This window comes from Microcystis flos-aquae FACHB-1344 (genome assembly GCF_014698375.1).
GTDB lineage: Bacteria > Cyanobacteriota > Cyanobacteriia > Cyanobacteriales > Microcystaceae > Microcystis > Microcystis aeruginosa.
Window position 1 is genome coordinate 1 of record NZ_JACJSW010000128.1, and the last position, 50,280, is coordinate 50,280.

General features: G+C 42.7%; 47 protein-coding genes and 2 pseudogenes. 18 read left to right on the top strand and 31 right to left on the bottom strand.

Translation table 11 applies throughout. The features are described 5' to 3' along the window. Both H6G48_RS10985 and H6G48_RS10990 read right to left on the bottom strand, forming a co-directional pair. Positions 1-186: pseudogene (locus H6G48_RS10985) on the bottom strand (hypothetical protein); the annotation flags it as partial. Positions 187-281: 95 nt separating this feature from the next. Then, the gene (locus tag H6G48_RS10990) at positions 282-863 is read right to left on the bottom strand and encodes a DUF4347 domain-containing protein (protein ID WP_190721681.1); all 582 of its coding nucleotides are present in this window, start codon (positions 861-863) and stop codon (positions 282-284) included. Positions 864-1,238: 375 nt separating this feature from the next. On the opposite strand from H6G48_RS10990, the gene H6G48_RS10995 reads away from it, so the two are divergent. From H6G48_RS10995 to H6G48_RS11015, 5 genes are all read left to right on the top strand, one after another. Further along, complete coding sequence (locus tag H6G48_RS10995) at positions 1,239-2,003, top strand: PD-(D/E)XK nuclease family protein (protein WP_190721683.1); 765 nt, start codon at positions 1,239-1,241, stop codon at positions 2,001-2,003. A gap of 652 nt (positions 2,004-2,655) precedes the next feature. After that, positions 2,656-3,345, top strand: a complete 690-nt coding sequence (locus H6G48_RS11000; RefSeq protein WP_147071167.1) for a J domain-containing protein — start codon at positions 2,656-2,658, stop codon at positions 3,343-3,345. A gap of 73 nt (positions 3,346-3,418) precedes the next feature. Continuing rightward, the gene (locus H6G48_RS11005; RefSeq protein ID WP_002800798.1) at positions 3,419-4,030 is read left to right on the top strand and encodes a DUF3611 family protein; all 612 of its coding nucleotides are present in this window, start codon (positions 3,419-3,421) and stop codon (positions 4,028-4,030) included. Between the two features lie 2 nt (positions 4,031-4,032). Next, a complete protein-coding gene (locus H6G48_RS11010) occupies positions 4,033-4,374 on the top strand; it encodes a DUF565 domain-containing protein (protein ID WP_190721685.1) in 342 nt (113 codons plus the stop codon). A 338-nt stretch (positions 4,375-4,712) separates the two neighbouring features. After that, the gene (locus H6G48_RS11015; protein ID WP_190721687.1) at positions 4,713-7,199 is read left to right on the top strand and encodes a tetratricopeptide repeat protein; all 2,487 of its coding nucleotides are present in this window, start codon (positions 4,713-4,715) and stop codon (positions 7,197-7,199) included. A gap of 278 nt (positions 7,200-7,477) precedes the next feature. Here the strand turns inward: H6G48_RS11015 and H6G48_RS11020 are convergent, their stop codons facing one another. From H6G48_RS11020 to H6G48_RS11035, 4 genes are all read right to left on the bottom strand, one after another. Continuing rightward, a complete protein-coding gene (locus H6G48_RS11020) occupies positions 7,478-10,801 on the bottom strand; it encodes a tetratricopeptide repeat-containing S1 family peptidase (protein ID WP_190721689.1) in 3,324 nt (1,107 codons plus the stop codon). 39 nt (positions 10,802-10,840) lie between these two features. Beyond that, positions 10,841-11,449 (bottom strand): COP23 domain-containing protein, encoded by a 609-nt coding sequence (locus H6G48_RS11025; RefSeq protein ID WP_002763038.1) that lies wholly within the window; start codon positions 11,447-11,449, stop codon positions 10,841-10,843. A gap of 59 nt (positions 11,450-11,508) precedes the next feature. Next, a complete protein-coding gene (locus H6G48_RS11030) occupies positions 11,509-12,609 on the bottom strand; it encodes a S1C family serine protease (RefSeq protein ID WP_190381330.1) in 1,101 nt (366 codons plus the stop codon). Positions 12,610-12,752: 143 nt separating this feature from the next. Next, complete coding sequence (locus H6G48_RS11035) at positions 12,753-13,247, bottom strand: tetratricopeptide repeat protein (RefSeq protein ID WP_190721692.1); 495 nt, start codon at positions 13,245-13,247, stop codon at positions 12,753-12,755. A gap of 178 nt (positions 13,248-13,425) precedes the next feature. Here H6G48_RS11035 and H6G48_RS11040 point away from each other — a divergent pair, with 178 nt between their 5' ends. Beyond that, positions 13,426-13,983 carry a Uma2 family endonuclease gene (locus tag H6G48_RS11040; RefSeq protein ID WP_002763043.1) on the top strand — a complete coding sequence of 186 codons (558 nt, stop codon included), beginning with the start codon at positions 13,426-13,428 and terminating at the stop codon, positions 13,981-13,983. Positions 13,984-14,028: 45 nt separating this feature from the next. Here H6G48_RS11040 and H6G48_RS11045 read toward each other — a convergent pair whose 3' ends face one another. From H6G48_RS11045 to H6G48_RS11100, 12 genes are all read right to left on the bottom strand, one after another. Then, entirely contained in the window at positions 14,029-14,217 is a 189-nt protein-coding gene (locus H6G48_RS11045; protein WP_190721694.1) for a hypothetical protein, read from the bottom strand. A gap of 118 nt (positions 14,218-14,335) precedes the next feature. Further along, a complete protein-coding gene (locus H6G48_RS11050) occupies positions 14,336-14,647 on the bottom strand; it encodes a transcriptional regulator (protein WP_190721696.1) in 312 nt (103 codons plus the stop codon). Further along, positions 14,644-15,000 (bottom strand): type II toxin-antitoxin system RelE/ParE family toxin, encoded by a 357-nt coding sequence (locus H6G48_RS11055; protein ID WP_002735616.1) that lies wholly within the window; start codon positions 14,998-15,000, stop codon positions 14,644-14,646. The genes H6G48_RS11050 and H6G48_RS11055 overlap by 4 nt, the downstream gene beginning before the upstream one ends. 11 nt (positions 15,001-15,011) lie before the next feature. Then, a complete protein-coding gene (locus H6G48_RS11060) occupies positions 15,012-15,164 on the bottom strand; it encodes a hypothetical protein (RefSeq protein WP_190721698.1) in 153 nt (50 codons plus the stop codon). A gap of 149 nt (positions 15,165-15,313) precedes the next feature. Next, positions 15,314-15,610, bottom strand: a complete 297-nt coding sequence (locus tag H6G48_RS11065) for a type II toxin-antitoxin system HicB family antitoxin (RefSeq protein ID WP_002763050.1) — start codon at positions 15,608-15,610, stop codon at positions 15,314-15,316. A gap of 12 nt (positions 15,611-15,622) precedes the next feature. Further along, complete coding sequence (locus tag H6G48_RS11070; RefSeq protein ID WP_104396060.1) at positions 15,623-15,967, bottom strand: hypothetical protein; 345 nt, start codon at positions 15,965-15,967, stop codon at positions 15,623-15,625. A gap of 8 nt (positions 15,968-15,975) precedes the next feature. Beyond that, a complete protein-coding gene (locus H6G48_RS11075; protein ID WP_079205649.1) occupies positions 15,976-16,323 on the bottom strand; it encodes a Tse2 family ADP-ribosyltransferase toxin in 348 nt (115 codons plus the stop codon). Between the two features lie 3 nt (positions 16,324-16,326). Beyond that, a complete protein-coding gene (locus H6G48_RS11080) occupies positions 16,327-16,488 on the bottom strand; it encodes a hypothetical protein (RefSeq protein ID WP_190721699.1) in 162 nt (53 codons plus the stop codon). Positions 16,489-16,632: 144 nt separating this feature from the next. Further along, entirely contained in the window at positions 16,633-19,632 is a 3,000-nt protein-coding gene (locus tag H6G48_RS11085; protein WP_190721700.1) for a serine protease, read from the bottom strand. A gap of 231 nt (positions 19,633-19,863) precedes the next feature. Beyond that, positions 19,864-22,326: a CHASE2 domain-containing protein gene (locus H6G48_RS11090; RefSeq protein WP_190721701.1), complete on the bottom strand. Its 2,463-nt coding sequence runs from the start codon at positions 22,324-22,326 to the stop codon at positions 19,864-19,866. A 15-nt stretch (positions 22,327-22,341) separates the two neighbouring features. Then, positions 22,342-23,469, bottom strand: coding sequence for a DUF1822 family protein (locus tag H6G48_RS11095; RefSeq protein ID WP_190721702.1), 1,128 nt, complete (start codon positions 23,467-23,469; stop codon positions 22,342-22,344). Between the two features lie 2 nt (positions 23,470-23,471). Continuing rightward, complete coding sequence (locus tag H6G48_RS11100; protein WP_190721703.1) at positions 23,472-24,719, bottom strand: sigma-70 family RNA polymerase sigma factor; 1,248 nt, start codon at positions 24,717-24,719, stop codon at positions 23,472-23,474. Between the two features lie 272 nt (positions 24,720-24,991). Between H6G48_RS11100 and ftsH3 the strand changes: the two genes are divergently transcribed. Both ftsH3 and miaA read left to right on the top strand, forming a co-directional pair. Beyond that, positions 24,992-26,845, top strand: a complete 1,854-nt coding sequence (ftsH3, locus tag H6G48_RS11105; protein ID WP_190721704.1) for an ATP-dependent zinc metalloprotease FtsH3 — start codon at positions 24,992-24,994, stop codon at positions 26,843-26,845. 195 nt (positions 26,846-27,040) lie between these two features. Then, positions 27,041-27,988, top strand: coding sequence for a tRNA (adenosine(37)-N6)-dimethylallyltransferase MiaA (gene miaA / locus H6G48_RS11110; protein ID WP_190721705.1), 948 nt, complete (start codon positions 27,041-27,043; stop codon positions 27,986-27,988). Here the strand turns inward: miaA and H6G48_RS11115 are convergent. The 3 genes from H6G48_RS11115 to H6G48_RS11125 are packed head-to-tail and all read right to left on the bottom strand — an operon-like array spanning position 27,930 to position 31,262. After that, on the bottom strand, positions 27,930-29,336 hold the full coding sequence (locus tag H6G48_RS11115; protein WP_190721708.1) for a DUF2079 domain-containing protein: 1,407 nt from the start codon (positions 29,334-29,336) through the stop codon (positions 27,930-27,932). The genes miaA and H6G48_RS11115 overlap by 59 nt on opposite strands. Positions 29,337-29,348: 12 nt before the next feature. Beyond that, positions 29,349-30,206, bottom strand: coding sequence for an amino acid ABC transporter substrate-binding protein (locus tag H6G48_RS11120; RefSeq protein ID WP_190721710.1), 858 nt, complete (start codon positions 30,204-30,206; stop codon positions 29,349-29,351). An 18-nt stretch (positions 30,207-30,224) separates the two neighbouring features. After that, complete coding sequence (locus tag H6G48_RS11125) at positions 30,225-31,262, bottom strand: AI-2E family transporter (protein ID WP_190721712.1); 1,038 nt, start codon at positions 31,260-31,262, stop codon at positions 30,225-30,227. A gap of 652 nt (positions 31,263-31,914) precedes the next feature. Here H6G48_RS11125 and H6G48_RS11130 point away from each other — a divergent pair. Continuing rightward, a complete protein-coding gene (locus H6G48_RS11130) occupies positions 31,915-32,712 on the top strand; it encodes a pentapeptide repeat-containing protein (protein ID WP_190721738.1) in 798 nt (265 codons plus the stop codon). A 45-nt stretch (positions 32,713-32,757) separates the two neighbouring features. Continuing rightward, positions 32,758-33,210 carry a hypothetical protein gene (locus tag H6G48_RS11135; protein WP_190721740.1) on the top strand — a complete coding sequence of 151 codons (453 nt, stop codon included), beginning with the start codon at positions 32,758-32,760 and terminating at the stop codon, positions 33,208-33,210. A gap of 17 nt (positions 33,211-33,227) precedes the next feature. Here the strand turns inward: H6G48_RS11135 and H6G48_RS11140 are convergent, their stop codons facing one another. Further along, a complete protein-coding gene (locus H6G48_RS11140) occupies positions 33,228-33,878 on the bottom strand; it encodes a ParA family protein (protein WP_158201433.1) in 651 nt (216 codons plus the stop codon). Between the two features lie 318 nt (positions 33,879-34,196). Continuing rightward, on the bottom strand, positions 34,197-35,669 hold the full coding sequence (gene gatB, locus H6G48_RS11145) for an Asp-tRNA(Asn)/Glu-tRNA(Gln) amidotransferase subunit GatB (protein ID WP_190721714.1): 1,473 nt from the start codon (positions 35,667-35,669) through the stop codon (positions 34,197-34,199). Positions 35,670-36,265: 596 nt separating this feature from the next. Here gatB and H6G48_RS11150 point away from each other — a divergent pair. Next, on the top strand, positions 36,266-37,795 hold the full coding sequence (locus H6G48_RS11150) for a pyruvate kinase (RefSeq protein WP_190721716.1): 1,530 nt from the start codon (positions 36,266-36,268) through the stop codon (positions 37,793-37,795). Positions 37,796-37,965: 170 nt separating this feature from the next. On the opposite strand, the gene H6G48_RS11155 is transcribed toward H6G48_RS11150, so the two are convergent. After that, complete coding sequence (locus tag H6G48_RS11155; RefSeq protein WP_002738625.1) at positions 37,966-38,160, bottom strand: hypothetical protein; 195 nt, start codon at positions 38,158-38,160, stop codon at positions 37,966-37,968. 236 nt (positions 38,161-38,396) lie between these two features. On the opposite strand from H6G48_RS11155, the gene H6G48_RS11160 reads away from it, so the two are divergent. From H6G48_RS11160 to H6G48_RS11175, 4 genes are all read left to right on the top strand, one after another. Then, positions 38,397-38,972: a cupin domain-containing protein gene (locus H6G48_RS11160; RefSeq protein ID WP_190721718.1), complete on the top strand. Its 576-nt coding sequence runs from the start codon at positions 38,397-38,399 to the stop codon at positions 38,970-38,972. Position 38,973: 1 nt separating this feature from the next. Next, positions 38,974-40,653 carry a glycosyltransferase family 39 protein gene (locus H6G48_RS11165; protein WP_190721720.1) on the top strand — a complete coding sequence of 560 codons (1,680 nt, stop codon included), beginning with the start codon at positions 38,974-38,976 and terminating at the stop codon, positions 40,651-40,653. Between the two features lie 11 nt (positions 40,654-40,664). Further along, positions 40,665-40,874, top strand: a complete 210-nt coding sequence (locus tag H6G48_RS11170; RefSeq protein ID WP_002739214.1) for a hypothetical protein — start codon at positions 40,665-40,667, stop codon at positions 40,872-40,874. A 305-nt stretch (positions 40,875-41,179) separates the two neighbouring features. Further along, positions 41,180-41,578, top strand: a complete 399-nt coding sequence (locus tag H6G48_RS11175; RefSeq protein WP_190721722.1) for a hypothetical protein — start codon at positions 41,180-41,182, stop codon at positions 41,576-41,578. A gap of 39 nt (positions 41,579-41,617) precedes the next feature. Here the strand turns inward: H6G48_RS11175 and H6G48_RS26285 are convergent, their stop codons facing one another. The 6 genes from H6G48_RS26285 to rpmH all read right to left on the bottom strand — a co-directional run bounded on the left by H6G48_RS26285 (position 41,618) and on the right by rpmH (position 44,542). After that, positions 41,618-41,830, bottom strand: a complete 213-nt coding sequence (locus H6G48_RS26285; RefSeq protein WP_170915331.1) for a hypothetical protein — start codon at positions 41,828-41,830, stop codon at positions 41,618-41,620. 73 nt (positions 41,831-41,903) lie between these two features. Continuing rightward, positions 41,904-42,398, bottom strand: coding sequence for a Jag family protein (locus tag H6G48_RS11180; RefSeq protein ID WP_190721724.1), 495 nt, complete (start codon positions 42,396-42,398; stop codon positions 41,904-41,906). Continuing rightward, positions 42,398-43,546, bottom strand: a complete 1,149-nt coding sequence (gene yidC / locus H6G48_RS11185) for a membrane protein insertase YidC (RefSeq protein WP_190721726.1) — start codon at positions 43,544-43,546, stop codon at positions 42,398-42,400. Before yidC ends, H6G48_RS11180 begins: the two co-directional genes overlap by 1 nt. 84 nt (positions 43,547-43,630) lie before the next feature. Continuing rightward, positions 43,631-44,026, bottom strand: a complete 396-nt coding sequence (locus tag H6G48_RS11190; protein WP_190721728.1) for a PH domain-containing protein — start codon at positions 44,024-44,026, stop codon at positions 43,631-43,633. Further along, the gene (gene rnpA / locus H6G48_RS11195) at positions 44,016-44,378 is read right to left on the bottom strand and encodes a ribonuclease P protein component (protein WP_190721730.1); all 363 of its coding nucleotides are present in this window, start codon (positions 44,376-44,378) and stop codon (positions 44,016-44,018) included. The genes H6G48_RS11190 and rnpA overlap by 11 nt, the downstream gene beginning before the upstream one ends. A 26-nt stretch (positions 44,379-44,404) precedes the next feature. After that, positions 44,405-44,542 carry a 50S ribosomal protein L34 gene (gene rpmH / locus H6G48_RS11200; protein ID WP_002739276.1) on the bottom strand — a complete coding sequence of 46 codons (138 nt, stop codon included), beginning with the start codon at positions 44,540-44,542 and terminating at the stop codon, positions 44,405-44,407. A gap of 90 nt (positions 44,543-44,632) precedes the next feature. Here rpmH and H6G48_RS11205 point away from each other — a divergent pair, with 90 nt between their 5' ends. Together H6G48_RS11205 and H6G48_RS11210 are read left to right on the top strand one after the other, a co-directional pair. Further along, positions 44,633-46,597 (top strand): amylo-alpha-1,6-glucosidase, encoded by a 1,965-nt coding sequence (locus H6G48_RS11205; RefSeq protein ID WP_190721732.1) that lies wholly within the window; start codon positions 44,633-44,635, stop codon positions 46,595-46,597. Between the two features lie 90 nt (positions 46,598-46,687). Beyond that, positions 46,688-47,329 carry an HAD-IA family hydrolase gene (locus H6G48_RS11210; RefSeq protein WP_190721734.1) on the top strand — a complete coding sequence of 214 codons (642 nt, stop codon included), beginning with the start codon at positions 46,688-46,690 and terminating at the stop codon, positions 47,327-47,329. A 94-nt stretch (positions 47,330-47,423) separates the two neighbouring features. Here H6G48_RS11210 and grpE read toward each other — a convergent pair whose 3' ends face one another. Continuing rightward, on the bottom strand, positions 47,424-48,146 hold the full coding sequence (grpE, locus tag H6G48_RS11215; RefSeq protein WP_190721736.1) for a nucleotide exchange factor GrpE: 723 nt from the start codon (positions 48,144-48,146) through the stop codon (positions 47,424-47,426). A 240-nt stretch (positions 48,147-48,386) separates the two neighbouring features. Here grpE and H6G48_RS11220 point away from each other — a divergent pair. Next, positions 48,387-50,168: pseudogene (locus H6G48_RS11220) on the top strand (GspE/PulE family protein); the annotation flags it as partial. Positions 50,169-50,280: the final 112 nt, after the last annotated feature.

Here is a 50,280-nt window from a genome sequence, read left to right on the forward strand (position 1 = left end):
AGCAAAACGTTTTTTTGTCTTTGCTGAAGCGGTAATCCGTTTGAGTTCTTTTTCTAGGGATTCGGGAATTTTTGTCCAATCAATTAGTTGGTGAACTTCGGGAAAAAAGAAGCTTAAAAACGCTTCAAAATACTCGGTTAAAGCTTCTTTCCAGGGTTCATCATAATTGGCGGTTGTTGGGTTCATGGCGAGTCGCTGTCAATCAGAAAGTTAGGCGATCCTCTAGATTCATTATTCCCCATAAATATCATCAATGCTACTTGTCGTCACAAAACTTCCCATTAGAGCAACCTACATCTTGTCATCGGGAAACTCACCTCTGGCTCCCAACTTCCTCCTGGGGCTGCATTTCCTACCCGTCGGCTGGAAGCCGCTATTTTTGCCCCAGTAATTTGGGACAATTTATTAATAAACTCTGTCCCCGCATCTCCCGCCGCGACCTGACAACCGTACAGTAGAATATGATTAATCTTTGCCCAATTCTGTAACTGTTGGCGGTAATCGTAAATATTTGTTAAATTGAGTTGACAATTCCCTAAATATAAGCATCCAGGCGCACCATGAGCAACGAGGTGAATGGTGGTAATCTGGGGATTTTGTGGTAAAAAAGCGGAGATTTGTTCGATTCCGTCTTGATTAGGAGAGAGAATAACCGTGGCGATTCCAGGGATTACCCCAGCTTGGAGACTTTGATAATCGGTAACACCAGCATCGAGAAAAACTACAGTATTTAATTCGGGTGCGGTTAAACGCTGATTTCTCACACTATCCACCTGATTAACTTGACTCAAGCCATCAGATTGAGCGAAATTGAACAAAATATCGTCAACAGCAGGAAGGCTCGGCAACAGGGTGGAAGTCATGACATTGATTGGAAAGGATGACTGCTAAGTACCTAAGCAAAATTAATTACACATCTAAGCCACTACTCCGTCAGACTTCTGATGTGAGGAAACAGTGAACTGAAAACTCAAATCCGATCCCTAATAGCTGTATCCCGTCTCCCGTCTCCCGTCTCCTGTCTCCTGTCTCCCGTCTCCTGTCTCCTGTCTCCTGTCTCCTGTCTCCTGTCTCGACTAGGAAATTAATTTTGCACGACTACTTAACAGTTTTATGCAAACAATCGCCAATTTTTCAATACCCCTGTAACAGAAATTAACATTGATCGGGCAAACTTACAAGAAAACGGGTTTCTCCGAGAAACCCGTTTTCTCGATAATATTAACGATAACCCTATTATGCCTAAGATCTACCGTCTTGCCCAAGGTCATTTAAACCTATTGGAAACCTGTCCACCCAGATTTCAAAAAGTCTATCTAGAGGAACTTAACACACCGGCTGACCCTGAACAATTGCAGCGGCAAGAATGGGGCAGTCAGTTTCACCTATTATTACAGCAGCGGGAATTAGGGCTGCCGATCGCATCTTTATTACGGGAAAATGAACAGTTAGAACATTGTTTAACGGCCCTATTAAAAGCTGCCCCGGCAATTGCCCAAAATCCGGGAGAAACCAATCGAGAAGCGGAACATTGTCGCAGTTTAACTGTGGGTAATTATTTATTAACGGTTATCTATGATTTAATTTTATTAGAGAGCGATCGAGCGGTAATTTTTGACTGGAAAACCTACTTAAAACCGATCGATGCCGACAAACTAGCCAAAAATTGGCAGACGAGACTTTATCTGTATGTTTTGGGAGAAACTTCTGCTTATCCTCTTGATAGTTTATCGATGACCTATTGGTTTGTGCAGTTACCCCGCAGCCCCGAACAAATTACTTTTAACTATAATCGGAAACTACACCAACGGACAGGGCGAGATTTGCGCCGTTTATTGAAGGCTCTCGATCGCTATCTATCAGCATACGAAAATGATTTAGTTGATTTTCCCCATCGTCCCGATTGTCAGCTTCATTGTCCCTATTATCTTAGACAAGAGCGATCGGACCAAATAGACTTACCCTCGATCGAGGATATCCCTGAAATCAATCCTTTTGTCTAATTATTGCCAATTTTGTCAGATCAGAATTATAAATTCTCAACTCTGAATTCTGAAGATTATTTTTATTTATTCTCCCTTCTACCCCACTTCCCACTTCCCACTTCCCACTTCCCCACTTCCTAATTCATACTTTGTGCTTTTTGTCAAAAAAACTTTTTTTTTGCAATAAAACTACACAAAAAAAAGATCATCGTTGTGGGTGAAATTGACTAATTTAGCTGTCTTAACTAGGATCACCTTGTAGGTGTGGCAAGGGTTTCAACCATTGCTGTCCAAAAAAGCACAGAATAACCCACTATGAAATTCTATCAAATCGCTGTAACCATTGTAAAATCGTTGTTAAATAAAAATCTTTCTCAATTAATTCTTAAGAATTTATAAATATTGCGAAATGTTAATTTAAATATTCTCAAGTTTTTGGAGCAATAGATAATTTTTGCTTATCTTTGTCCAACATGGGGTTAGAAGTCAGGAGTCGGGAGTCAGAAGTCAGTATTCAGGAGACAGGAGATTATTTTTATGTATTCTTCCCACACCCCACACCCCACACCCCACACCCCACCTCCCCACTTTCCCACTCTCGACAATTCTCCTTCTCCGCCGCGTTAAGCATAGTCGATAATAATAAAAGACAGATCGATCGCTTGCGCTCATGACCGGCAACCACTACCAAACCTTAGAAATCAGCCATAAATCGACCCCTGACGAGATTAAACAGGCCTATCGGCGTTTAGCCAGACAATTCCATCCCGATAGTCAAAACGATAGTGCCAGTCACGATAAAATCGTCGCTATTAACGCCGCCTACGAGATTTTAAGCGATCCGAGGCTAAGAAAGGACTATGATAACCAACTAATCGCCAATTTTCCCGAAAAACGCGGCCAACGCACTGCCACTGCCCAGGCAAATTACCATCGTTACAAAGAGGCGGTCCAGGAAGACGAGGCCTTGGTCAAACAGTGGTATAACCAGACCTATAGCCCGATTAATCGCCTGATCGGTCAAATTATCCGGCCTCTCAAAGGTCAGATCGATCACCTATCCGCCGATCCCTTCGATGATCAGTTAATGGCTGTTTTTCAAGACTATCTAGAAACCTGTCGCCAAAATCTCGATCGAGCCAAAACCCTCTTTTGCCAACGGCCCAACCCTGCCAAAATGGCCAAAGTGGCCGCTTCTCTTTACTACTGTCTCAATCATCTCACTGACGGACTAGAAGAATTAGAAACCTTTACCCTTAACTACGACGATCACTCTCTCCACACCGGTCAAGAAATGTTTCGCATGGCCCAGCGTTTACAGGTGGAAGCTAAACAGATAGCCAGTCAGTGCCAAAATTAAATCTCTAGCCATGGGCAAAAAAAAAGACGAAAATAGATCAAGACCAGATTTACCCAACCCTAGCTTAACCCCGATGAGAGACAAACAATCAGAAATTACCAATATATCCACCCCTAGAGATTCTGATCTTTATTCCTTGCCTCCGGCCGTCCAACGGGCTGCTAATATCCTTTTACGTCAGGGAAGAATCGGTTTTTGGACGCAGATTGTCCTGGGCGTAATTTCAGGGGTTTTATTACTGATTGCTACCGCTAGTTTATTAGGGACGAGACAACGCACTTCTGGCATTGAAATCGGTGTTTTATGTGCCATTGGTGGGGCTGGTTTCTTGGTGGTCGCCATTTTCTTTTCTTCTCGTTACATGAAAATTGCCCGTCAAATGTTGAGAGGTGATCAAGATAGTCGCCCGAAAAAATCCGATACTATTCAGTTAATCCGTCAGGGTTTAATCGCTAATATTATCGGGATGTTTTTAACGATTTTGGGAGCGCAAGCGTTAGCGGGAATCGTCTTAATTAAATCCCTCAATGTTCCCCAAGGTACTTTTAATGTTGCCTCTAACCCCAGTCAATTTGTTAATTCGGTTGACCTGTTAATTGTGCAGGCTAATACTAATACAATTCTCGCTCACTTTACTGGTATCGTTACTTCTTTGTGGCTTCTTAATCGTATTACTTCTAAATAAATATGGCCATGCAACGCACCCGTTTGAGTACGCTGGCTAATGTCACCAGCAGTCGATTTAATCGCTTTTTTGGTAATCCTTGGCGGCGGATTTCCCTACAGATAATTTGTGTTTTATTTGGAATTTTTTCTGGTCAAGCAATTGTCACCACTGCTGGACAAACTGCTCAATGGGATGTCACCGCGGCCGGTTTATTAGTGCTGTTTACGGAGGCGATTAGCCGGATTGTTTACCGAAAAAGTTCTCAGGCTAAACCCGCACCGATTCTGCGAGAATCTTTCAATTTACTCAAAATTGGTATCACCTATAGTTTATTTCTAGAAGCCTTTAAAATTGGCTCTTAAATAGGGTTGGCTGAAAATGTTTCTTGGTGGGGTGAGGATTCAGGAGCCAGTCGGGGAAAGTGGAAACCTTGCCCTTAAGTGCCGACCGGCAGCGAGCAATCGTAGCCAGCCTAGACAGAACAAGTGTATTAGTTAAGCTGCCCAACGATACCCTTACTCCATGGCGCTTCTCAGGAAAATAAGGATTTCAGACGTTCATTCTCATTAGTACATTAAAATTACCCAGCTTTAGCATAGGCTCTGTAAGACTTTTAGCCATGGCTAATATATTCATACGGGAGAAGTTCAGTTATAATTAAATTACCAAATTATATTTAGGGCAAATTTTTTTAATCATCATGCCACAACAATCCTTAATCGCTAAAACCCTGACAGAGCAAGCCGTTACCCCCCCCGCACAAAATCGTTTAAATGTCAAGCTTTTTAGAAAAATATTTTTATTGTCTCCCCTGTTGTTTTGGGAATTATTGGGTTTAGAAGTTAGCTCAGTTAAAGCAGTAGAAAACCTACAATGTCCCGTTATTTCTAGGGAAGAAGTTGATACTAATGCTCTTAAAAGAGAAATTGCTAATTATTCAGCCACTCTGCGAGTCTATCCTAGCGATCTGGGTACGATTAAACTTTATCTTCAACGGGGAATGGCCCGAGAAAAAATCAACGATCAAAACGGTGCGATCGATGATTTCAGTCAATACATTTGGTATAGTAATTATAATGCTCCCGCCTTCAAAGATCGACAGTTACTAGCCCAAGCCTATTATCAAAGAGGTGTGTTAAAGTTAGCCATGGTGATTGAGGGAGAAAAAACCCCTATAGCCGAGGAAATACCTGTTATTGAGGAAAAAACCCCTATAGTTGAGGAAATCCCTGTTATTGAGGAAAAAAAACCTATAGTTGAGGAAATCCCTGTTATTGAGGAAGAAACACCCCTTATTGAGTCAGAAAGGCCAATAAGGAAGCAGCATCAGCTAAAATTATTAGAAGCTGCTCAAGCAGATTTTCGGCAAGCCTTTAAATATAATCCCAATGAAAGTGAAGTTTACTTTAACCTAGCAAGTGTTGCGTCTTTGCTCGATCATCAATCCTTGGCTTTAGATTATTATCAGCGTTTTATCGGTTATGAAACTGAAAATTATCGCGGCTATTATCATCGAGGACAGCTATACTCTCAGTGGGGAAATTATGCAGAGGCTATCAAAGATTATGATCTGGCTATTTTATACCAACCCGATCTAATTGAACTCTATTATAATCGGGCCATAGCTTTAGAAAAGATAGGGAGAAAACGAGAGGCTTTTAAGGATTATAAAATCGTTTTAAAATGCTCACCCAAACTATTTTTAGCCAAGAATGCTCCTAGCAGTTATCAAAACCGTGCCAGAGTACAAATTGAAATGGCTGACGAGGAAGTCGAATTAGCCAATTTATCTTCTAATTCCCCCCAAGGGTATCAAACAGCGATCGAGTATTATAATGGAGCCATCAAAGATCTAGCACTTGTCATCCGTATTAATCCCAACTACGATAAAATTCCCCATTCTAGAGCATTTCTTAAACGGGGTTATGCTCACCTAAGACTCAACAATAATCAAGGGGCAATTCAAGATTATAACCAAGCAATTTATCTGCAACCCCAAGACGCAAAAGCCTATGTATATCGGGGGTTAATGCGAGCCAATAAATATCAAGAATACGCGGGAGCTTTAGAGGATTTTACTGCAGCAGTGGCACGAAATCGTCATGATGCAGCCGCTAACTATCATCGGGGGTTAGTGCTGTATAAATTAGGGCGTTATCAGGAGGCAGTAGATAATTATAATATTGCCTTAGCCCAAGATGATCGGATTAATACACCTAGTTTTACTTCTCGATCTGTCTGTAGCGAAAATATCCGAGAATCTGCCGAGAAAAATTATTTTTATAACTCCAGAGAAACCGATTTTCGTCCTAATTATAATGTCTCTTGTCATGCTCTGGCCCGGGGAGATGCTTATTTTGCTCTGAAAAATTTTGCTGCGGCCGAAAGAGATTATACTACTTATATAGTTGCCTATCCTAACGATCCAGAAGGGTATCATAAACGGGCTAATGCGCGTTTTGAAAAAGGGGATAAACAGGGAGCGATCGAGGATTATAATGTATTTCTACAAAAAGTCCGGGATGCGAGAATTTTCTATAGTCGTGGGAATAGTCGCACTGACGTGGGAGATGATCAAGAAGCGATTACAGATTATCTGCAATCTTTGAGCATTAATCCTATCGATGTGACAGCGTATAGTAATCGGGGAAATGCACGCACTGATACCGCTACTATTCCCGATAATGTACAAGTAACACCGAGAATATCGGAGAATCCGATCGCCTATAATAATCGTGGTATTATTCGACGACAAACTGGGGATAAGGAGGGTGCTTTAGAGGATTTAGATAAAGCAATTAGCTTGAATTCCAATAATCCGATCGCCTATAATAACCGGGGAGTGATTCGCTTTGATTTGGGAAATAATACCGGTGCTTTGGAGGATTTAAATATGGCTATTTCTCTCCAGTCTAACTATGCTGAAGCTTACTATAATCGAGGTTTAGTTAAGGAAAAAATAGGCGATAAGAAGGCAGCGATCGCTGATTATCAATTAGCAATTACTTATCAGCCAAATTATGGCGAAGCTTATTATAATTTGGCGCTTGCCACCTACGACGATAAAAATCCTAGTAGTCGAGTAGCGAGCCTTAACTATTTGCAAAAAGCCGCTAATGCTTTGATAAAAACTGGTAATTTAGAACTTTATGAACGGGCGGTAGAATGGATGTTAAAAATGCAGTAATTTCTCGAAAAAATAAGCTAATTTTTGACAAAGACTTCAAGACTTGGCTATTTCAAGCCTTCAAAGAGCGGGGGAGTCTCTTATTGCCGATGAATTAGCCGCTAATCATCATACAAGGTTGGGTTGACGTAAGGAAACCCAACAACAGACCCAAGGAAACCCAACAAAAAGATTCAGACAGATTTAGGTGTTGGGTGTTGGGTTTCGCTTTCCCTGAGAATTGAGAGGTTTTCTTTAACATATTTATTCGCTCAACCCAACCTACGAAACTACGAAACTTACCCCCCTAATTGTTGTAAAATCTGCATCACCTTTTCATAAGCAGCCATATTATTCTGTTGGAGGAATAATATAGCTGCTTGTTGTAGATCAATTTTTACTTTTTCGGGTTGTCCTAATATGGCATATAAACCACCACGACCTAAGTAAGCTTGAGCCAAATTAGGATTAATTTCAATAGCTTTGTTGTAGTCAGAGAGGGCTAATTCGTATTTTTTTTGCTCAAAGTAAAGAACCCCCCGATTGACGTAAGCCTCAGCATAATTAGGATTAATTTCAATAGCTTGGTTGTAGTCAGCTAAAGCTAATTCGTATTTTTTTTGGTTTTGGTAAAGAACCCCCCGATTGTTGTACGCCTCAGCATAATTAGGATTAATGTCAATAGCTTGGTTGTAGTCAGCTAAAGCTAATTCGTATTTTTTTTGGTTTTGGTAAAGAACCCCCCGATTGTTGTACGTCTCAGCATAATTAGGATTAATGTCAATAGCTTGGTTGTAGTCAGCTAAAGCTAATTCGTATTTTTTTTGGTTTTGGTAAAGAACCCCCCGATTGTTGTACGCCTCAGCATAATTAGGATTAATGTCAATAGCTTTGCTGTAGTCAGAGAGGGCTAAATCGTATTTCCGCAAGTCTCTGTGAAGAAGCCCCCGATTGTAGTAAGCATCAGCATCATTAGGATTAATTTCAATAGCTTGGTTGTAGTCAGCTAAAGCTAATTCGTATTTTTTTTGGTTTTGGTAAAGAACCCCCCGATTGTTGTACGCCTCAGCATAATTAGGATTAAGTTTAATAGCTTGATTGTAGTCAGCTAAAGCTAATTCATATTTTTGTTGATCATCATAAAGAACCCCACGATTGTTGTAAGCCTCAGCTAAATTAGGATTAATTTCAATAGCTTTGCTGTAGTCAGAGAGGGCTAAATCGTATTTCTGCAAGTCTTTGTAAAGATTCCCTCGATTGTAGTAAGCCTCAGCATAACTACGATTAATTTCAATGGCTTTGCTGTAGTCAGAGAGGGCTAAATCGTATTTCCCCAAGTCTTGGTAAAGACCCCCCCGATTGTAGTAAGCCATAGCAAAATTACGATTAAGTTCAATAGCTTGGTTGTAGTCAGCTAAAGCTAATTCGTATTTTTGTTGTTCATCGTAAAGAGTCCCACGATTGTTGTAAGCTTGAGCATGATTAGGATTAAGTTCAATAGCTTTGTTGTAGTCATCTAATGCTAATTTGTATTTTTGTTGGTTATAGTAAAGAACCCCCCGATTGCCATACCAAGCAGCACGGGGAGCGAGATTAATTGCCTGAGTAATTGCGGCTAATCCCTCATCATAGCGTTTTAATCGACTTAATACTCCCGATTTCTCGTTATAGTAATTGGGGTTATTGGGAACCAGAGAAATCGCCTGATTAATCACCGATAATGCTTGCTCATAATTTTCTAAAGAGCGATAAACTCCACTTTGCTGTTGTAAAATACTACTGTGAAAGTTCTTTAAATCTTCCCCTTTAGGTAAGGTATTAATCGCTTGTTGCAAAGCTTCTATGGCTGGTTGATCTTTACCTAACTCACCTAACGCTAATCCCTTCCCATACCAAGCTAAATAGGCATTCTTGGGGTCATTTTGCTTAATCGCTTCATCAAAGGCTTTAATTGCTTCCTCAAACCTTCCTAACCGCCATAATTGTCCCCCCCTTTCTATCCAAATATCCGCCTTCGCATTGGTATTAGGAACAATAATACTATCAATCGCTATAAAAATTTCTAGTTTTTGTTGCGGACTAACTTGGGGTTGAGCAGTGGTTAATAATTGCGGTTTTACCTTCAATCTTTCTTGCAATCCGATAAAAGTGCTAATGGGAATCCCTAAACTAAACCCTAACTGAATTTTCCCTCCCCCTATTTTCTCTAACCCTGCTGTTTCTGAACCTCCATGAATCCCTATTACTCTCCCCTGGGAGTCTAAGACTGCACCGCCACTCATGCCCCCAAATGTGATGCTGGTATAAACTAATTCATAGCCTCCGGTTAAAGAAGCAACACTTTGTAATGTTCCTCCTTGTTTATTGCTTAAAGCACTTTGGTGGGTTTGTATTAATCCCCGTTCTTTATCGAGAATTGCACCGCCACTAAACAACCATTTCGAGGGATTGTTGCCAATTTTGGGGAAGCCTGCCGCAAAAACAAAATCATAGGTATTTGGGTTATAATTCGCTATTTCCGCAACGGGATAATTGTCTCGGCTTTCAAACTGAAAAACTGCTAAATCTACCCCTTTCTGCCGGATGATGGTGCTTTTCTCGATGTTTCGAGTTTTGCCGTCGCTGGTGACGACGGTGTAGGTGTGATCGGGACAAGGTTCACTTGCAGCATCTTGACTTTCTTCCTTGTTCTCACATAATACATGGTCTGCGGTTAAAACCGTGTAAATATTCCCTTTTTTAGCGATAATTACGCCACTTCCATTGGCTTTACTGCTACTATCAATCCGGACGGTGAAACCCTTCGCTTTCGCTTCTAATTCGGCGATATAGTCAGTAGGGGCGGTGGTTTCTATATCGGGGTTCACCTGCGGTAGGGGTAGGTTATAGGCGCTGAGGATTTCCGGACGGATGTAGGTTAATAGGGTATTAAGGAGAATGCCCCAGTTAACCGCTCTCATCTGTTGGATTTCTGCGTCTGTGGGTTTTGTACCGTCCTCGTAGATGTAGTTAGAGAGAATCGGATGGGCCGATCGCCCGTTAATACCGATTAACTCATCCTCGAAAAAGATACCACCGCCGCTCATTCCCTGCACGATATCGCCACTATAACCGACGCTGTAGCCCTCCCGGAGGGGTCGATCGCTTGTTTGTTCAATTTTCCCGTTATCGGTGGTGTACTGCCCCGTTTCTGCGGAATAACCGGTTACGGTGATATCTAGTTCCGCATCCGGGGAAATGGCGCGAATTTTAGCGATCGGATAATCCCGGGTATCGCTAAACTCCACCAGGGCCAGATCCTTATCTTTTAAAAGGGAATTCGGCGCGATCGAGGCTGTGCGGGTTTGGCCGTCGTGGGTTTGGATCTGTAGGGTGGTCGCGCCGCGGGTAACGTGAGCGTTGGTCAAAACGAGGTATATACTGCCTTTTTTCCCGATAATGATTCCCGATCCCCGATTTATCTCGCTAGTAATCTTAACAGTGACTTGACGGATCGATCGCTCGATCTGCGCGTTTGGGCTGTCTTCCGCCACGATCGCCGGAGCAGAGAAAGGGGATAGCGCTTTAACCGGTACGACGGGCAGAAGTAGGAGGCTTAGGAGTAGGGGAAAGGGTTTCAACATGGTTATTATGGGGAAATTCGGGGTAAAACAGCGAAAATTCTAGCGGGTGGGAACGCAATTATTTTGCGGGCCAGCAGATCTCGTACCACAGGGTGCGTCGCGATCGGCGAGTGGTGCTTTGGCGAAAAACTCCGTCATCGAGATATAGGTTTTATCTCCGGAATTCTGGAGGAGCATATCCGAGCTTTTCCCCTCTAGGATGTCCATGAGTTGTTGCAAGACTAAATCTGGATTGTCGTGGGGTTTAAGGGTAAAAAGTTGGCTATTACCATCGCAGGGATCGCCGGATCGTGAAACGCTGCAGATGATCGGGTATCCCTTCGCCCGGCCGGTGGTGAGATAGTTAAAACGCCCTTGATTATATGCTTCCTGGAATTTTTTCGTGACTTCCTCGCAACGAACCGGGGAACGTTTGGAGAAATATTCCGATTTCCAGCCGATAATCCGCACATTGCCGCTCCTTTGGGGAATCCAAGCGAGGGTGGCGGGGATTTTTCCTCCCGATGCGCGATCGAACACCTCTTTACAGAAGAAGGTGACGCCATTCGGGGTGGTCGATTGGCTGAAACCGGGGGCGATACCACCGAGGAGGACAGTGGCGAGGAGGCCGACGCAAGCGAGACGGTGGGAAATATATCTAGAGTTCATAGGGATAGTTCCTCAGAAAATAGGGATTAGAATCGTGATTAGGGTCAAAATGGGATTATTTAAGGGTTAGCGGCGGCGTTGAGGGTGTAGCGACCCGATTCACCCCCTTCGCGAGAGGTAGCCACTAGGATATAAACTCCATCGGCGGGTAATTCGGTTACGAGTCGAGCGTTAAAATCCCCGGGGGCGCGATCGACGCGCTGGTTACTACGGGCGACCTGTGGGTATTTTGTCCCCTCGGAAGATTGGAGAACGCGATAGAGGACAAGATAGGGAGCGATCTCGTTGCTGTTCATATCCAGAACGATTTTCTGTCCGGCACGACCCTCGAACCCGTAATATTGCTCGTTTTGGTCTTTGGTCAAGTTGCCTTGAACGGTCTGACCGTTAAGAGGGAGGGCGAGTAACTGTATCCGATCGTCCTGTCCTAATGTTGAGACGGTGGAGACATCGCCTGTTTTAACTGCGGTGAGGAAAGCTTGCAGGCGATCGAGGGAAACGGCGAAATTAATGCCGCTCTGGGTAAGGCCGATCGGGTTTCCCGCACCGTCGTAAACGTAACTCCCGATATCGCCTGCGACGTTAACCCCCACCACTTCCCCCCGTGAATTCAAAAGCGGCCCGCCGGAATTGCCTTTGTTGATATTAGCGTTGTGTTGCACAATGCCTTTTTCGGGGTCGAGACGGCTGATAATGCCCTGGGTGAGGGTGTTTTGATAGTCCTCGTTTAAGGGTGTGCCGATGACGAAAACGCTTTCGCCGACTTTGGCGGAGTTCGGACGGGCGAGGGGAAGATAGGGCAGGTTTTGGCGGTTATAAATCCGCAGGACGGCTAAATCCACGCCATTTTTAGCGAAGCCGATCACGTCTGCCGAGGCCTGCTGTCCGTTGGAAAATTTCACCGTCACCACCCGGGGGCCGTCCGCAACAACGTGGGCGTTGGTAATGATGATACCGTCGGGACTGACGAGAAAGCCGCTACCGTGGCCGCTGCCATTTTTGACGGTGACGACGGCGGGGCTGGCTTTCTGATAGACTCTAGAAGCGGTCTGCTCCTGCGCGAGGATGGGTGGAATGTTTTCCATCAGGAAGCCTCCTGGTTGAACCAGTAGGCCAGTGGTGGCCAGTAGCACCGATAGGGTGAAAGTAATTGGTTTCATCGGATTGGCTCCTCTTTAGTCGAGGGATACTTGCAAGGATGTTATCGTTGGTTTTTTCCCAATTATGCGATCAAGTTTTAAGTCCTCAGATTGCTTTTTTTACAAAAGTTTAGAGGGGGAGAGCGATCGCTCTCCCTTGCAACTTACGCACCTATCTGCCGTAGTGCTTCTATGGCGCTGTTGTACATTTCCGTGTTTCCCTGCTGGCGAAATAATTCGGCGGCCGTTGTTAGATCGGCGATCGCATTTTGTCTCTGGTTAAATGCGAGATGGACGTATCCGCGGAAATGGTAAGCGTAGGCAGCGCGGGGGTTTAGTCGGATCGCGGTGTTCAGGTCTTGAAACGCCGGCCGCCATTGTTCGCGAATCGTGTAAATCATGCCCCGACCGAGGTAAGCTTCGGCATAGTCCGGATCGAGTTCGATCGCTCTGGTGAATTGAGCGAGGGCGAGATCATATTTTTCCTGTTGGATGTAGTTAATTCCCCGGTTAAAGTGGGCGATCGCTTCTTTGTAGTTCGTTTGAGCGATCAGGGTTTCGGCTGGTTGTCGGCTTTCTAGGGCCATAACGGGGTGAACAGTGGCGAGGGTGGAGAGGCCGATTAGGCTGACGGTGGTAAGAAGGGCAAAGGATTTCATGGGTAGTTCCTCGGTGAGGGTGATTTGAGCTTCTACCTAATTCATCGGTTGCTTTTTTGAGAATATGCAGGATAGGGCGATCAATTTTTTTTCCTTTCGGGTACAAAAGGAAAAAGCGCGGCAATCGGCATCGCTTTGTTATCATTTAGTGAAAAATACTTGTTTTTTTTGATGCAATATGGTAAGCAAATCCCCGACGATTACTGATGCGGAATTAATTCGCCTCAGTTGTCAGAACCCGGAATTAGGCTTTGAACGCAATGCAGATGGAACGTTAGTCACTATGCCCCCGATCGGAAGTATTTCAGCGAATCGAGAACTGAAAGCCGGCGCTCGCCTGCTCTACTGGGTCGAACAGAACGGGTTAGGAGAGGTATTTAGTTCTAGCGGCGGTTTTAAACTGGCCAATAGCGCGGTACGCTCTCCCGATGTGGCTTTCGTGGCGAGAGAACGTTTACCGTCCGGTTGGCAGGAAAGGGAGGATGAATTTCTCGATCTCGCGCCGGATTTCGTGATCGAGATCCGTTCTAAAACCGATAGTTTATCCAAGTTAAAGCGGAAAATGGAGGAGTATCGGGAGAACGGGGTGAAGTTAGGATGGTTGATCGATCGCCACAATAAACAGGCTTTCGTCTACCGTCAGGACGGGACGATTACCTGTTATCCCGAGAACGCGATTTTAAGCGGGGAAGATGTGGTTCCGGGGTTCACCCTAGCGCTAGAAATCTTGCTGTAAGATCGATCGCTTTTTTCGGGGTGAGATTCAAAATCGATCGAGTATCTAGACCGCGCCTAATTGCCGTAGGAATTGCAGGGCTTTTTCGCGTGCTGGCGCGTTCCCTTGCTGGCGGAACAGTTCGGCGGCTTGTCGGAAATCCTCGATCGCTTTTTCCTTGTCTAGCCGATAGACGTAAGGAAACCCAACAATAAACCCAAGGAAACCCAACAAAAAGGAAACCCAACAATACACCCAAGGAAACCCAACAAAAAGATTCAGACAGATTTAGGTTTTGGGTGTTGGGTTGCGCTTTTCCTGAGAATTGAGAGGTTTTCTTTAACATATTTATTCCCTCAAACCAACCTAGGAACTACGGGCGCTCACTACTTAATTTAATCACTTGTTGCTCAGGAAATTTAAGGGTAAGTTCCCATTCTCCCCCTAATTCCCTCATCATACGGGTTAAATTTTCTAGGGTAAGATGTTGTTTTAAATCATCCGATTTTGCTGAGAAACAGGGCTGTTCACTTTCGCTTTCCGTGATTTCTTCAGAAGAAAGTCCTAGGCGTTGAAGAAGTTCATCAATGATTTGCATTTCTTGTAAAAGCTCTTGGGTTTTAGCTTCAATTTTTGCCCTTCTTTTAGAGGGCAGTTTATCCATTTCTTCATCAAAGGTAATCATAGATTTTGCTCCGTTAAGGTTTTTAAATAGGCTTCAAATCTTTTTTCAGCGATGGGAATGTTTTTTTCATACCATCTTTTATCGCCAGTTTTATTTCCTCCTACTAGCATGATAGCTTGACGGATAGGATCGAAAGCAAAAAGCACTCGCCAAGGTTGTCCTTGATGCTGTACTCGCAATTCTTTAAGGTTAGGGTAACGACTGCCTTGAAGAGTGTCAACATAAGGTCGTCCTAACAAGGGTCCTTTTTGTTTAAGTAGCCCAATATAAGCCAAGATTGAATCTTGTACAGTTTCTTCTTGCTCGTATAGCCAATCTCGAAAGGCTTCATCAAAGATAATATTCCATTCCATCTTTTTTTGTCCTAATTTTTACTCATTTCTTGGCGAATCATGCTGATTAGTTTTTGAGCTTGTTGATAACCTGCTTCATTCCCTTGTTGTCGATCAATTTTTGCTTTTTCGGTTTGTCGTAATATGGCATATAAAAGACCACGACTACGGATTATAGTAATCATAGCAATTATCGTCGATTGGGTTGACCCAAGGAAACCCAACAAAAAGATTCAGACAGATTTAGATTTTGGCTGTTGGGTTGCGCTTTTCCTGAGAATTGAGAGGTTTTCTTTAACATATTTATTCGCTCAAACCAAGCTAGGGACTGCACCTAGTTTTTTACACACAATTCCTGATGGTTTAAAATAGCTTCTGATACCTCAATGAGTAGAAAAGCGATCGCATCTTGATGATCCGCGTCGGTTAAAATGGTTTCGAGGGTGCTAGGGGTGGGAATTTCGTCCCCATCTGCCAACATAAAGGAAATATGACCTTTTAAGGCTTCAGTTGCCATTTTTTTCGCTTCTTCGATGGTTTCCCCTGCACTAATACAACCCGGAAAGTCATAAAATTGTACCCCATAATCACTATGGTTATCTTTATGAACGGTGGCTAAATAAGTAATCATTGATTTCTCATTTCAGGTTCGCATTAGATTATATTCTTCGCGGATTGATGAAGTTAGAGATTCCACTAAGATTAATTTTTCCTCAATTGACAGGTTTTTTCCTTGTTTAATTAATGTTTGTAAAGTCATTTTTTGCAAATCAAATTCCGGCACAAGTAGAGCCAATTCTTGTGTTTGTTGATTTTGTAAGTCAGTAATTAATTCTTGTAAAAATAAAGAATCATTACTTAAGTCTGAAATTTCATCTTCATAGTTTTCGAGAGCTTCTATTTGTTGAATACGGTCACTATAATTTTTGAGAAGGGATTCGAGAGCTTCGATAATAAATTGGATGTCTTTAAATGATAGAGTTTTCATAGTTTACCTCAACTTACACGATAAAAAAATTCACCAATTACCCTTAAGGCTTGTTGATAGGTTTCTATTGACATGGGAAATAAGGGTTTCCATAACCAGTGATTACCTCGATCATTAATTAATTCTAGCTCACTGGGAATAGAAATTCCCCGATCTAGTTTCCACCAGTTGTTTCCTATTCCCTGAACGGAAAAGGTCGAAATTCCCCCCGGTGTTTGTCCATCGACAAGGGTTTCTTTTACCCATATTTGCCCATTATTTTCATAGATAGCAATATCTTTGTTAGGACGAACATAATCCATTCTGGGAGATGTAGCATTACCTCTACGGTATAAATCAACGGGTGTTTTTATCATTTGTCACCTCCCTAATTGCTGTAAAATCTGCATCACTTGTTCATAAGTTGCCATATTATTCTGTTGGTAGAATATTATAGCTGCTTGTTCTAGGTCAATTTTGGCTTTTTTGGTTTGTTTTAATTTGGCATATAAAAGACCAAGACTACGGATTATAGTAATCATAGCAATTGCCGTCGATTGGGTTGACCCAAGGAAACCCAAAAAAAAGATTCAGACGGATTTAGATTTTGGCTGTTGGGTTGCGCTTTTCCTGAGAATTGAGAGGTTTTCCTTAACATATTTATTCGCTCAACCCAACCTACGGAACTACTGATTAACATAATTTTTTAGTTCAGGATGTGCTAATAATTTTTGAGCATCAGCAATTATTTTATTTCCCCATAAATTCTTTTTAAGGAAATCAATATTGGCAAATTGAGAATCAATTTTTAAAGCACTTTCAGCGAGTTTTAATGCTTTATCTTTTTCGCCTTGTTGATAAAAAACAACGGCTAAGGCTAATTGAATTTCGGCTGATTGATTGTTAATTGATAATGCTTTTTTGAATTGTTCATCGGCTTCATTTATTGCTCCTTGTTCATACTTAATTAATCCGATGTTTGTAATTGATACGATGTTTGTCATAGCATTAAAAGCATCTTTGTTAAGTTCAATAGCTTTGTTGTAGTCAGCTAATGCTAATTCGTATTTTTGTTGGTAATGGTAAAGAAACCCCCGAAGAAGGTAAGCCTTATCAAAATTAGGATTAATTTCAATAGCTTTGTTGAAGTCAGCTAATGCTAATTCGTATTTTTGTTGGTAATAGTAAAGAAACCCCCGACCAAGGTAAGCCTTATCATAATTAGAATTAACTTTAATAGCTTTGTTGAAGTCAGCTAAAGCTAATTCGTATTTTTGTTGGTCAGAGTAAAGACCCCCACGATTGGTGTAAGCCTCAGCTAAATTAGGATTAATGTCAATAGCTTTGTTCCAGTCAGCTAAAGCTAATTCATATTTTTGTTGGTAAGAGTAAAGAAGCCCCCGATTGCTGTAAGCCTCAGCTAACTTAGAATCAAGTTCAATAGCTTTGTTGAAGTCAGCTAATGCTAATTCGTATTTTTTTTGGTAATAGTAAAGCTCCCCCCGACCAGAGTAAGCCAGAGCATAATTAGGATTAAGTTTCATAGCTTTGTTTAAGTCAGCTAAAGCTAATTCGTATTTTTTTTGCAAGGAATAGTAACCCCCACGAATCACATACAAAAAAGCACGAGGAGCGCGATTAATTGCCTGAGTAATTGTGTCTAATCCCTCATCATAGCGTTTTAACTCATATAATACTACCCATTTTATGATATAAGATTTAGGATTATTGGGAAACAGAGAAATCGCCTGATTAATCACCGTTAAGGCTTGCTCATAATTTTCTAAAGAGCGATAAACTAAACTTTGCAGTTGTAAAATACTACTGTGAAACTCCTTTAAATCTTCTCCTGTAGGTAAGGTATTAATCGCTTGTTGCAAAGCTTCTATAGCTGGTTGATCTTTATCTAAACCAAATAACGCTAATCCCTTCCCATACCAAGCTAAATAGACATTCTTGGGGTCATTTTGCTTAATCGCCTCATCAAACGCCTTAATTGCTTCCTCATGCCTCCGTAACCGCCATAATTGTCCTCCCCTTTCTATCCAAATATCCGCCTTCGCATTGGTATTAGGGACAATAACACCAGTCATCGCTTGAATAATTTCTTGTTTTTGTTGCGGACTAACTTGGGGTTGAGCAGTGGTTAATAATTGCGGTTTTACCTTCAATCTTTCTTGCAATCCGATAAAAGTGCTAATGGGAATCCCTAAACTAAACCCTAACTGAATTTTCCCTCCCCCTGCTCCTTCTGAACTTCCATGAATCCCTATTACTCTCCCCTGAGAGTCTAAGACTGCACCGCCACTCATGCCCCCAAATGTGATGCTGGTATAAACTAATTCATAGCCTCCGGTTAAAGAAGCAACACTTTGTAATGTTCCACTTTGTTGCGTGCTTAAGTCACTTTGGCGGGTTAGTAGTAATCCCAGTTCTTTCTCGATAATTCTACCGCCACTAAACAACCATTTCGAGGGATTGTCGCCAATTTTGGGGAAGCCTGCCGCAAAAACAAAATCACCGGTATTTGGGTTATAATTCGCTATTTCCGCAACGGGATAATTGTCCAGGCTTTCAAACTGAAAAACTGCTAAATCTACCCCTTCCTGCCGAATAATGGTGCTTTTCTCGATGTTTCGAGTTTTGCCGTCGCTGGTGACGACGGTGTAGGTGTAATCAGCACAGCTGTCGGTGCGTGCCATTTCTCCGCAAAGGACGTGATCGGCGGTTAGGACGGTGTAAATATTCCCTTCTTTAGCGATAATTACGCCACTTCCATTGGCAATTACGCCACTTCCATTGGTTTTACTGCTACTATCAATCCGCACGGTGAATCCCTTGGCTTTTGTTTCTAATTCGGCGATATAGTCAGTAGGGGCGGTGGTTTCTATATCGGGGTTCACCTGCGGTAGGGGTAGGTTATAGGCGCTGAGGATTTCGGGACGGATGTAGGTTAATAGGGTATGAAGGGGAATGCCCCAATTAACCGCTCTCATCTGTTGGATTTCTGCGTCTGTGGGTTTTGTACCGTCTTCGTCGATGTAGTTAGAGAGAATCGGATGGGCCGATCGCCCGTTAATGCCGATTAACTCCCCCTCGACAAAAATGCCGCCGCCACTCATTCCCTGCACGATATCGCCACTATAACCGACGCTGTAGCCTTCCCGGAGGGGTCGATCGCTCACCTGTTCGAGGGTTCCCTTTGTCGTCCGATACTGTCCCGTTTCGGCAACATATCCCGCGGCCACCACTTCTAAACCGATGCTGTTTTGATTGATGGTAAACTCTGCGATGGTGGCGATCGCATAATTCCTGGTATCGCTAAACTCCAGCAGAGCGAGATCTTGATTCTCCGATAGGGAATTGGGGACAATGCGGGCCGCACGGCTGTGGCCGTCGTAAGTTTGTACCTGTAGGGTTTTCGTGTTGCGGGTAACGTGGGCGTTGGTTAGGACAAGGTAATTATCGCCTTTTTTAGCGATAATTGTCCCCGATCCCCGGTTTGTCTCGCTAGTAATCCGAACGGTGACTCGTTGTAGGAATTGCTCCTCGGTAAGCTCCCGATCGCCCTGTGCCGTCAGAATGGGATGATTAGAAATATTTCCGGCAGCCGGGGTGATAAGGGTTAACCCGGGTTGAGGCAGTAGGGAGAAAAGAAGGATGAGGGCGATCGAAGGTTTGATCATGGCTGTTACCTAGGGTTTGCTGAATAAATGTGAAATGTAGGCAAGGTAAGAGTTTTGTCGTTTTTCTCGTGAAACAGGTGCAAGATTTTGAGAGAATCGTGCTTCAAAACCTTGCGTCTTCATCGGCCCGGGTCCTGTAGGGGCGAAGCATTCGGGCAATAACCTATCGGTGAAACCGGAGATTTTCTATCCGAATGCTTCGCCCGTACTTTTTCAGCAAGCCTTACCTAGCTATTTTAAGTAGTAAGAACGAAGAAAAAAGAAGATACCGGAGGTGGTGAGAAGTGCGATCGCTGGGGGGATAATCGGAACCCAGAGACCGAAATAACTAAAGAGAAGCCAACCGATACCGGTGAGGGAAATCATAGCGATCGCCACTGTCAAAAGTACCGTTTTTACCCGAAGAAAACGCCACGTTAATAATCCCCCCACCAGGGACCAACCCAGCACCCAGAAAGCCTCCTGTAGGGGATTCCAGAAAGCGATCGAGGTACGTTCTCCTGTCATTGTATCGAGAATTTGACTGACCGCGTGCGCGTGCAAATAAACCCCCGGAATTGCTTCCGATGGGTTGCGACTAAAGGGGGTTAAAAAATCATCGATCCCGGGTTCTGTTACTCCAATCAGGACAATTTTTTCCCGGACTGATTCGGAATTAAAACCCGGATCTAAAACCTGTCGGAGAGATTTTTTCGGGGCAATTTTTATGATTGCATCGATGCCATTATCGGCGATTCGACGGTAAGCGAGCATAACTTGACGGCCGGATCGGGTATCGGATTGACTGGTTCTGTAGGGGCCGCGGTTGGATTGTAGCCAGTCACCGAGATGAGTATCCCCGATATTAATTTCTAGAATTCCCCGCTCCAGTTTATTGCAGTCAAAATCTTGATTCTGGGATTCTAGATATCGTTTGGCAATTAGGAGACTAAAACTAGGAGCATAATCTTTAAAATTACAGGACATTGAGTCAACTTTGGCCAAAGAATCCGGGGGAAGACAGGGAGAGGTGCGATCGAGTTTTGCCTGATATAAAAAACGACGAATTCGGGGAACTCCGGCAATGGTTTCGTCTGGGACTATGTTACTAAAACCACTCTGATTTTTTGGCAGTTCCGGGGGTGGGGGAAATCCGTCCGGTTGCGGGTAATTATTAAACTTACAAATCGAGATAAAATTAGGAGTATTTTGTAATTGTTTGGCTAGGGGTGGATAATCTTGACTGGCAGCGATGGGACGGAGGATATCTAAGGCGATAATTTGCGGTTCGTAGGGCAGTAATTTATTTAAAAGCTGCGATAATGCTTCTCCTGCGAGGGAACGTTTTTGATCGCTTCCTGGTATTGTTGGTCTTTTCATACCCATGCGATCTTGATAGGCCCAATCTTGGCGATCAATGGTAATAATTAATAATCTGTCATCGGGTTTATCTTTGGGTTTTAGTTGCATCAGGCGATCATAAATATTTAATTCTAAGGGTTCTAAAATTCCTGTTTCTCTTATTGCTAAGACTGTCATCGTTACGGCTAAACCTAAACCGAAAGTTAGAGCAAATCGTCGCCAATTTTGTTGTTTTTGAGGGGAGTTACTGAAACTATGCCAAGTGGGGGGTTCTTCGGTGGGATTGGGGCAAACTACGGGCAGCCAACTGGCACAGGGATAGTCTTTTTCCCAGTCATCGTGGAGATTTTTTTGGGCTTCATGTACGGCGCTATAGAGAGATTTATTATTGGTAAAAGCGGTTAAAAAGTATTGCAGAAATTTGGGAGAAACGGGATCGGGTAATTTCTCGCGCATAAAGATTAGATGGGGTAATGCCATCCCTTTTTCCCGGGATAGTTGTTGTGCCAAACCGATACCATCACAGGAGTTAAATATCGCTAACTTTAACCCGTTTTTAGTGGCTTCTCCCAGGGAAAAGCTAAAATCAGCTATCTTTAATTTATGAGTTTCTGTTAGTTGAATTTCGCAATCTTGGCCATCTTCTGTACTGGCACTATGACCGCTAAAAAAGAGAATATTCCAAGTTTCTTGACGCAATAACTGATTTAATTTTTGCGGGTGAGGGGCTTTTTCCCAGATAATTTCGGCTCCTGCTTTTCCCGCAATATCGTCTAAAGTTTTGCGATCTTCTTCGAGAAATCTTAAGTCGGTGGCATAGCCTAAAATGGCTAAAATCCGAATTTTTTCATGATTTCTTAATTGTCTGGCTAAGGTATCGTATTCTGAGACAATAATGGCTATATCTGCGCCAGTATTTTGGAGGATTTCCCATTTTTCCCAGGGGAATCTTTGCAGCCAAATATTATCGGTTTGTAACCAGATACGAAAGTTATTGCCAGAGCGCAGAATTGCGGTTTTGATCGGTTCAAATTCTGGGCTATTATTCAACCATTTGTTTAAGTTATCCTCAAATAATTTGGCTTTTTCTTGGCAGTTTTTAAAGACTAAACTCTGCTGAGAACTATTGGTAATTTGCTGGGGATTGCTATCTTTTAAGACTTTAAAAAATCCCTCTAATTCACTATAGTGACGTTGCCATTGACGGTAAAGAGTTAATAACTCTAAATTAGCTGGTAGCCTTGCTTTGATCACAGTTTGGGGACGAGAATTAAGATCGGGACGAATTTCTAATTTTGCTTTAAATCCCCGATCGAATGTGCCATCTAGTTCGAGAGTTAAGAGTTTAATCATTAAGTTTTTCCTCGCTTACACTTGTAAATATTCGGTTACTCTTGCCGATTCTAAAGCCACTTCAATAAAGAATTTATCCCCCAATTCAGCATCAAATCGATAACGAATAAATTCATCGTTATCTGTGGCAATTACTTCTCGAAAAACTTGACCAGTTTCGGTGAGAATACTTAATTTTAAATGGGGGGGTAAAGTGCTTGTTTCTCCCGTGGGGTAAACAGTCGCTTGCAGGCTAAATATTTCTTCAATTTTAGCGATAGTAATCATCAAAGCGAGGGGATTTCCCAGTAATTCTACTCCTAAATCTTTGATGCGTTTAATTTCTGTATTTTTGAATGCTGGAACCAGTGACAGTGAGCTAAAATTGAGGATACTTTGCCAATCAATGGGGAAATTATCGGCAAACCAATTGGTTAACTTGACGGGGGATTTTTGCCGACGGGTAATTAAAATTTTTCTCCAGTTACTATTGACGATAACTGCTGCCCATTCTTGAAAAGTAACGGCTTTTCTGGGAAAGATTAACTGAGGATTAGCTAAGATGTCGATCAAGGTTGTCAATCTATCTAAAGATAGTTTTTCTTCCATCTTTTCCCGTTCAATCTTAACTGGTTGTAATTGACACTCTCCCCATAAATCCAAAGAATCTGATCCTGATTGCAGTTGATTTCTCGGTAGAGAGTAGTTAAGATTACGCTTAATATATTGTCCTTTTTCCTTAATATCTTTATGGGTAGTATAACCCCAAATTCTCAGATGACTTTCGGCAGTGTTTACCTGTACAGCTAGATAATAATCACCAATTAATTGAGGAATATCTACCCATTCTTGAGGAATTTCGATCGCTTCTAGATCCAGAGTTTCGCTGGCAATAACTATTACTGACTTTTCGCCTAATTTAACGGTAAAACCATTAACTCCTAGTTGCCAGAAATCCTCTTGATTTTCTACTAAGCTAACCCCAGTCATCCCTGACTGTAGATAGTTAAAAATAACTTGTTGACAGAGATAATTAACATAAAATCTCTGACGAATACTGGCATCAGTAAAACTGGCACTTTTTGCCCAACTTATCTCTTGAATATCGGCGGGTATTTCTAGCCAAATGCTATCAGGAGTTAGTTCTAACCAATCATTAACCATAATTAATCCTCCTGAGTTGTTGCGCTGGTTTGATAGTAGTATGTTAGCCATGGTTCTATTGCCTTACTAATAACTTCTCTATCGTGAGACTGGAAAGAAATATGCAGGTTTTCGCTGGCCCAGGGTAAAAACTTTTTAGCGAGGTGACGATAAACTTTATCCAGTTCCCTAGAAACCTGATATTGTTTGATAACTACCGTGGTGATTTCTGTAATCTTAGCGGCAATTGCCACTTGTCCCAACCCTGAACCATAAGTCATCTCTAGAATTAACTGAATTTGCGGATGCAGTTTTGCCTGTTGCGGCTGCTGACAAATCTGTTGAATTTCTGCCCCTAACCAAGCTAGAATTTTTTGGTGGTTTTGTTGCGACTCGCGAAAATTTTCCGCCGCTTCTAATTGCTGCCAAGGGGTATCATGATCAGTATCTTCGATCATTTCTTCCCTCGTGCTACTTTCCTCACCCCCTAAAGGTTGCTGTAGGGAAATTGTTTTTCCTTGGGGAAATAAATGATCAAAAATAGCTTGTCCCGCATCCTTTAACCATCGGGTAATTGTCGCAGAATTGATTTTGATGGTAGAGTGGCTATCCGAGTTATAAGCAGCGGCGATTTTTTGCCAGATTTCTGGACTAGGTTCCTGAATTTTACCATCGGTTTTTATTTTTGCCTGGGCATAAATTTCTTTATAGTAATCCCAAGCTAAAAGGTAATTTTCGAGAGTTTCCCCCACTAATCCCCTCGCCCGGAGAGCTTGGCTGAGACGCGCTCCGGTAGAATTAAGTAGTAGGCTCCAAGTATTATGGCCGAATGCTTGACTGATCTGACGGATGCGATCGATTAAGCGATATTTAATCCTCTGAGTGGCAAAATTATCGAAGCGAGTGGAGAATAAAGGCTTAAAGTCAGCTAAGATAGCCTCAAAACCAAGAATTCCTTCGTTAAAGTAGTCTTCGATCTGATAATCTAGTTTAGCTTGATATTTTTGATAGATTTCGGCAGCAGCCCAGTAGCAAGGTTCCTGCAAATAAGCGTATAAATGCCCACGGAAAAGATGATTTTTGGAACCGGGATTCTGATACTGTTGCTGAAAGAATAGGGCCCAATACTCCTCTGAATCGACATTAGGATCGATTGGGCCATAGCTTTCCATGTTACGACGCAAACGCCGATCGCAATTCCATTCTGTCCTATTTTGCTGCAAAACTAAAAAGCAACAAAACTTCTCCAGCAAAGTCTCTCGTTTTTTCATCTAGCTAGTCCCCGTGGAGGTCAACTAAACTCTCTATCGTTCCACTTGCAGCTTTTATGCAGTATTTTGGCATTTGCTTACTAAGTGATCTTACTCGGTCTAGGAGAGTCACATTGACATACTCCCCCACCCCCAACAGCTAACCCCCAGGGAGGACCAGAACGGGCATATTAAAAAAAAACCTGTCCACTGTTCCTGAGAAACGTTAACATAAATTAACAACCCCTTGACAACCGATAAGATCATCCTCAATTTATCAGGAGTTCGACAGCGTGAACAAAAACGGTAATAACAAAAAATGGCGCAATGCGGGACTATATGCCCTATTGTTAATCGTAGTCCTTGCCTTGGCCTCAGCTTTCTTCGATCGCCAGCCAGCAGTGCAACAAACTTGGAAGTATAGCGAATTTTTACAGGAAGTGCGGGAAGGTAAAGTAGAAACCGTGCGCTTAAGTGCTGACCGGCAACGAGCGATCGTACCCACCCAAGATGGAGCAAATGTATTAGTTAACCTGCCCAACGATCCGCAATTAATCAACATCTTGGCAGAAAATAACGTTGATATTTCCGTACTGCCCCAAAGAGAAGAAGGAGTATGGGTAAGAGCCTTCAGTAGCCTATTTTTCCCTATATTGCTTCTTGTTGGTCTATTTTTCTTGCTCCGTCGCGCTCAAAGTGGCCCCGGTTCCCAAGCGATGAACTTCGGCAAATCGAAAGCAAGGGTACAGATGGAACCCCAAACCCAGGTTACTTTCGGTGATGTGGCCGGGATTGAAGGGGCAAAATTAGAATTAAACGAAGTGGTGGACTTCCTGAAAAATGCCGATCGCTTCACGGCAATTGGGGCAAAAATCCCCAAAGGAGTCCTTTTAGTCGGTCCTCCGGGGACAGGTAAAACCCTGCTTGCTCGCGCAGTAGCTGGAGAAGCAGGAGTCCCGTTTTTTAGCATTTCCGGTTCGGAATTCGTGGAAATGTTCGTCGGGGTGGGTGCTTCTCGCGTCCGCGACCTATTTGAACAAGCGAAAGGGAATGCACCTTGTATCGTCTTTATCGATGAGATTGATGCTGTCGGTCGTCAACGGGGCGCCGGTTTAGGGGGGGGTAACGATGAACGGGAACAAACCCTCAACCAATTATTAACGGAAATGGACGGTTTTGAAGGTAATACAGGTATTATCATTATCGCCGCCACTAACCGTCCTGATGTGCTGGATGCCGCTTTATTACGTCCGGGTCGTTTCGATCGCCAAGTGGTGGTGGATCGTCCCGATTACGCTGGCCGTAAGGAAATCCTTAATGTCCACTCCAGAGGCAAAACTTTGGCCCAAGACGTGGATCTCGATAAAATCGCCCGTCGTACCCCCGGTTTTACCGGTGCGGATCTGGCTAATTTGCTCAACGAAGCCGCAATTTTAGCCGCACGTCGCAATTTAACCGAGATTTCCATGGATGAGATCAACGATGCGATCGATCGTGTCTTGGCCGGTCCTGAGAAGAAAAATCGCGTCATGAGTGAAAAACGCAAAACTTTAGTTGCTTACCATGAAGCTGGTCACGCTTTGGTGGGTGCTTTAATGCCGGATTATGATCCCGTCCAAAAAATTAGTATTATTCCTCGCGGTCGCGCTGGGGGTTTAACTTGGTTCACTCCCAGCGAGGATCGCATGGAATCCGGGTTATATTCTCGCGCTTATCTGCAAAATCAGATGGCTGTAGCTTTGGGGGGTCGTTTAGCGGAAGAAATTATCTTCGGTGAGGAAGAAGTGACTACGGGTGCTTCTAATGACCTGCAACAGGTGGCACGAGTAGCGCGGCAAATGGTAACTCGTTTCGGCATGAGCGATCGCCTGGGGCCGGTGGCCTTAGGTCGTCAAAATGGTAATGTTTTCCTAGGTCGTGATATCGCTTCCGATCGAGATTTCTCCGATGAAACTGCGGCAGCTATTGACGAGGAAGTGCGTAACCTAGTGGAACAGGCCTATCGTCGCGCTAAAGAGGTTTTAGTCAATAACCGCGCCATCTTGGACCAGTTAGCACAAATGTTAGTGGAAAAAGAAACCGTGGACGCGGAGGAGTTACAAAATATCCTCGCTCATAACGATGTGAAAATGGCGGCTTTAGCTTAAGTTTTGTAACATTTTCTTGACAAACAGCATCCTGATGGGTGCTGTTTTTTTTGTTAAATGAAAATTAATGACAAACTTAATTTCTTGCTGATAAGCTGTTAATCAGCTTAACAATACCCTGTTTAAATGCGTCTTAGCTTAACATTCCTGTCTTTTCACTGATTACTGTTTACTGTTCACTGTCATGTAGCATTGATGACTACTTCCTCTTTACCTATTTTAATTGTTATTTGTGGGGCAACTGCCACAGGAAAATCCAGTTTAGCACTACAATTGGCTGAAAAGTTTAATTCAGTAATTCTCAGTGCCGATTCCCGACAAATCTATCGAGAATTTAATATTGGTACCGCTAAACCTAGCTTAGAAGAATGTCAGCGGATTCCCCATTATCTAATTGATATTTGTGATCCTCAAGATAATTTTACCCTAGCACAGTACCAAGAACAAGCTGAGGATTTAATCAACAATCTCCACTATTCTCCCCTGTTTTTGGTTGGTGGTACGGGACTTTATATCAAGTCCATTGTCAAAGGTTTAAAAATACCGAGGGTTTCTCCTCAAGCGGATTTAAGACAGCAATTACAAGCTTTAGGGCAATCCTATCTTTATCAAATTCTGACGCAGGTAGATGAGGAGGCAACTAAAAAAATTCATCCCCATGATCAGGTAAGGACTTTACGCGCTTTAGAGGTTTTTTATCTGACAGGAAAACCTATCTCTAGTCAGCAGGGAGAAAATCCTCCCACTTATCCGATTTTACAAATTGGTTTAGATTGTTCCCCAGAAAGTTTAGGCAAGCGGATCACTGTTCGTACTCATCAAATGATCGCCAGGGGATTAGTAGCAGAGGTGCAGAATTTGGGGGATAAATACGGTTGGGATTTGCCACTTTTGCAGACTTTGGGTTATGCAGAGATTAAGCAATATCTGCTCGGGGAAATTTCTTTAGAACAGGCGATCGATCTAATTATCCTCCACACCCGTCAATTTGCCAAACGTCAGCGCACTTGGTTTCGTGCCGATGCTGATATTATCTGGTTTCCCGTCGATAAAGAAAATTTATTGGAATCGGTGGAACGACAAATTATTTTTTTTCTTGAGGGGTTGTCAAGGCCCGATATAAAAACACATCATCCTGATTAAAGATTAACCGGAAGTTCTCATTTTGATTGAGTTTATTTAAGTGAGCATCAATTAGTTCTGATGAACTAGACCAACCGGGATGACGGCGATCGAGTAGGATATAATTAAATTGATTTAAATCTAGGGATTGGGAACCTTCGATCGCTAATTTGATCATTTCTCGATGGGTAAGATGGGGGGCAATTCTAGAAGTAGTCAAGACACTCTCACTGGTGGTAATTTGGGTTAGAGCTTTTTGGGTGGCGGACCAAGTATCGAGGGAATTTAAATACAGTGACCAAAAATAGCCGTATTTAGCTAAGGCAAAAAAGGCAATAATTGCCCAAGTAATTATCCATTTAGGCTGCTTCAACCAGCTGCTATTATGGGCTAAAGTGGCGATAACCGCTAGAAATAAAAAGGGCAAAATTGGCAGGGAATATTGAGTGGTTAAGTTTTTTTGTGGGGCATGATCTGCTAATAAATTTAAAGCGAGTGCGGGAATAGCGGCAATTATTGGGGCAGAATAGCGCCAGGATAAACCCCAAACTAAGGGAATAAATAATAGGATTAGGTATTCTAGATTATGGCCAGTAAAGATTTTTCCCAAGACAAGATCGGGTTTGAGGAAAAGATTAAAGATAATTGCTGGTAAACTATCTCCTAGATAACTATATCGAGAATCGGCCATTTCAATAACTGCTGATTTTCCTGTCAGGAGAGGGATTAATAATTTCGTGGTGATAATAAACCAAAGAATGCCGCTAATCATAGCAATTATTCCTAGGGTTTTTTTCTTTTCCCAGAGAAGTAACCAGATACCCATTCCCAACAATGTTAAAGAGAGAATTGCTTTACAACCGAGAATAATAATGATTCCTAGACAAAATCCCCAGAGATTATTTAATCTTGCCGCTAAAATTGTCCAAAAAATCGCTGGCACTGCGATAACTTCGGGATGAAAATCAAAGAGATTAACATTAAAAATTAGGGGATAGAGCAGATAAACTAAGGCTAATGTATAAGCTTGTTTTTCTTTTAATCCCGCTTCTATTGCCAATTGCCAGATGGTAAAAGCACCAAGAGAAAGGGAAAAAGCTTGTAAGAAAAGCAGCCAATAAACGCTAGGATAAATTTTATAAAGTAAGGCTATAGGATAGAGAATAAAAGCGATGTGATCGCCTAAAATATGGTAGTCCACAAAAGATATAATCGGTGGTTTACCTTGAGAAATTAAGTAAACTCCCTGATCGAACCAACCAAGATCGAGAGCATTAGATTGAAATAAAATATGTCTGATAGCACTGCAAACAAACAGGATTATTGTACTGGAACTAACTAACCAAAATAAATCATTTTTTTGTGGCATAATCGTTAAGTTTCACTGGGATTTTTCGGGGTTATTACGACAATACTGCCAGGTATGTATAAAATAGGAAGCAACTTCAGTAAACCATGTTTTAAAAATATTTCTGTTCTCACTGGTGACGATAACCCCATTAATAAACTCTTGCCATTGGGGATCATTAGCGGGAAGAATGAAACCATAATAATCACAATTTAAAGGATTGCGCGGGATAAGTTTATAATCTTTTTCTAAGGATAAACCGAGAATGACAGCTTCTCCAATGAGCAGAATACCATCACTAGCAAAAGCATCTATTCTATTCCTTCTTAAACTTTGGATACCCCGCAGTCTTCCCGTCACTCCTTGAAATTCTTGATAGGTAGCAAGAGGATATTTTTGTCTTAATAATTCTTGAGTGCTGGTATCTCGCAAAACTCCAATACTTATACCTTCTAAGGACGAAGAAAAGTTAAAATTCTTCTGATTATCACTCCTCACTAAAAACTGAGTTCCCGTGACAAAAAAAGGACGAGAAAAACTGACACCATCAGGTATATTTTTTCTGATACTATTGGGACCACACTCGAAATCAACGGTTTTATTTTCCAATAACTGGAAGCGATTAAATAAAGTCGATTTATAAATTTTGACACTGATGATTTGGAGGTTTAATTTTTGCTTAAGCTCCTCTCTAAGCAATTGGATAAAATCTAAGCATAATCCCTGCAAATTATTATTACTATCTCGATAGCCAAAAGGAATGGCATCTTCTCTCATCGCTACTTCTAATAATCCCGTGCGTTTAATTTTTTCTAGAACCGTTTCCGACTTAGCTGGGAGGGGAGCAAAAAAATTAGATAAAATAACGAGAGTAAGAATGATTAATTTCATGACTTTTGCCGAGATTATTTAAGATTTGTTATGGACTTGATCCCATTGATCTAAAATGTCTTTAAATAATAATTCATCTAACCATGTTTTTACTACCACTGTCAAAGGTAAAGCCAATAATAAACCTAAGATGCCAAATATTTGAGCGAAGAAAATTTGAGCGATTAGGGTAATTGCCGGTAGTAAAGATACCTGTTTAGCCATGACAGTGGGTGTCAGCAAATAACTTTCGACATTTTGGATAATAAAATAGAGAATCAGAATAGCGACAATTTTCCAAGGTGCATCGATAACAGCAATGAGGATCGGAAAAATCACACTAGCAGTCGGTCCGATATTAGGGATAAAATTGAGCAATCCTGCTAGGATAGCATGAACGAGAACTAGCTTAATTTGTAGAACGAAAAGACCGAAACCACTTAATAATCCTACCATAGTTGAACTAATGGCAATTCCCAACAACCAATTACCTAAACCTGCTTCCGACCGGGTCAGAATTTCCTCGGCGCGACGACGATAGAAGTGAGGAAATAATTTTAAGAAAGCTTGTCGATAGGGTTGGGGGTTGACTAACATCATCATTGCTAACACCAGCACGAATAATAATTGCAAAATTGCCGCAACTGAGTTAGAAAAGAAGGTAAAAAAGTTCCTAAAAACAAAGGTTCCTAAAGGTTGTAACTGCTGGACTAAATCAGTTAAATTAGGCAGCGGTGGCAACCAATCAAATTGAAACTGTTGTCGCCATTGAATCGAGTTATTGCGGACTAAATCCCAAGCTTGTGGTAAAAGTTCAATTAATTTTTGAAACTGTTCGATAAAGGGGGGAACAATAATTATAAAAAATAAAATCACAATTGCTAGACTCGTCAGCAGGGTAATTAAAATAGCCAACCCCCTTTTAATCCCTAATCTCTGCAATCCTTTCGCACATCTATTTAAGGCTACGGTAAACACGATCGCCATAAAAATCAATAATAACAGCTGTCGAATCTGCCACAATACATACAGAGCCATTATTAAACAGATAAACCCCAACCACTGACCAAATTTCACAACCTTGATTTATCCTATCGGGACAAGTTTTATCATACAGCAGTCGGTCGTCAGCTTTTTCAGTTATCAGTTATCAGTTATCAGTTACCAGTTATCAGTGGGACTCTGGTTCTTCGTTACTTGGGATGGTTCCATCGGGTGGCATAAATCGACTAAATCCTTATCTGGCAAGAGACTTAATTGATTAGTTCGTTCTAGAGTGAAAACAATTGGCAAAAATCGCAGCCATGTCTTTCTCTATAAGGGTTTCATCCCTTATAACCCCGTCCATTGCATAACACAAACCGAAGAACCTGGAGTGTTAAGTGAGCAGTATATGGATGACAGCAACAGTGCTGTCTTTTCACTGATTACTGTTTACTGTTCACTGATAACTGACCAAATCTCCCCACTTCCCTCTCCCTAACCCCCAACAGCATAAATTAAGTTTTGTATCAATAATTTGCTAATTTTGCTGTTATGTGCTATACAGTTACGCATCAAAACAGGATAGAAAAACGAGATTTTCTTAATTACCAGACATTTTCTCAAATTTTATGGCAACTCTCCCAGAGTCAAATTATCCTGAAAGAAATCCTCTCCTAGAAAATCCGACAAGACTCAGAGAAATTGTGGCCATTAATGCTTTTATCCTTGTATTAGGACTTCGATGATGAAAGAATTGGAGCGATACTATAAAGTTTTAGGGTTAGATCATGGGGCATCTCTCGATGAGATCAATCAAGCCTACAAAGATTTGGTGTTTATTTGGCATCCCGATCGCATTCCCAAAGATAATCAGCGTCTTTTGGAAAAAGCCACCGCTAAACTGCAAGAAATTAACCAAGCTAGGGAACAATTGCGGCAAATTCATCAAAATTCTTCTAAACGCTCCAATTCCGCCCCTAAAACTGAAAAACAGCCCGCCCACGCCTATAAAACTGCTTCCCCCTATCAGCCTCACCCTAGCCAACCCAGCCAAAATTCCCAAACCCACAGTCATAAAACCCAGAGTCAACAAACCCACAGTCAACAAACTCATAGTCAACAGAGCCACTCCCAGAATAACCATCAGGTTCACAATCAGGGTGCCTGGCGTCCTCACTATCGGGATTTAAACGGAGCCGATTTACAGGGGGCTAACCTGAAAGAAAAAGATCTCTCTAGTCGCAGTCTCATCGGGGCAGATTTAAGCCATGCCGACTTAAGCGATAGCTTCCTGCACAAAGTTAACCTAGAAAAAGCTAATCTGTACAAAGCTAATCTTTTTCGCGCCAATCTCCTCGAAGCTAATCTTAAAGGCGCAAATTTACAGGAAGCCAATCTCATCGGGGCGGATTTAAGCGGGGTGGATTTAAGTGGGGCGGATTTACGCGGGGCAAAAATTGGCTTTGGTAAGCGTATTATGGTGAAATTAACCGGGGCAATTTTAACAGGAACAATTCTCCCCGATGGTTCGATTCATCAATAGACCTCTTGCTAATTTTGATGTCCCTTTAATATGAACTATCACCTGATGGGCATTTATTACACAATCGCTGCTGTTTTTCTAGGGATGCAATTAGCTGCAGGAGAAAATTTATCGGCGGCAGCTCCTGATTTTCTCCGGCTGCAGAAAGCTTTAGAAAAACACAATTTCATCGTCAAAATTGCCCCGCCACCAGTGCGAGGAGCCTACGGTTTATTTGATAGTAAAACTAGAATTATTTGGATTCATCCCCTAGTTTTTGACTTAGGTATTGCCCGACCAACATTAATTCATGAAGCTGTCCATGCCGCTCAACTTTGTCATGGAGGCAAAACAGTTAAAGCTCTTAATTTAGCCATAGAACCACCGGCAATGACCAGAAGATTTTTTATGAATTATCAGGGTTTTAGCAGACAAATTGAAGCGGAAGCCTATACTGTTCAAGTTCAGCCCGATGGTCTAGATTTAGTGATTTCTTTACTGCAAAAATATTGTGCTTAGAAAACCTGTCGATAAATCTACCAATCCCGTTCTAATTCTTCGGCCACACGACGATAATCGGCGCTGGCTTCTTGGGCATTTTTACCGCGCCAATTGGTAATAGCTACCCCGTCTAAAACGGCTTTTTCGTGGGCCTTATAATTTCTGACAAAAGCATGACAGGCAGGAATACCTAATTCTAATAAAGTATTTTGTGCTTCCAAAGTTTCCTTAAGACTACGGGAATCCACTTTCGTTAACAAAACCCGATAGGAAATTCCTAGGGGTTTAACTGCCGTGCGTACCGTGTCAATTAAAGCCATTAAATCCATCGGTGCGGGAGGAGTCGGTAAAATTAAATAATCTGATTCTGCTATTACTGCGGTAAGTAATTCGGAGCGCAAAGCTGGTGGTGTGTCAATCACGATCAGATCGTACTCGATAATTTGACGCAATTCTCCTAATTTCTCTGTATTAATTTGCTTGGCTAAATCAAATACCATACCCGCTTGATTTCTTTCTACCCACCAAGTGGAGGAACCCTGCGGATCCGCATCCACCAGCAAAACACGCTGATTCTGCCCCCAAATTGCCGCTAAATTGACCGCAGTGGTGGTTTTACCCACACCACCTTTACCGTTGACAACAGCGAGGATTTTTGGGCTATTAGGCTTTAATTGCGAGGTCATTTTCAGTTATCAGTTATCAGTTATCAGTTAAGTAAGTAGGCGTTAAAAGTTATCAGATGCCCCTCTTATTAAGGGGGGATCCCCCCGCCTACCGGCACCCCCCTTATCAAGGGGGGCAGGGGGGATCGAACCTAAAATCTATCTTCAATTTAATTATAACCAGCTACTTATCAGTTATCAGTTACCAGTTATCAGTTATCAGTTATCAGTTATCAGATTTGAGTTTTAAGTTCACTGATTACTGTTTACTTTTTACTGATCACTGAAAAAAAGCTCCCCACTGATTACTGTTTACTGATCACTGATCACTGAATATAACTAACCAGAAAGTTTTTGATCTAAGATTTGGCTAGTTAATTTAGGATCGGCTTTACCGCCGCTTTTTTTCATGACTTGACCGACAAAAAATCCCTTAAGATTGGTTTTACCCGCCCGGAATTTTTCTAACTCGCTTGGATGGGAGGCGATAATTTCCTCGATCAGTTTTTCGATCGCAGAATTGTCAGAAATTTGTATTAATCCTTTCTTTTCCACCAGCGCTTTAGGTGAACCGCCTTGAGTGAGAAGTTCTGGTAAAATTTCCTTAGCAATTTTGCCACTAATTGTTCCCGTTTCAATCAGTTTAACTAATTCGGCTAAGTCTGACGCTTGCAGGGCAATTTCTGTGATCGTCAGCTTATTATTATTCAAATAAGCGGCGATATCTTGACTGATCCAGTTAGCGACTAATTTGGCATTGGCCCCCGCAATTACAGCAGTTTCAAAATATTCGGCCACGGTGCGATCATCGGTTAAAACCCTGGCATCGTAGGCGGAAAGACCAAATTCTTCTTCATAACGACGACGTTTACGAGCGGGTAATTCCGGTAATTCTTCCGCCCAAGCTTTTAACTGTTCGGGGGAGACTTCTAGGGGGGGTAAATCCGGTTCGGGAAAATAGCGATAATCGCTAGAACCTTCTTTTTTCCGCATACTAATCGTCCGTTGACTAGCTTCTTCCCAAAGACGGGTTTCCTGTACGATCAATTCGCCATTTTCGAGCGCTTCAATTTGTCGAACGATCTCGTATTCTATGGCTTTTTGGATAGCACTAAAGGAGTTCATATTTTTAATTTCTACCTTAGTCCCGAACTTTTTAGTGCCTTTTTTGCGAACAGAAATATTGACATCGCAGCGCAGGGAACCCTCCTGCATATTGCCGTCACTGATGCCGAGATAACGCACTAAACGCCGTAATTCTTGGGCATATTCCGCCGCTTCGGCCCCGGTGCGTAAATCCGGTTCCGAGACAATTTCTAATAATGGTACACCTGTACGGTTAAAATCCACCAGGGAATGGGTGGAACCGGAGAGACGTTCGCTGCCAGCATGAACCAGTTTTCCCGCGTCTTCTTCCATGTGCAGACGGGTAATACCGATAATTTTGCGGCTAACTTCCTTAGTTTTTTTATCGACGATCTCGATTTCTAGTTGACCCTGTTCGACAATAGGGAGATCATACTGGGAAATTTGATAATTTTTCGGCAGGTCGGGATAAAAATACTGTTTGCGATCGAATTTGCTATGAGGTGTAATTTTACCATCGATAGCTAATCCCAGTTTAACGGCACTGGCCAGGACTTCTTGGTTAAGGACGGGTAATACCCCCGGATAACCCAAACAGATGGGACAGACGTTAGTATTGGGGGGACTATCGAAGTTGGTGGGACAGGGACAAAATATCTTGCTTTTGGTGTTCAGTTGACAGTGGGTTTCTAAACCGATAATTGCTTCGTATTCAGTGGCAGACATATTTTCTCGCTCTCGCCGACACAGGAATGATCTGTTTAATCATTATAGTCGCGATTCTGGAGCATTCCCTCCCTTCATAAAACTTAATACTGTAGTTACTAATCACTCTATGCACCTTTAATATAGCTTAAAAAAGATAATTTATTCAGCCAATGTACGCCATTATTTTAAATTTTATCAAAGGCATAAGACAGGGAAGCTTATCGATAATTTTTCACCGATAAACCTAGCTTTTTTAGTATCGACCACCGACCACCGAAAACCAAAACTTCCCACCTCACCGTTAAGATAACCGCCATAAATCGTAGCAAAAATTAACTTCTAGAGACGGGATATTTGCTTAGTATAGAAACAGAGAGATTATGTCCAAGAACTGACCCCATAACCGGCCAAAAGCAATATAAGCGGCGACAGTGATCATTTTCTAGGCGAGTATTGCCTTAGTAAGTAGGTGGGTGGAATTAAATATAAGATGAACGTAGGTTGGGTTGAAGTATGAAACCCAACGCCCGCATGGGTTACGCTACCGCTAACCCATCCTACAAATAATTGTGCCTCCCTACTTAATTGACGATTTTTACTTTTTACTCAATTTTATGTCTTTAACTCTCTCAGAACAACTCAAACGAGAACAATTATCCTACCCCCAAACTCTCCTCCATCATCTGCAAAGGTTACGGCATTTTGTGACAGTGGAAGGAGAGGAGAAATTGCAGCAGTGGAAAAACCTAATTGAAAGGGAGAATTTTCAACCTAGCACCCGTAATTTAGCCTATTATCTCGCCCTGAGACAAGAAGATATCCGGGATTTGCAATTAGCTTTAATGCCCTGGGGATTATCTTCCCTAGGCCGGATTGAATCGAAAGTTTTACCGACCCTCGATGCGGTAATTGCCACTTTAGGGGCGGTTTGTCATCAAGAAGCCTCATTATTACCCAAACATCCCCCTTTAGAGGCATTTTTCCAAGGAGATCAACTTTTAGCCTCCCATAGCGCCGAAGTTTTCGGTCTGTCTTCCCCCCGGCGTCGGGTGCGAATTATGGTGACAATGCCGACGGAGGCGGCAACCGACCCCGATTTTATCGCTCAATTACTGCGTTGCGGGATGGACTGTATTCGCATTAATTGCGCCCATGATGGACCCAAAGAGTGGCAGGGAATGATCGAAAATCTGCGCGAGGCGGTCAAAAATACCGAAAATTTAGTCAATGGACATACCTGTAAGGTTTATATGGACTTAGCCGGCCCAAAAATCCGTTTAGAACAGATTTTAGCCCCCCAGTCCCAAACCAGACTATATCAAGGGGATTTTCTCCTCTTAACCACCCAACCCCCCCACACTGCCCATCCTCAGTATTTTCAGGCTAATTGTTCCCAACCGGAAATTATTCCCCAAATTCCCGTCGGGGCGAAAGTTTGGATTGATGATGGTCATATTGGGGCTGAAGTTATTGCCATAATGCCAGAAGGTCTTTTACTAAAAATTACCCACGCCAGGGAGAAAGGGGAAAAACTCAAAGCAGATAAAGGCCTAAATTTCCCCGATACCGTCTTAAATATCGATCCTTTGACCGCAAAAGACCGGCAAGATTTAGATTTTATTGCCCAAAATGCCGATATTATCGGTTACTCTTTTGTGCAAAAAGCCAGCGATATCGAGACACTACAGCTAGAGTTACAAAGTCGTTTGGGGGATGCTTGGCGACAAAAAGCAATCGTGGCCAAAATAGAAACACCTTTAGCCGTGAAAAATCTACCCGAATTAATCATCCATGCCGCCGGTAAACAACCTTTTGGGGTGATGATTGCCCGGGGCGATTTGGCCGTAGAAATTGGCTATCAAAGACTAGCAGAAATTCAAGAGGAAATTCTCTGGTTATGCGAAGCGGCCCATATTCCGGTAATTTGGGCCACCCAAGTCCTAGAAAATCTGGTCAAGAAAAGTATTCCTTCCCGGGCCGAGATTACGGATGCCGCTATGGCCGAAAGAGCCGAATGTGTCATGCTTAATAAGGGGGAATATATCCGTGAAGCGGTGACAATTCTCGATGATGTTTTACAAAGAATGCAGAGCCACCAAGCTAAAAAAACGCCCCAATTACGCGCTCTCCATTCTTGGGTTTAAGCAGTTTTCAGTTATCAGTGATCAGGAGTCAGGAGTCAGGAGCCGGTCGTCAGGAGCCGGTCGTCAGGAGATTATTTTTATTTATTCTCCCCAGTTCATAATTCATAATTCATAATTCATAATTCATAATTACTCACACCTTTTAAACAGGATTGAGAATCAGAGGCAAATTAACGCATATTATTGACCGCACCACTAACCAAACCAGCGCTAACATAGCGACCATAACCATCAAGACGGTTTTGTTGAGCGATTCGAGAGGGATTATTGACGAGATCGGCAACTCCCACACCCATCATCACCACGGAGATAACTGCGATTAAGTAGTTACGGACAAAAGTTGGATTTTGGTGGCTGACTAACATGGTTGTTACCTCTCTTTCCTGTCGATAACCTTAGAATACGAGAGGGTTTGGGGTGATGTCAGTCCCATAATTCCGGGTGACAGAAGTGGAAAAAAGTGGAATCCACAGACAAGCTATGATTTTGTGTCGATTAGAATCGGTAGATAGGGAATCGGGAACAGGAAAAGGGCAATATTCGTCATTAATCTGGTTAAATAATCAGTAAATTGCCTAAAAACTGACATATTCTCCAGAATATGACCCTAGAAACAGCGATTATGACCATAAAATTTCTCTGGCCTTTAGTTTTAGGATTATCTATTGTTATTATTGACAAGGGGCAATATCTGAGAGCAGAAACGGTAACTTTGAGCGCCAGTCAACGGCAACAACTGCGATCGCTAGATGCTAAGATTATTTTACCTAACTATATCCCTCCCGGATTTCGGGCCAGCGAGATTAAAATCCTCGCAGAAGAGGGGAATGGATACGCAGTCCTCTTTGAAAATGCCGAGAATAGCTGTTTTTTGGTGGAAGGAATCGAAAACGCCAGGGGCGATGATGGTTTAGAATTAGAGGGAACCCTAGCGCTCAATTCTCCACTATTTGGAGAAGGATACTGGCTCAATTATGGTACACCCAAAGACTCGGAATTAAGGCAACAATTTCCCGAACCCGATTTGTATTCCGATTGGATGAAAATGGGAGAATATTTTTATCGTCTCAGTGGGGCATTAATTGCCCGGGAGGAGTATGATTATCCTAATTGCCGTCAGGATATTTCCCCATCGGAAGCGGTTAAAATAATCGAATCTTTCGGAGATAACAATTAAATTGAATTTATCTACAGTCATTTCTGATCTACAACAAAGAAGCAAGGAGCGGTTAGCTTGGTCTGATTTTTGCTGGTTAGGATTAGTAATAATTTTGGGACTGGTTATTAGGTTAACACAATTAACTAGCAAACCTCCCTGGACGGATGAATTTGCCACTATGGTTTTTAGTATTGGCAATAATTACCAGATAGTGCCGTTAAATCAAATAATTTCCCTCGCCACTTTATTAGCACCTCTCCAGAGCAACCATCAGGCAACTATTGCCGATGTAATTAAATTAGTTATTCAGGAGGACAATCATCCACCTTTATATTTTATTCTCGCCTATCTCTGGAATAAATTATTCTTTGATCGGGGAGAATATGTGTCTTTAGAAGGAATGCGATCGCTGGCAGTGTTTTGGGGAGTTATTTCGATTCCTTTAATTTATTTTATCAGTAAATTGGTCTTTAAATCAGGCTCGATCGCTTTTCTAGCGGCGATTTTAATGGCGGTTTCTCCCTACGCGGTTTTTATCTCCCAAGAAGCGCGCCATTATACTTTAGCAGTTGTATTTGTCCTCATATCTTTAGGCTGTTTTCTTAGGGCAAGCGGCCAAATTATCCACCATCAAAGAATATCCCATACTTTGGTTTTGTTCTGGTTAATTGTCAACTGTCTAGGGTTATTAGTCCACTATTTTTTTAGTTTAACTATCCTAGCGGAAGCGATAACTTTATTATGGATTTTATTCAATCAAATCAAACAAAAAAACTTTTGGATAACTAATTGGTGGCGTTTAAGTTTAGTTTTTTTAGGTAACTTGAGCTTTATTATTATTTGGTTTATCACCTTTGTACCCAAAGATTATGGCAATCAGATGACTGGTTGGATTCAGAGAGACAATGATAGTTTTTTAGCAGTAATTAGCCCCTTTTTTCAATTGCTGGGAACATTAATTACTATGCTTTCTCTGCTCCCCGTTGAATCAGAATCTTTAATAATTATCTTGACTTCTGGGGCAATAATGATCGGTTTTTTTCTCTGGATTATCCCACAATTAAAAACAGCGTGGCTAGAATCCTATAAACCAGAATTAGGCATTCTCTCGGCATTTTTTCTCAGTTCAATTGCCATTTTTTTTGTCATCACCTATCTGCTCTCGATCGATATTACCCGGGGAGCTAGATATAGTTTTGTTTACTTTCCCTCGGTAATTTTAATTCTAGCAATTTTATTAGATAATTGTTGGCAAAGGCAGCGGAAAAGAATAGTAATTATTGTAATTATCATGGCTTTAGTTAGTTCCCTAAGTGTGACTTTTAATTTAGGCTATCGTAAGTATTATCGCCCAGATAAATTAGTTACCACTATCGAAAATAATAGCCGTTATCCGTTAGTAATTGCCACTAGCTATAGGAGTTTGGTGCAGGTGGGAGAAATGATGGGAATTGCTTGGGAATTTAACCAAAAATTTCCCGATAAAAACCCTAAGTTTATCTTAGTTAACCCAGAACAAAAGCCAAATTTTAATCTGCCCTCTTCTCCCCCTTTTGAATTATGGTTAATTAATTTCCATTCTTCAATAGATTTATCGGACTGTCAACCTTCAGAGTTATCCTCCAATTATGTAACAGGTTATCAATATCAAAAGTTTCTCTGTGGGCGATCGATGGATTATAATAGTAAAGTTAAGTAGGGCTATTAACTATGATTATTTGGGTAAATGAACAGATTGACCCCTGCGGTTTAGTACAAGCTTGTATTGCCTGTCAAGACGAACAAGCGGCAAAAGATTGTCATCAAAGTTGGTTAACCAGTCTTACGGACGAACAAAAACAAGCGGGGTGGGTGGCAGTTTTAAGAACCGTAGAATCTTGGGATGATGTACCTGTAAATGCTCTGAAGTTAAGTTATTAACTAGGGTTTGCGGCAAAAAGTTTTTCGTGGGTGTGGGGTGTTTTTAAAGTTGGATGGGGAGTTAATCCCACTATTAACAACGTCAATCGATGACAAAATTTTGGCTGCCAGAGCTTTGAGAGCAAAAACAGGCGAAAAGACAGAAGAGAAAGGAGATATCTGGCTAAAATAACGTCAGTTCCGGTTAAGCAGATTGTGCCATGACTTTCAGGAAAGAATAGGACTGACTGGCTAGGGTAAAATTAGGGTTTCGGCTTATCTCGAACTGAGGTTAAAATAAAAAATATTTCAGTTATCAATTTTTCGTGAATATCAGAAAAGAAATCACTTTATTGATGATGTCCATGGCATTTTCGGGTACATTTTTCGGTGAGGTTTTCGCAGCTCCACGTCTTGACTGGCACAGTGCCGATTTTGAAGGTCTGCGAGTAATTGCCGAGTCAGCTTGGAAGACCGAATACGAAGCAAAGAAACGCGGGGAAGAACTACACTTCAAATATGGATTTCAAAATCTGGGTATTCTTTGGATTCCTTACTATAGTAATCTATCGGGAAAATCGCTCTATCAAACAATTATCGTTCCAGAGGGCAATTGTGATCGATTTTTACAAGAGAATATTCGACGAATCAATCGCGATGCCTACTGCTTTACACCCAGTAATCGTGGTTTAGCTCCCAACCGTCGAGGTGGTCGTATTTTCTAATTTTATATCTCCACGGCCGTGGTAATTCTCAACTCAATTTTAGAGTGAACAAGAAAGCCAAAGCCTAAAATAGGGTTTGCTGAATAAATCTAAAAACCTTGTTGGATAAGACTTTTGGACTTTTTTCCCCTCAAAAAGTGCCAGCCATTGCGGGGATAGGGGGGAAAATTCAGGTACTTTTTCCCTGAAAATTAGGTAGTTGACCACCTGAAAATCGATCAAACCCCACACCCCACACCCCACACCCCACACCCTGCCCCCAGAAAAGCTTTTTCAGCAGCCCCTAAAATAAAAAAGAGGGCAGGTTTTACCCCACCCTTTGATCTTATTTTAAACGAATTACTAATCGGCGATCGGGTTCCACGCCGCGACTTTCCGTGGTTAAATCGTTTTCTTCCTGAAAAAAGGCATGGATTTGGCGACGTTCCGCCGAAGATAGGGCTTTTAATTCTATTTCCTGCCCTGTTTGCCGCACTTGCGTCGCCGCTTGATTCACCCAGTCGAAAAGTTCTGCCTGTCTTTGTTGACGATAGCCATTGATTTCGACAATATAGAACTGATGTTCTGCCGACTCGACACCAATATTCAGAATCGTATTAGCTAGGGATTGAATCGCATCCAGTCCCTCACCCTTGTTAGCGAGGAGAAGTTCCACTTGTTGGGGACTCAATTGACTACTATCAATAATTAACCAACAGGAGGAAGGTCCAGTTCCCAATTCCTGCACACCAATCTGGACATCTGCGGGCATGGCTATCAACTTTAGCAGTTTTTCCAGCCATTGTTTAGCTTTCTCGCTATTTTGCTCCCATATACTCATTACGATGTTTTTTCCTTTTTCTTGCTAGAACGTTTTTCAAAGGGGAGAGCATCGCGGGATTTTTCCGTTTTTTCCTGTTCCGCTACCAATTTTTGCAGGTTTTCCGGTAACGGTTCCCGCATCAAAATCACCGTTTGAATAGTTTGGAAGATGTTCGCGGTTAAGATATACATCAATACCCCCGCTGGTAAGGGGAAAAACAGGAACATCATACTAAAAATTATCGGGGTGATTTTATTCACCGTTTGCTGTTGTTGGGCTGCCCCCCCCGAAGGAGCGCCGGCACCGGATAACTCTTGGTTAACATAGATACTAATACCGAAAGCGATCACCATCGCCAAAATATCCCAGTGAATTTCACCATTGGCACCGGTTGCCCCAATTCTTCCCAGGGCCTCAATAAAGAGAAAACCCGTATTAGCGGCAATCCCCGGCACGATAACTTTAATACTGGCATCTCCGGGGGCTAAAGCGACGATGGAACCGTCTTCATTAACTTGCACCAGTTCTTGCCCTTTAACCACCTCGTAGGTGGGTTTTAGGTTATTTTCGGGCGCTTCCGTGGCTAATTGGCCCAAAGACTTGCCCTGGTCGTTTTGGAGGTCGATTTTTACCTGTTCTCCCGGGGCGATTTTATTGCCTTGGGGTAAAAAAGCGGTGATGGGATAGTGGAGAGACTCGTCAATATAGACGTTTTGGGGTTTGGTGGCATAGGGTTGGCGCTGCACGAGGGCGATTTGTTCGGTTGGCAGCACTTGTAAATCGACGGTGTAGTTAATATCCGAGAAGGGGGAACCCCGCAGCGTCGCAAATAAGGCCAAAAGAATCGGCATTTGTAATAACAGGGGTAAACAACCCGCTAGGGGATTGCCCAACTCCTGCATTAATTTGCCCATTTCCTCCTGTTGTTTTTGCGGGTCATTTTTGTAGCGTTGTTGAATTTCTGTCTGTCTTTCCTTCATCAAGGGTTGAGTGATTCGCATTTTTCTCATATTGCGAATCTGGCCGGCGCTGAGGGGAAAGACGGCAAATCTCACCACCAGCGTTAAAGCAATGATGGCGAAACCGTAACTATGCACAATCCGAAAGAAAAAATCTAGGATTGGCAACATGATATTTGTGGAAATAAATCCGACTCCAAAATCCATGGGTTTAATCTATGCCTTCTCGTTTAATAGGGGTTCACTTTGACAAATCTAATTTATCGAATCTCGGCGATCGATTATTTTGTTTTATTGACTGATGATCGATTCTAGGGGACGACCGGTTTTATCGGCGACTCTTTCGGCAATATAGTCATGAATTTCCCGGAATTTCGGCATCGAGCGCATTTCTAAACGACTTCTATCCTTGAGAGTTACGACAATATCCCCCCAAATACCAATTCCTCTCGGCATTTTTGCCACTTTTGCCACTTCTGAATAGATAATATCTGTGCGATCTCGTCCCATCCAACCCCCGGTGATCGAAATCCGCCGATCGGTTATCTTATATCTTAACCAGATTGCCCGTACTACTGCCCCAACGGTCAAAGGTAAACAAATCACCGTAAATCCTAGCAGGATATTGATGATTAGGTCGCCGATGTGCGGACCCCCTTCATAAAAAGTTTCTTCTTTAATGCCCATGAATTATATTGGCCTTCACTAACAACTGCTTTAATTCTCGCAAAAAATGTTCATAATTGCACTCGATCGCCCCTGGACGGATAATGATTATCCCTCGCCATCCTGCTGCTATTTCTGGCAATAACTGCCGAATTACCGCTCGTATTTGCCGTTTGAGTCGATTACGAACCACCGCTTTTTTACTAACTTTCTTGCTAATCGAGATACCAAAACGACTGGGGAGAGGGTGATCTGGGCAAGAATCCTCTAAACTAATTAAGGTTAAGTGGGAACCGTGATAACGCTTCCCTGTTCCATAGACAGCTTGAAAATCCTGTCGATGTTTTAAGCGATGAATTTGGGGTAGTCCCACGAAAATTAGTCGGTTCCCAGAATAACCTAAACACTTAAACGATAGCGCCCTCTTTTCCGACGAGCTTTAATTACTTTGCGTCCGTTGACGCTACGCATTCTCGCTCTAAATCCAGAAGTGCGCTTCTGTTTGCGCGTGGTTCCTTCTAAAGTACGTTTACTCACTGGTGATTTTCCTCCTTAAGATAGAGTTACTCTATAGATATAAAGACACAATTTTTAATTATAACAAAATTACTAGGAATTGGGAAGCCCATGGTCAAGCTCCGTTTTGGTCGAGATATCTGCAATTATCTCCCGGTGGCTGAAAAGCGCGAATGGTTGGTCACTAATGGTATCGGGGGTTTTGCCGCGGGAACTGTGGCCGGATTGCTAACTCGCTGTTATCATGGCCTCTTGATCGCTGCTTTGGCTCCACCGACGCAAAGAACGCTTCTTGTGACTAAAATCGATGAATCGGTACAATATAACCAGAAAATTTATCATCTGGCCAGCAATCGCTGGTTAGGTGCTACGATCGAACCCCAAGGCTATATTAATATCGAAAGTTTTCATCTGGAAGGGACAATTCCCGTCTGGACTTTTACCTGTGGGGATGCCTTACTAGAAAAGCGCCTTTGGATGGAACAGGGAGAAAATACCACCTATACTCACTATACCTACCGTCGTGGCAATTCTCCCCTAACTCTCAATCTGACTGCTTTTGTCAATTATCGTGATTTTCACGGCAATACCCAGGGTTTTAACTGGCAAATGGCTATTAGTCCCCTGGAAAAAGGAGTAAGAGTGATTGCCTATGACAATGCTGTACCTTTTTATCTATTAATCAGTCAGGGAGAGGTTTTTCCCGCTCATATCTGGTATTATCGCTTTGATTTGGCCGTGGAACGTTATCGTGGTTTAATCGATCGAGAAAATCATCTCCATGGGGCTAGTTTTTCGGCTACTCTTAAAGTGGGAGAATCGGTGACAATTGCCGCTAGTACCCGTCCCGATCCGAATTTAGACGGTCAATCTTCTCTAGAGTCTCGCTATCGCTACGAAAATAGTCTGATTAATCCCCAGCAGCCCGAATGGATTCAACAACTTACCCTCGCTGCCGACCAGTTTATCGTTAGTCGTCCTCTCCGGGATCAACCGGAGGGCAAAACGATAATCGCGGGTTATCCTTGGTTTGGTGATTGGGGTCGCGATACGATGATCTCCCTAAGAGGATTAACTTTGACTACAGGCAGACCTGCGATCGCGCGTCAGATTTTACTAACTTTTTCCCGTTATCTAGACCAGGGTTTATTGCCGAATTTACTGCCCGATGGGGGAGAAATGCCCGAATATAACGCTGTCGATGCTATTCTTTGGTATTTTGAAGCCATTCGTTCCTATTTTAACCAAAGCCAAGATTTTGAGTTTCTCAGAACTATTTATCCCGCTTTAACGGAAGTGATCGCTTGGTTTCGTCGCGGTACTCGCTACAATATTCACCTAGATGACGATGGTTTGATCTATGCCGGCGAAGCGGGAGTACAATTGACTTGGATGGATGCCAAAGTTGATGATCTGGTGATTACTCCCCGCATCGGCAAACCCGTAGAAATTAATGCCCTTTGGTTCAATGCCCTCAAAATAATGGTTCAATTTGCCCATTATTTGGGCATGGATGCCACTGATTACGAAAAAATGAGAAAAATGACCCTAAAAGGGTTCTCTCGCTTCTGGGATGATTCTCTGGGGTATTGTTACGATGTTGTGGATACGGACAAGGGTAATGATGCCAGTTTACGACCGAATCAACTTTTTGCCGTGTCTTTGTCGGTGGAGGAGTTATTAAATTCCTCACAGAAAAGGGCTATTGTCGATATTTGTGCTTTAAAATTGTTGACTTCTCGCGGTTTGCGATCGCTAGATGCCGCTCATCCTGATTACCTTGGCGTTTACAGTGGCGATCGCTTAAAAAGAGATAGTGCCTACCATCAGGGGACAGTCTGGGGATGGTTATTAGGGGCATTTATCGAGGCCCATCTGAAAGTCTATCGCGATCCCATCCTAGCCGAGAGTTTTTTAACACCGATGATCGACCATCTTCAGGATAGCTGTATCGGTAATTTAAGCGAAATTTTCGATGGTAATGCCCCTTTTACCCCTAGGGGCGCTTTTGCCCAAGCATGGACAGTGGCAGAGGTATTAAGGGTTTGGCAAGTGATCCGAGAATTTTCGCCATAATCCTTTAAAATGAGCAATTGTTAGGTGTGTTAGACCAGCTAAAGGACCGACCCTAAAAACCTCAGTCAGACCGTTATAGACAAAACTCTCATGGAGAAACCGCAAGTTATTTTTCTCGATGCTGTGGGTACTCTTTTTGGAGTAAAAGGCAGTGTCGGAGCAATTTATAGTCAAATAGCAGCTGATTTTGGGGTAGAGGTGGCGGCCGAGAGTCTAGAACAATCTTTCTTGGCTATTTTCCCCACTTCTCCCCCCCTAGCTTTTCCTAAGGTTGAACCGGCACAAATTCCCGAGTTAGAGTATCGCTGGTGGCGATCGCTGACTGGGGCGGTTTTTAATAATTTAGGTTATCTGGAACGATTTCCCGATTTTGAGGCTTTTTTTGGCGAACTTTACCGTCATTTTGCCACGGCCGAGCCTTGGGTGCTGTACGAGGATGTCATTCCCGCTTTAAGACTCTGGCAGATTCAGGGGATCGAGTTGGGCATTATTTCTAATTTTGATAGTCGTATATACCAAGTTTTGGCCGAATTAGGCTTAGAATATTTTTTTCGATCGATCACGATTTCTTCCCAGACAGGAGCGGCTAAACCCGATCCAGAAATTTTTCAAATCGCCCTACAAAAACATGATTGTTCCCCCGCACAAGCTTGGCATATTGGCGATAGTAAAAAAGAGGATTATCAAGGGGCAAAAGCCTTGGGTATAGAAGCGTTTTTAATTAAAAGATAAAAGCGAGAAAAAGTCTTTCAGTGGGAAGAGGGGATAGGGAGGAAACACATATCCCCTCTTCCCAAATACCTAAACAATTTTTGATGTGGAGGTGTTAGACTGATTCCTGGGATGGGATGGCAGTCGCTTCTGACTGAGCAGCGTTAGGATCTGTCTCTTTGGGGGCGGCCACTTTTACCAAAGCATGACGCAAAACATCTTCTCCGAGAGTGTATCCTCGCACTAACTGCTCCACCACCGTGCCTTCGGGATGTTCATCGGTGTACTCCCGCATCATCGCTTCGTGGTAGGTGGGATCAAAGGGTTGACCTTCCGGACGCATGGGGGAAACGCCTAAACGCTTGAGACTCTCTACTAAGATTTTATAGACCCCTTGGTAACTCTTGTGAATACCCATCTCGCCATCATTAGCAGGTTTAATTTGAGTACGGGCGCGCTCAAAATTATCCACCACGCCAAGAATTTCCATCAGGGTTTTGCCCTTGATTTTTGTTTCCAGTTCCTCTTTTTCCTTGGCTGTGCGTTTGCGAAAATTGTCGAACTCGGCTGCTAGAGTGATATAGCGTTTCTTGTAGGCATCAACCTGTTGGGTTTGTTCCTCTAACTGCTGTTTGAGAGTGTCGATTTCCTCTTGTAGAGCATCGATAGTCATTCCCCCTAGAAGGGAAAATTCCTCGCTAGAGGCTGCCTGGCTCGTCACCGTTTTGGCTTCATCGGTGACAGTGGCTTCCGATTCGGTGGTAAGGGATTCGGGGTAATTAGGAAAGGATTCTTGGTTTTCGTCGAAAATTACTGAGTTATTCGGTTCTGCACTCATAGTATACAATTTTATTGGGTAATTTGGCAATATATGACCATTTACTGCTAATTTTGGTCTTTAAGTACCAGCTAATAATCAAGGTTTAACCTTTAATGTAACATTTTGTGGACAAGATCCGTAACTGGATATAAGCGACCCCGATAGATAATCGGTGATCTAGAAAAATTTTTGCTAGAATGCAATTCTCTCAGTAAAATTGGGAACATTTAAGGGTAGTGGAGAGGTTAAGAATCGTCTATGACATTTTCTTCCAAGAAAACCCGTGCCGTTGCCCTGCGCAATTACTTTTCGCCCTTTGGTAACAAGTTGGTGCAGTCGGGCTATATCGGTGCCGACCAGATGCAACAGGCCCTAGTGGAAACACGGAAATCGGGACGATCGCTAGTAGAAATATTACAACAACTAACCGGGCGCCCTTTGCCCCCGGATTTACAGCGACAGTATAAGAAAAACCAGTTATTTGAACTAAAAATTCTCTACGGAGTCGAATCGCTCGACCCCGAATTAACCGATGTGGATGGACTGGAAATAGCCCGATTGATCGATTCTTTGATTCCGATCGATCTTTGTCGTCGCTATCGTCTCATCCCCCTGCGAAAGATCGAAGGAGAGCCGGCTGCGATTTTGATAGCCATGGTCGATCCCGACAACCTCGAGGCTTCCGACGATATTAATCGTATTCTCCGTCCCAAGGATTTAGGTTTACAGCGTTTGGTGATTACCAGCGAAGATTATGAAAGATTACTGGAAAAATTCCACTCGGCTCAATCGGAACTAGAACAGGAAAAAGCCCGACTGCAAAAAGAAAAAGACCTGGAAAAACTCTCGGATCTCACCGATATTGTCGGCAATATTGATGTGGCCTCCGGGGGTGCTAACGATGAAGTGGCCGATGATCTCGGAGAAGGGGACGCTAATCAAGCCCCCGTCATCAACCTCGTCAATAAAATTCTAGCTAAAGCCCTACAGGAATGGGCTTCCGATATTCACATCGAACCCCAAGAAGAATTCCTGAAAATTCGCTTTCGCAAAGATGGAGTTCTTCATCAAGCTTTTGATCCACTGCCGAAAAAAATTACCCCGGCGGTGACAGCCCGTTTTAAAATCATGGCCGATCTCGATATCGCCGAACGTCGTCTTCCCCAAGATGGTAAAATTCGGCGGATATATCAAGGGCGGAAAGTGGATTTTCGGGTTAATACCCTACCCAGTCGCTACGGGGAAAAAGTCTGTTTACGGATTCTCGACAACTCGGCTACCCAGTTGGGTTTAGATAAACTAATCACCGACCAAAAGACCCTGCAAATCGTCCGAGACATGGCCAGTCGTCCCTTTGGTCTGTTGCTGGTGACAGGCCCGACCGGTTCGGGGAAATCCACCAGTTTATACTCGGTGTTAGCCGAAAGAAATCACCCCGGGGTCAATATTAGTACGGCCGAAGATCCGATCGAATATTCTCTACCGGGCATCACCCAGGTGCAGGTAATTCGCGAAAAAGGCATGGATTTCGCCTCGATTTTGCGGGCATTCATGCGACAAGACCCGGATGTGATTCTGGTGGGAGAAACTAGGGACAAGGAAACGGCCAAAACAGCGATCGAGGCCGCCTTAACCGGTCACTTGGTCCTAACTACCCTACACACCAACGATGCCGCAGGTGCGATCTCTCGTCTCGATGAGATGGGGGTTGAACCGTTTATGATTTCTGGTTCTCTCTTGGGAGTCTTGGCCCAGCGTCTCGTGCGGCGCGTCTGTACCGAGTGTCGGCTCGCCTATCACCCCAGCCAAGAGGAATTGGCCCGTTTTGGTCTTGCCGCCGCCAATGAACGGGAAGTGACCTTTTATAAGGCTAATACCCTAACCATAGAAGAAATTCAACAGGCACGAAAACAGGGCAATCTCTGCGTTAAGTGTAGCGGCAGCGGTTATAAAGGTCGCGTCGGTGTCTATGAGGTAATGCAGAATAGTGAACGACTACAGCAGTTAATTAACCAAGGGGCAACCACCGATCGCATTAAGAGAATTACAGAGAATGATTGATCCTATAATAATGGGAAAATCCTCAGAGTGAGGAACTCGCATGAAACCAGCATCCCTGATTCAACTAACCGATAGTCTGAAAGCCCTTTAT

Coding starts and splice junctions, on each gene's coding strand:
- H6G48_RS10990 (WP_190721681.1), bottom strand. CDS start 863: ATGACTTCCACCCTGTTGCCGAGCCTTCCTGCTGTTGACGATATTTTG.
- H6G48_RS10995 (WP_190721683.1), top strand. CDS start 1,239: ATGCCTAAGATCTACCGTCTTGCCCAAGGTCATTTAAACCTATTGGAA.
- H6G48_RS11000 (WP_147071167.1), top strand. CDS start 2,656: ATGACCGGCAACCACTACCAAACCTTAGAAATCAGCCATAAATCGACC.
- H6G48_RS11005 (WP_002800798.1), top strand. CDS start 3,419: ATGAGAGACAAACAATCAGAAATTACCAATATATCCACCCCTAGAGAT.
- H6G48_RS11010 (WP_190721685.1), top strand. CDS start 4,033: ATGGCCATGCAACGCACCCGTTTGAGTACGCTGGCTAATGTCACCAGC.
- H6G48_RS11015 (WP_190721687.1), top strand. CDS start 4,713: ATGCCACAACAATCCTTAATCGCTAAAACCCTGACAGAGCAAGCCGTT.
- H6G48_RS11020 (WP_190721689.1), bottom strand. CDS start 10,801: ATGTTGAAACCCTTTCCCCTACTCCTAAGCCTCCTACTTCTGCCCGTC.
- H6G48_RS11025 (WP_002763038.1), bottom strand. CDS start 11,449: ATGAACTCTAGATATATTTCCCACCGTCTCGCTTGCGTCGGCCTCCTC.
- H6G48_RS11030 (WP_190381330.1), bottom strand. CDS start 12,609: ATGAAACCAATTACTTTCACCCTATCGGTGCTACTGGCCACCACTGGC.
- H6G48_RS11035 (WP_190721692.1), bottom strand. CDS start 13,247: ATGAAATCCTTTGCCCTTCTTACCACCGTCAGCCTAATCGGCCTCTCC.
- H6G48_RS11040 (WP_002763043.1), top strand. CDS start 13,426: ATGGTAAGCAAATCCCCGACGATTACTGATGCGGAATTAATTCGCCTC.
- H6G48_RS11050 (WP_190721696.1), bottom strand. CDS start 14,647: ATGATTACCTTTGATGAAGAAATGGATAAACTGCCCTCTAAAAGAAGG.
- H6G48_RS11055 (WP_002735616.1), bottom strand. CDS start 15,000: ATGGAATGGAATATTATCTTTGATGAAGCCTTTCGAGATTGGCTATAC.
- H6G48_RS11060 (WP_190721698.1), bottom strand. CDS start 15,164: ATGATTACTATAATCCGTAGTCGTGGTCTTTTATATGCCATATTACGA.
- H6G48_RS11065 (WP_002763050.1), bottom strand. CDS start 15,610: ATGATTACTTATTTAGCCACCGTTCATAAAGATAACCATAGTGATTAT.
- H6G48_RS11070 (WP_104396060.1), bottom strand. CDS start 15,967: ATGAAAACTCTATCATTTAAAGACATCCAATTTATTATCGAAGCTCTC.
- H6G48_RS11075 (WP_079205649.1), bottom strand. CDS start 16,323: ATGATAAAAACACCCGTTGATTTATACCGTAGAGGTAATGCTACATCT.
- H6G48_RS11080 (WP_190721699.1), bottom strand. CDS start 16,488: ATGATTACTATAATCCGTAGTCTTGGTCTTTTATATGCCAAATTAAAA.
- H6G48_RS11085 (WP_190721700.1), bottom strand. CDS start 19,632: ATGATCAAACCTTCGATCGCCCTCATCCTTCTTTTCTCCCTACTGCCT.
- H6G48_RS11090 (WP_190721701.1), bottom strand. CDS start 22,326: ATGATTAAACTCTTAACTCTCGAACTAGATGGCACATTCGATCGGGGA.
- H6G48_RS11095 (WP_190721702.1), bottom strand. CDS start 23,469: ATGGTTAATGATTGGTTAGAACTAACTCCTGATAGCATTTGGCTAGAA.
- H6G48_RS11100 (WP_190721703.1), bottom strand. CDS start 24,719: ATGAAAAAACGAGAGACTTTGCTGGAGAAGTTTTGTTGCTTTTTAGTT.
- miaA (WP_190721705.1), top strand. CDS start 27,041: ATGACTACTTCCTCTTTACCTATTTTAATTGTTATTTGTGGGGCAACT.
- H6G48_RS11115 (WP_190721708.1), bottom strand. CDS start 29,336: ATGCCACAAAAAAATGATTTATTTTGGTTAGTTAGTTCCAGTACAATA.
- H6G48_RS11120 (WP_190721710.1), bottom strand. CDS start 30,206: ATGAAATTAATCATTCTTACTCTCGTTATTTTATCTAATTTTTTTGCT.
- H6G48_RS11130 (WP_190721738.1), top strand. CDS start 31,915: ATGAAAGAATTGGAGCGATACTATAAAGTTTTAGGGTTAGATCATGGG.
- H6G48_RS11135 (WP_190721740.1), top strand. CDS start 32,758: ATGGGCATTTATTACACAATCGCTGCTGTTTTTCTAGGGATGCAATTA.
- H6G48_RS11140 (WP_158201433.1), bottom strand. CDS start 33,878: ATGACCTCGCAATTAAAGCCTAATAGCCCAAAAATCCTCGCTGTTGTC.
- gatB (WP_190721714.1), bottom strand. CDS start 35,669: ATGTCTGCCACTGAATACGAAGCAATTATCGGTTTAGAAACCCACTGT.
- H6G48_RS11150 (WP_190721716.1), top strand. CDS start 36,266: ATGTCTTTAACTCTCTCAGAACAACTCAAACGAGAACAATTATCCTAC.
- H6G48_RS11155 (WP_002738625.1), bottom strand. CDS start 38,160: ATGTTAGTCAGCCACCAAAATCCAACTTTTGTCCGTAACTACTTAATC.
- H6G48_RS11160 (WP_190721718.1), top strand. CDS start 38,397: ATGACCCTAGAAACAGCGATTATGACCATAAAATTTCTCTGGCCTTTA.
- H6G48_RS11170 (WP_002739214.1), top strand. CDS start 40,665: ATGATTATTTGGGTAAATGAACAGATTGACCCCTGCGGTTTAGTACAA.
- H6G48_RS11180 (WP_190721724.1), bottom strand. CDS start 42,398: ATGAGTATATGGGAGCAAAATAGCGAGAAAGCTAAACAATGGCTGGAA.
- yidC (WP_190721726.1), bottom strand. CDS start 43,546: ATGGATTTTGGAGTCGGATTTATTTCCACAAATATCATGTTGCCAATC.
- H6G48_RS11190 (WP_190721728.1), bottom strand. CDS start 44,026: ATGGGCATTAAAGAAGAAACTTTTTATGAAGGGGGTCCGCACATCGGC.
- H6G48_RS11205 (WP_190721732.1), top strand. CDS start 44,633: ATGGTCAAGCTCCGTTTTGGTCGAGATATCTGCAATTATCTCCCGGTG.
- H6G48_RS11210 (WP_190721734.1), top strand. CDS start 46,688: ATGGAGAAACCGCAAGTTATTTTTCTCGATGCTGTGGGTACTCTTTTT.
- grpE (WP_190721736.1), bottom strand. CDS start 48,146: ATGAGTGCAGAACCGAATAACTCAGTAATTTTCGACGAAAACCAAGAA.